The sequence below is a fragment of the Streptomyces sp. NPDC053076 genome, assembly GCF_044546845.1.
Taxonomy (GTDB): Bacteria; Actinomycetota; Actinomycetes; order Streptomycetales; family Streptomycetaceae; genus Streptomyces.
In genome coordinates this window covers 1,127,239-1,182,839 of the sequence record NZ_JBITZL010000001.1, presented here as the reverse complement: position 1 = coordinate 1,182,839, position 55,601 = coordinate 1,127,239, and the positions used below count along the sequence as shown (strand labels likewise).

At 72.1% G+C, this 55,601-nt stretch carries 48 protein-coding genes and 6 pseudogenes (2 of these 54 only partly in view); 26 read left to right on the top strand and 28 right to left on the bottom strand.

Going from position 1 to position 55,601, the window contains the following annotated elements:
• Both ACIGYR_RS04810 and ACIGYR_RS04805 read right to left on the bottom strand, forming a co-directional pair.
• Positions 1-444: the 5' portion of a monovalent cation/H+ antiporter complex subunit F gene (locus ACIGYR_RS04810; protein ID WP_399603047.1), read on the bottom strand. It extends 9 nt beyond the left edge of the window; the window shows 444 of its 453 coding nt (coding positions 1-444); it begins with the start codon at positions 442-444; its stop codon lies off the left edge, out of view.
• Complete coding sequence (locus ACIGYR_RS04805; protein WP_391837728.1) at positions 441-635, bottom strand: hypothetical protein; 195 nt, start codon at positions 633-635, stop codon at positions 441-443. Before ACIGYR_RS04805 ends, ACIGYR_RS04810 begins: the two co-directional genes overlap by 4 nt.
• Positions 636-910: 275 nt before the next feature.
• Between ACIGYR_RS04805 and ACIGYR_RS04800 the strand changes: the two genes are divergently transcribed.
• Together ACIGYR_RS04800 and ACIGYR_RS04795 are read left to right on the top strand one after the other, a co-directional pair.
• Positions 911-1,528, top strand: coding sequence for a VanZ family protein (locus ACIGYR_RS04800; RefSeq protein ID WP_391837730.1), 618 nt, complete (start codon positions 911-913; stop codon positions 1,526-1,528).
• 95 nt (positions 1,529-1,623) lie between these two features.
• Positions 1,624-2,856: a ricin-type beta-trefoil lectin domain protein gene (locus ACIGYR_RS04795; RefSeq protein WP_399603043.1), complete on the top strand. Its 1,233-nt coding sequence runs from the start codon at positions 1,624-1,626 to the stop codon at positions 2,854-2,856.
• 9 nt (positions 2,857-2,865) lie between these two features.
• Here ACIGYR_RS04795 and ACIGYR_RS04790 read toward each other — a convergent pair whose 3' ends face one another.
• From ACIGYR_RS04790 to ACIGYR_RS04780, 3 genes and pseudogenes are all read right to left on the bottom strand, one after another.
• Positions 2,866-3,111 carry a hypothetical protein gene (locus ACIGYR_RS04790; protein ID WP_391837734.1) on the bottom strand — a complete coding sequence of 82 codons (246 nt, stop codon included), beginning with the start codon at positions 3,109-3,111 and terminating at the stop codon, positions 2,866-2,868.
• 132 nt (positions 3,112-3,243) lie between these two features.
• Positions 3,244-3,505, bottom strand: a pseudogene (locus tag ACIGYR_RS04785) (DNA topoisomerase IB); the annotation flags it as partial.
• A gap of 13 nt (positions 3,506-3,518) precedes the next feature.
• Positions 3,519-4,322, bottom strand: a complete 804-nt coding sequence (locus ACIGYR_RS04780; protein WP_391837736.1) for an SDR family oxidoreductase — start codon at positions 4,320-4,322, stop codon at positions 3,519-3,521.
• 169 nt (positions 4,323-4,491) lie between these two features.
• Between ACIGYR_RS04780 and ACIGYR_RS04775 the strand changes: the two genes are divergently transcribed.
• The 5 genes from ACIGYR_RS04775 to ACIGYR_RS04755 all read left to right on the top strand — a co-directional run bounded on the left by ACIGYR_RS04775 (position 4,492) and on the right by ACIGYR_RS04755 (position 9,073).
• On the top strand, positions 4,492-5,535 hold the full coding sequence (locus ACIGYR_RS04775; protein ID WP_399603039.1) for a PHP domain-containing protein: 1,044 nt from the start codon (positions 4,492-4,494) through the stop codon (positions 5,533-5,535).
• A gap of 53 nt (positions 5,536-5,588) precedes the next feature.
• Complete coding sequence (locus tag ACIGYR_RS04770) at positions 5,589-6,245, top strand: HAD family hydrolase (RefSeq protein WP_399603036.1); 657 nt, start codon at positions 5,589-5,591, stop codon at positions 6,243-6,245.
• A 332-nt stretch (positions 6,246-6,577) separates the two neighbouring features.
• Complete coding sequence (locus ACIGYR_RS04765) at positions 6,578-7,609, top strand: SDR family oxidoreductase (protein ID WP_391837741.1); 1,032 nt, start codon at positions 6,578-6,580, stop codon at positions 7,607-7,609.
• 41 nt (positions 7,610-7,650) lie between these two features.
• Entirely contained in the window at positions 7,651-7,899 is a 249-nt protein-coding gene (locus tag ACIGYR_RS04760) for a hypothetical protein (protein ID WP_399603033.1), read from the top strand.
• Between the two features lie 76 nt (positions 7,900-7,975).
• Positions 7,976-9,073 (top strand): PP2C family protein-serine/threonine phosphatase, encoded by a 1,098-nt coding sequence (locus ACIGYR_RS04755; RefSeq protein WP_399603031.1) that lies wholly within the window; start codon positions 7,976-7,978, stop codon positions 9,071-9,073.
• Between the two features lie 142 nt (positions 9,074-9,215).
• Here ACIGYR_RS04755 and ACIGYR_RS04750 read toward each other — a convergent pair whose 3' ends face one another.
• The 3 genes and pseudogenes from ACIGYR_RS04750 to ACIGYR_RS04740 form a co-directional block, all read right to left on the bottom strand.
• On the bottom strand, positions 9,216-10,505 hold the full coding sequence (locus ACIGYR_RS04750) for an ROK family protein (protein ID WP_391837745.1): 1,290 nt from the start codon (positions 10,503-10,505) through the stop codon (positions 9,216-9,218).
• Positions 10,506-10,884: 379 nt separating this feature from the next.
• Entirely contained in the window at positions 10,885-14,064 is a 3,180-nt protein-coding gene (locus tag ACIGYR_RS04745; protein WP_399603027.1) for a cytochrome P450, read from the bottom strand.
• Between the two features lie 359 nt (positions 14,065-14,423).
• Positions 14,424-14,810: pseudogene (locus tag ACIGYR_RS04740) on the bottom strand (IS5 family transposase); the annotation flags it as partial.
• Positions 14,811-14,922: 112 nt separating this feature from the next.
• Here ACIGYR_RS04740 and ACIGYR_RS04735 point away from each other — a divergent pair.
• Positions 14,923-15,588 carry a nitroreductase gene (locus tag ACIGYR_RS04735; RefSeq protein WP_399603025.1) on the top strand — a complete coding sequence of 222 codons (666 nt, stop codon included), beginning with the start codon at positions 14,923-14,925 and terminating at the stop codon, positions 15,586-15,588.
• Between the two features lie 335 nt (positions 15,589-15,923).
• Here the strand turns inward: ACIGYR_RS04735 and ACIGYR_RS04730 are convergent, their stop codons facing one another.
• On the bottom strand, positions 15,924-17,210 hold the full coding sequence (locus tag ACIGYR_RS04730) for an MFS transporter (protein WP_399603023.1): 1,287 nt from the start codon (positions 17,208-17,210) through the stop codon (positions 15,924-15,926).
• Between the two features lie 168 nt (positions 17,211-17,378).
• Here ACIGYR_RS04730 and ACIGYR_RS04725 point away from each other — a divergent pair, with 168 nt between their 5' ends.
• Complete coding sequence (locus tag ACIGYR_RS04725; RefSeq protein WP_399603242.1) at positions 17,379-17,990, top strand: transposase family protein; 612 nt, start codon at positions 17,379-17,381, stop codon at positions 17,988-17,990.
• Here ACIGYR_RS04725 and ACIGYR_RS04720 read toward each other — a convergent pair.
• From ACIGYR_RS04720 to ACIGYR_RS04710, 3 genes and pseudogenes are all read right to left on the bottom strand, one after another.
• A pseudogene (locus ACIGYR_RS04720) lies at positions 17,924-18,487 on the bottom strand (recombinase family protein); the annotation flags it as partial. The gene ACIGYR_RS04725 and the pseudogene ACIGYR_RS04720 overlap by 67 nt on opposite strands.
• Before the next feature lie 105 nt (positions 18,488-18,592).
• Complete coding sequence (locus ACIGYR_RS04715) at positions 18,593-19,312, bottom strand: response regulator (protein ID WP_399603020.1); 720 nt, start codon at positions 19,310-19,312, stop codon at positions 18,593-18,595.
• A complete protein-coding gene (locus tag ACIGYR_RS04710; RefSeq protein ID WP_399603018.1) occupies positions 19,309-20,136 on the bottom strand; it encodes a sensor histidine kinase in 828 nt (275 codons plus the stop codon). The genes ACIGYR_RS04715 and ACIGYR_RS04710 overlap by 4 nt, the downstream gene beginning before the upstream one ends.
• 154 nt (positions 20,137-20,290) lie before the next feature.
• Between ACIGYR_RS04710 and ACIGYR_RS04705 the strand changes: the two genes are divergently transcribed.
• Together ACIGYR_RS04705 and ACIGYR_RS04700 are read left to right on the top strand one after the other, a co-directional pair.
• Positions 20,291-21,001: an ABC transporter ATP-binding protein gene (locus ACIGYR_RS04705; RefSeq protein ID WP_399603016.1), complete on the top strand. Its 711-nt coding sequence runs from the start codon at positions 20,291-20,293 to the stop codon at positions 20,999-21,001.
• On the top strand, positions 20,998-23,304 hold the full coding sequence (locus tag ACIGYR_RS04700) for an ABC transporter permease (protein ID WP_399603013.1): 2,307 nt from the start codon (positions 20,998-21,000) through the stop codon (positions 23,302-23,304). Before ACIGYR_RS04705 ends, ACIGYR_RS04700 begins: the two co-directional genes overlap by 4 nt.
• Before the next feature lie 43 nt (positions 23,305-23,347).
• Here the strand turns inward: ACIGYR_RS04700 and ACIGYR_RS04695 are convergent, their stop codons facing one another.
• The gene (locus tag ACIGYR_RS04695) at positions 23,348-23,632 is read right to left on the bottom strand and encodes a Tn3 family transposase (protein ID WP_399603239.1); all 285 of its coding nucleotides are present in this window, start codon (positions 23,630-23,632) and stop codon (positions 23,348-23,350) included.
• A 66-nt stretch (positions 23,633-23,698) separates the two neighbouring features.
• On the opposite strand from ACIGYR_RS04695, the gene arr reads away from it, so the two are divergent.
• Positions 23,699-24,109 (top strand): NAD(+)--rifampin ADP-ribosyltransferase, encoded by a 411-nt coding sequence (gene arr / locus ACIGYR_RS04690; RefSeq protein ID WP_399603237.1) that lies wholly within the window; start codon positions 23,699-23,701, stop codon positions 24,107-24,109.
• Between the two features lie 108 nt (positions 24,110-24,217).
• Here the strand turns inward: arr and ACIGYR_RS04685 are convergent.
• Together ACIGYR_RS04685 and ACIGYR_RS04680 are read right to left on the bottom strand one after the other, a co-directional pair.
• Positions 24,218-25,168, bottom strand: a pseudogene (locus ACIGYR_RS04685) (IS1380 family transposase); the annotation flags it as partial.
• Between the two features lie 26 nt (positions 25,169-25,194).
• Complete coding sequence (locus tag ACIGYR_RS04680; RefSeq protein WP_399603011.1) at positions 25,195-25,797, bottom strand: NIPSNAP family protein; 603 nt, start codon at positions 25,795-25,797, stop codon at positions 25,195-25,197.
• A gap of 103 nt (positions 25,798-25,900) precedes the next feature.
• On the opposite strand from ACIGYR_RS04680, the gene ACIGYR_RS04675 reads away from it, so the two are divergent.
• Both ACIGYR_RS04675 and ACIGYR_RS04670 read left to right on the top strand, forming a co-directional pair.
• Complete coding sequence (locus ACIGYR_RS04675) at positions 25,901-26,830, top strand: helix-turn-helix transcriptional regulator (RefSeq protein ID WP_399603008.1); 930 nt, start codon at positions 25,901-25,903, stop codon at positions 26,828-26,830.
• Between the two features lie 328 nt (positions 26,831-27,158).
• A complete protein-coding gene (locus ACIGYR_RS04670) occupies positions 27,159-27,806 on the top strand; it encodes a PAS domain-containing protein (protein ID WP_399603005.1) in 648 nt (215 codons plus the stop codon).
• Here the strand turns inward: ACIGYR_RS04670 and ACIGYR_RS04665 are convergent.
• A pseudogene (locus ACIGYR_RS04665) lies at positions 27,734-28,171 on the bottom strand (DUF3626 domain-containing protein); the annotation flags it as partial. The gene ACIGYR_RS04670 and the pseudogene ACIGYR_RS04665 overlap by 73 nt on opposite strands.
• 188 nt (positions 28,172-28,359) lie before the next feature.
• On the opposite strand from ACIGYR_RS04665, the gene ACIGYR_RS04660 reads away from it, so the two are divergent.
• From ACIGYR_RS04660 to ACIGYR_RS04645, 4 genes and pseudogenes are all read left to right on the top strand, one after another.
• Complete coding sequence (locus tag ACIGYR_RS04660) at positions 28,360-28,854, top strand: FBP domain-containing protein (RefSeq protein ID WP_391837766.1); 495 nt, start codon at positions 28,360-28,362, stop codon at positions 28,852-28,854.
• Positions 28,855-29,005: 151 nt separating this feature from the next.
• Positions 29,006-30,259, top strand: a complete 1,254-nt coding sequence (locus ACIGYR_RS04655) for an aromatic acid exporter family protein (RefSeq protein WP_399603001.1) — start codon at positions 29,006-29,008, stop codon at positions 30,257-30,259.
• 44 nt (positions 30,260-30,303) lie between these two features.
• Positions 30,304-31,412, top strand: a pseudogene (locus ACIGYR_RS04650) (hypothetical protein).
• Positions 31,413-31,720: 308 nt separating this feature from the next.
• Complete coding sequence (locus ACIGYR_RS04645; protein WP_399602998.1) at positions 31,721-32,959, top strand: lactonase family protein; 1,239 nt, start codon at positions 31,721-31,723, stop codon at positions 32,957-32,959.
• On the opposite strand, the gene ACIGYR_RS04640 is transcribed toward ACIGYR_RS04645, so the two are convergent.
• Together ACIGYR_RS04640 and ACIGYR_RS04635 are read right to left on the bottom strand one after the other, a co-directional pair.
• Positions 32,927-33,652, bottom strand: coding sequence for a DUF2470 domain-containing protein (locus tag ACIGYR_RS04640; RefSeq protein WP_399602995.1), 726 nt, complete (start codon positions 33,650-33,652; stop codon positions 32,927-32,929). The two genes, ACIGYR_RS04645 and ACIGYR_RS04640, sit on opposite strands and share 33 nt — an antisense overlap.
• 81 nt (positions 33,653-33,733) lie before the next feature.
• Positions 33,734-34,342 (bottom strand): TetR/AcrR family transcriptional regulator, encoded by a 609-nt coding sequence (locus ACIGYR_RS04635; protein WP_391837776.1) that lies wholly within the window; start codon positions 34,340-34,342, stop codon positions 33,734-33,736.
• Positions 34,343-34,461: 119 nt separating this feature from the next.
• Here ACIGYR_RS04635 and ACIGYR_RS04630 point away from each other — a divergent pair, with 119 nt between their 5' ends.
• A complete protein-coding gene (locus ACIGYR_RS04630; protein WP_399602991.1) occupies positions 34,462-36,081 on the top strand; it encodes a cytochrome P450 in 1,620 nt (539 codons plus the stop codon).
• On the opposite strand, the gene ACIGYR_RS04625 is transcribed toward ACIGYR_RS04630, so the two are convergent.
• From ACIGYR_RS04625 to ACIGYR_RS04590, 8 genes are all read right to left on the bottom strand, one after another.
• Positions 36,043-36,891 (bottom strand): pentapeptide repeat-containing protein, encoded by an 849-nt coding sequence (locus ACIGYR_RS04625; protein ID WP_399602989.1) that lies wholly within the window; start codon positions 36,889-36,891, stop codon positions 36,043-36,045. The genes ACIGYR_RS04630 and ACIGYR_RS04625 overlap by 39 nt on opposite strands.
• A 203-nt stretch (positions 36,892-37,094) precedes the next feature.
• Positions 37,095-37,838, bottom strand: a complete 744-nt coding sequence (locus ACIGYR_RS04620; RefSeq protein WP_391837782.1) for a PIG-L deacetylase family protein — start codon at positions 37,836-37,838, stop codon at positions 37,095-37,097.
• A 60-nt stretch (positions 37,839-37,898) separates the two neighbouring features.
• Positions 37,899-39,200, bottom strand: coding sequence for an alpha/beta fold hydrolase (locus tag ACIGYR_RS04615; RefSeq protein ID WP_399602986.1), 1,302 nt, complete (start codon positions 39,198-39,200; stop codon positions 37,899-37,901).
• Positions 39,201-39,298: 98 nt separating this feature from the next.
• The gene (locus ACIGYR_RS04610; protein ID WP_399602983.1) at positions 39,299-40,324 is read right to left on the bottom strand and encodes a LacI family DNA-binding transcriptional regulator; all 1,026 of its coding nucleotides are present in this window, start codon (positions 40,322-40,324) and stop codon (positions 39,299-39,301) included.
• Positions 40,325-40,578: 254 nt separating this feature from the next.
• Positions 40,579-41,658, bottom strand: coding sequence for a rhamnose ABC transporter substrate-binding protein (rhaS, locus tag ACIGYR_RS04605; RefSeq protein WP_399602981.1), 1,080 nt, complete (start codon positions 41,656-41,658; stop codon positions 40,579-40,581).
• 113 nt (positions 41,659-41,771) lie between these two features.
• Positions 41,772-42,737, bottom strand: a complete 966-nt coding sequence (locus ACIGYR_RS04600; protein ID WP_399602978.1) for an ABC transporter permease — start codon at positions 42,735-42,737, stop codon at positions 41,772-41,774.
• Complete coding sequence (locus tag ACIGYR_RS04595; RefSeq protein WP_399602975.1) at positions 42,730-43,800, bottom strand: ABC transporter permease; 1,071 nt, start codon at positions 43,798-43,800, stop codon at positions 42,730-42,732. Before ACIGYR_RS04595 ends, ACIGYR_RS04600 begins: the two co-directional genes overlap by 8 nt.
• Positions 43,797-45,314, bottom strand: a complete 1,518-nt coding sequence (locus ACIGYR_RS04590) for a sugar ABC transporter ATP-binding protein (RefSeq protein WP_399602972.1) — start codon at positions 45,312-45,314, stop codon at positions 43,797-43,799. The genes ACIGYR_RS04595 and ACIGYR_RS04590 overlap by 4 nt, the downstream gene beginning before the upstream one ends.
• Before the next feature lie 267 nt (positions 45,315-45,581).
• Between ACIGYR_RS04590 and rhaI the strand changes: the two genes are divergently transcribed.
• The 7 genes from rhaI (at position 45,582) to ACIGYR_RS04555 (ending at position 54,615) form a co-directional block, all read left to right on the top strand.
• Positions 45,582-46,742 (top strand): L-rhamnose isomerase, encoded by a 1,161-nt coding sequence (gene rhaI / locus ACIGYR_RS04585; RefSeq protein WP_399602970.1) that lies wholly within the window; start codon positions 45,582-45,584, stop codon positions 46,740-46,742.
• A 107-nt stretch (positions 46,743-46,849) separates the two neighbouring features.
• The gene (locus ACIGYR_RS04580; RefSeq protein ID WP_399602967.1) at positions 46,850-48,889 is read left to right on the top strand and encodes a bifunctional aldolase/short-chain dehydrogenase; all 2,040 of its coding nucleotides are present in this window, start codon (positions 46,850-46,852) and stop codon (positions 48,887-48,889) included.
• Positions 48,886-50,334, top strand: a complete 1,449-nt coding sequence (locus tag ACIGYR_RS04575; protein WP_399602965.1) for a rhamnulokinase family protein — start codon at positions 48,886-48,888, stop codon at positions 50,332-50,334. Before ACIGYR_RS04580 ends, ACIGYR_RS04575 begins: the two co-directional genes overlap by 4 nt.
• A gap of 72 nt (positions 50,335-50,406) precedes the next feature.
• On the top strand, positions 50,407-51,162 hold the full coding sequence (locus tag ACIGYR_RS04570) for a (Fe-S)-binding protein (RefSeq protein ID WP_399602962.1): 756 nt from the start codon (positions 50,407-50,409) through the stop codon (positions 51,160-51,162).
• The gene (locus ACIGYR_RS04565) at positions 51,159-52,637 is read left to right on the top strand and encodes a LutB/LldF family L-lactate oxidation iron-sulfur protein (protein WP_399602960.1); all 1,479 of its coding nucleotides are present in this window, start codon (positions 51,159-51,161) and stop codon (positions 52,635-52,637) included. Before ACIGYR_RS04570 ends, ACIGYR_RS04565 begins: the two co-directional genes overlap by 4 nt.
• Positions 52,634-53,275, top strand: a complete 642-nt coding sequence (locus tag ACIGYR_RS04560; RefSeq protein ID WP_391837804.1) for a lactate utilization protein C — start codon at positions 52,634-52,636, stop codon at positions 53,273-53,275. Before ACIGYR_RS04565 ends, ACIGYR_RS04560 begins: the two co-directional genes overlap by 4 nt.
• Positions 53,276-53,460: 185 nt before the next feature.
• Positions 53,461-54,615, top strand: a complete 1,155-nt coding sequence (locus ACIGYR_RS04555; RefSeq protein WP_399602957.1) for a betaine/proline/choline family ABC transporter ATP-binding protein — start codon at positions 53,461-53,463, stop codon at positions 54,613-54,615.
• A 6-nt stretch (positions 54,616-54,621) separates the two neighbouring features.
• On the opposite strand, the gene ACIGYR_RS04550 is transcribed toward ACIGYR_RS04555, so the two are convergent.
• Entirely contained in the window at positions 54,622-55,563 is a 942-nt protein-coding gene (locus ACIGYR_RS04550; protein ID WP_399602954.1) for an ABC transporter substrate-binding protein, read from the bottom strand.
• Positions 55,560-55,601: the 3' end of an ABC transporter permease gene (locus tag ACIGYR_RS04545; RefSeq protein WP_391837810.1), read on the bottom strand. Its footprint extends 630 nt past the window's final position; 42 of the gene's 672 nt are visible here — the last part of the coding sequence; its start codon lies off the right edge, out of view; it ends in the stop codon at positions 55,560-55,562. The genes ACIGYR_RS04550 and ACIGYR_RS04545 overlap by 4 nt, the downstream gene beginning before the upstream one ends.

The window sequence follows — 55,601 nt, the reverse complement described above, 5'->3', positions numbered from 1 at the left end:
TCGCACTCCCCGGATCCCGCCCGCCAGCGCCCGGGAGGCGATCACGTTGCCGCCGATCAGCAGGGCGCCGATCACCAGCAGCTTCACCATCGCCCGGCCGGGCCCGACGGCCGCGCACAGCGCGGCGACGACCACCGCGCCCAGCCCGGCCGCCGACCAGGTCAGCCCCCAGGTGCGCGCGCCCTCCTCGGCGAGGTCGGCGGAGAGCAGCCGGGCGAAGACGAGCGTGCCGACCGGGCCGAGCAGGGCGAGCAGCAGGGCGAGGTCGACGTAGGCCGGGCGGCCGTAGCCCTGGGCCAGGAGCAGCAGGGCCGGGCAGACGGCGGAGGTGGTCATGTTCTGGGCGACGACCCGGCGGGCCGTCGGCCCGGTGCTCACGCCCCACAGGGCGGCGGCCCCTCCCCCGCCCAGTTCGACGGTCGCCGCGAGGATCCAGCCGTTCACCGCCAGGTCACCGCCCGCCGGCCGAGCCGGGCCAGGACCGCGCCCACGGCGGCACAACTCGCGCCGACGATCCGCTCCAGGGTGTCGACCGTCGTGATCAGCACCAGCCACAGCAGCGCCAGCGCCGCCCACCAGGCCAGGAGTTCTCCGGCGGCGAGGAGCACCGCGCGGGGAGCCGCACGGCGGTTCATGCGGCACCTCCAAGGTCCGTTGCGCTCGGGTCCGCGGCGATGTGTCCGGAGTGCCGCTGGGGGCATCCAAGCACCGCCGGACCCGGCGGGAGCGGCGGCACGCGGGTCCGCACCCACTGTGCCCCCCAGGCGGGAACGGAAACCCAGGTGCGCGCCCGGGGTCTTCGCGGCGGCGATGTCCCGGCTCCGCCGCGCCCGGCCTTCGGCAAGCGGCGGCATCCCGGCCCGGATGCCGGGTAACCGCCCTACGACCCGGCGAAGTTCAGGAGGATCCGATGGCCCGTACCGCCTTGCGCCTGCCCGCGGTTCTGCGCGCCTCCGGCAAACGGCAGCAGACAGCACCGGCCCGTACCGCCCCGCGCCTGTCCACGGTTCTGCGGCCCTCGCGCAAGCGGGCGGAGCAGACCGGTCCGACGGTCGCGCGGCACGCGCTCCCCCTGCCCCTCCGGCTCCTGGCGATGCTGGTCGCCTTCGCTTTCATGGTGGCGTTCGCCGTGGTCCTGGCCCGCCTCACCCTGCAACCCTCCCCGGCCTCGGTGGCACTGACGCACAGCAACCTGCATCCCGGCCGGTCCCTGAACGCCTATCTGGAGCACGGGCAGTTCCGGGACACCGTCAAGCAGATCGGCGGGAACGTGCTGCTCGGCGTGCCGTTCGGGGTGCTGGTACCGGTACTCGCCCCGCGTGCCCGGGGGATGCTGCGCGTACTGGTCCTCACGGCGCTGGTGATGCTGATGGTGGAGCTGGCACAGGGTGCGCTGGTCACCGGGCGGGCCTTCGACATCGATGACGTCATCCTCAACACGTCCGGGGCGCTGCTGGGCTGGCTGCTGCTGGGGCGGCGGCTCGGGCGCGGGGTGCACCGGCGGGTGCAGGAGCCGGAGGCCGAGTGAACGTCAGCATCAGGTCCAGGCCAAACTCTTGACGCCCTCTTATCTCACTCCTTAAATCAAGAGGCGTCACACACCCCCCACCGGAACGGAGAGCCATGGCCTCCCCCCGTCTGCTCCGCAGATGCCTCCTCGCCGTCCTGTCCGCCGCGCTGGTCGGCTCCGCCGCCGTCGGCCCGGCGCGGGCCCAGACCGCCGCCCCGGCGGCAGCCGCCGTCACCACCTTCTCCGACACCTTCGACGGGGCCGCCGGCTCGGCGGTCAACGGCTCGAAGTGGACGCTGGAGACCGGCGACAACGTCAACAACCACGAGCGGCAGTACTACACCTCGGGCACGAAGAACGCGGCCCTGGACGGCCAGGGCCATCTGGTGATCACGGCCCGCAAGGAGAACCCGGCCGGCTACCAGTGCTGGTACGGCAGCTGCCAGTACACCTCCGCCCGGCTGAACACCGCCGGGAAGTTCAACGCCCAGTACGGCCATGTCGAGGCGCGGATGAAGATCCCGCGCGGGCAGGGCATGTGGCCGGCCTTCTGGATGCTCGGCACCCCGGTCAACTGGCCGGACTCGGGTGAGATCGACGTGATGGAGAACGTCGGCTTCGAACCCTCGACCGTGCACGGCACCATCCACGGCCCCGGGTACTCCGGCTCGGGCGGCATAGGCGCCGGCTACTCGCTGCCGAACGGGCAGGCGTTCGCGGACGCCTTCCACACCTTCGCCGTCGACTGGGCGCCCGACTCGATCACCTGGTCGGTGGACGGGCACGTCTACCAGCGGCGCACCCCTGCCGACCTGGGCGGCAAGACGTGGGTGTTCAACAAACCGTTCTTCCTGATCCTGAACCTCGCGGTGGGCGGTTACTGGCCCGGCGACCCGGACGGCTCCACGCAGTTCCCGCAGCAGCTGGTGGTGGACTCGGTGTCGGTGACGACGAGCGACAGCGCCGCCGGGGTGCCGATCCGGGGGCTCGCGGGCAAGTGCGTGGACGTGGCCGGCGCGAACCCGGCGAACGGGACCCCGGTCCAGCTCTACGACTGCAACGGCACCGGGGCGCAGACGTGGACCGTCGGATCGGACGGCACTCTCCGGGCGCTCGGCAAGTGCCTCGACGTCACGGACAACGGCACGGCGGACGGCTCGACCGTCCAGCTGTGGGACTGCGGCGGCGGTCCCAACCAGAAGTGGGTCGTCTCCGGGGCGCAGGACATCGTCAACCCGCAGGCGAACAAGTGCCTGGACGTCGCCGGGAACAACTCGGCCAACGGCACGCGGCTGCAGATCTGGACCTGCACCGGCGGCGCCAACCAGAAGTGGACGCTCGGCTGAGTCCTCGGCTCAGCGCGGCTTCCAGGTGTACTTGTCGCCACCCACGAAGCGGACCACGTCCGGATCGTCCAGATCATGGATCGGAATGCCGTGGGAGGCGGCGGTCTCCAGCACATCCGTGACGGTCCTGGCCTCACCGACCACCTGACCGTCGATCTCCATGATCCGGAAGGGTGGGTCGCCGTGCCGGCCCGGGCAGACGCCGAGCACCAGGATCCGCGGCTGGGAGATGTGGGGGGCTCCTTGTTCCGTCATGCGATTCAGCGTAGAACGCGAGGTGGGCCGACGGCTCATCCGCGCGAGCCGTCCAGGAGATCGAGTACGGCAGCCTCCACCGCCCCCTGCGTGGCCGGACGGCCGAAGTCCCCGTGTTCACCCAGCCGGGTGAGCGCGGGGGCCACGGTCACGGAACCGCTCGTGGTGCGGGTACTGGCGGCGCCCGGCCGCGTCGGTGCCGGCGGCCTGGGGATGGCCGTCGGGCCAGGGGCAGATCCACACGTCACGCCGGGCGGGCGGGATGGTCACGGCCCGGATGCGGGCGAGTTCCCCGGGGGTCGGTGAGGGGCGCGCCGGTGCTGTCGACGTAGCGGAAGCCCCGGCCGCAGCGGACGCGCCGGTGGCCGGGGCCGTCGCAGGAGCCGGTCCGCAGTCGCCTCGGGGCCTCAGGGACGGCGCCAGTCGTCGCTGGTCAGATGGGAGCCGGCCTGTGGGCCCATCCGCAGCATGCCGCCGTCGACGCTCCAGGAGGCGCCGGTGACATAGGAGGCGTCCGGGCTCGCGAGGAACGCGATCACCGCGGCGACCTCACGGGCGTCGCCGGGCCGGCCGAGCGGTACACCCGGTCGGCGCTCGGTGCGCACGTCGGTGTCCTCCTGGCCGGTCATCGGGGTGGCGATCTCGCCCGGCGCGACCGCGTTCACCGTGATGCCGTGCTCGGCCAGCTCCAGGGCCATCACCTGGGTGAGCAGCCCGAGCCCGCCCTTGGCCGCACAGTACGGGGCCGCGCCGACCCGGGGCTGGTGCTCGTGCACGGAGGTGACGTTGACGATACGGCCGCCGTCACCCTGCCGGATCATCTGCCGCGCGGCCCGCTGCCCGAGCAGGAAGGGGCCGACGAGGTCGACGTCCAGGACCCGGCGCACGTCGGTCAGGGTCAGGTCGAGGAAGGGCGTCATGGTGCCCGTACCGGCGTTGTTGACCAGGACGTCGATCCGGCCCAGCTCCGCGCAGAGCGTGTCCACGGTGTCGGCGGCCTCGGGCAGCCGGGTCAGGTCCAGCTGGGCCACGGCGGCCCGGCGGCCGTGGCCGCGCACCTCCTCGGCCGTCCTCTCGGCGCCCTTCTCGTCGGAGTGCCAGGTGATGCCGATGTCCAGGCCCGCCTCGGCCAGGCGTACGGCGGTGGCTCGGCCGATGCCGCTGTCCGCGCCCGTGATCAACGCCGTTCGCCGCGCGACCGGTGTGGACATGGTTCGCCTCCTCAAGGGGATCGCGTGAAATGCGTCATCGCAGTACCCGGGAGTGGGGCTGGCAAACGGGTCCGCCTGCCGGTTCGGGGACGTCCCGGGTGGCGGATGCGCGCAGGGTCGCTCGCGGTTCCCCGTGCCCCTTCAGGGCGTCTGAGGCAATCTTGGTTCCATGGAGCCTGTGGCTGCTCTGGAGCGGATCGCCTTCTTGCTGGAGCGAGCCCTCGCGCCCACGTACCGGGTGAGGGCGTTCCGTACCGCCGCCCGGGTGCTCGCCGCGCTGCCCGGGGACGAGGTCGCCGAGCGGGCGGCGGCGGGGACGCTGGAGTCGCTGAAGGGGGTCGGGCCGAAGACCGCGCAGGTGGCGCGGGAGGCGCTGGCCGGTGAGGTGCCCGGGTACCTGCGCAAGCTGGAGGCGGCGGCCGACGCCCCGGTCGGCGAGGAGGTGGCCGGGGCCGGCCTGCGGGCGCTGATCCGCGGGGACTGTCACACGCACTCGGACTGGTCCGACGGCGGCAGCCCGATCGAGGAGATGGGGCGGACGGCGGCCGAGCTGGGGCACGAGTGGACCGTGCTCACCGACCACTCGCCACGGCTGACCGTGGCCCGCGGACTGTCGGCCGAGCGGCTGCGCGAGCAACTGGAGGCGGTGGCGCGGCTGAACACGCGCTGGGCGCCGTTCCGGCTGCTCACCGGCATCGAGTGCGACATCCTGGAGGACGGCTCACTGGACCAGGAACCGGAGCTGCTGGAACGGCTGGACGTGGTCGTGGTGTCCGTGCACTCCAAGCTGCGCATGGACGCCCGGTCCATGACCCGCCGGATGGTGGCCGCCGTGCGCGATCCGCACGCGGACGTCCTCGGGCACTGCACGGGGCGCCTGGTGACGGGCCGGGGGCGGCCGGAGTCGCAGTTCGACGCGGACGAGGTGTTCGCCGCGTGTGCCGAGGCGGGGACGGCCGTGGAGATCAACAGCCGGCCGGAGCGGCTGGACCCGCCGCGGCGGCTCCTGCGCCGGGCGGTCGAGGCGGGGGTGCTGTTCGCGGTCGACACCGACGCCCACGCGCCCGGCCAGCTGGACTGGCAGATCCTCGGCTGCGCCCGGGCCGAGGAGTGCGGGGTACCACCCGAGCGGGTGGTGACCACCTGGTCGGCCGAACAGTTGCTGGGCTGGACGCGCGAGGGCCGGGTGCCGGCGCGTGCGGTGGGTTCCTGACCCGCCCGGCGTGGTACCCGGACCGGAACGAGCACGCCAGGAAAGGACCCCGCATGGAACGAGCCGCCGTCTTCGATGTCGACGGGACCCTCGTCGACACCAACCACCTGCACGTCGTCACCTGGTGGGAGGCTTTCCGCCAAGCCGGCCACGACGTGCCCATGCACGCCGTGCACCGGGCCGTCGGCCTCGGCTCCGCCGACCTGATCGCCCACCTGCTCGGCGACGACCGCGACCGGGACCGGGACGACGAGCTGAGCGCCGCGCACAAGGCCCTGTACGGCCAGTACTTCGACCGGCTCCCCGCCCTGCCGGGCGCCGGGGATCTGCTGCGGCGGCTGCACGGGGACGGCTGGACGGTGGTCCTGGCCACCTCGGCGAGCGGGGCCGAGCTGGGTGCGCTGCGCCGGGCCATCGACGCGGACGACGTCATCGCGGACACGGCGAGCGCCGAGGACGTACGGCAGGGCAAGCCGGCCCCCGAACCCGTGGAGCACGCGTTGGAGCTGGCCGGGGTCCCGGCCTCGCGGGCGGTGTTCGTCGGGGACACCGTGTGGGACATGCGGGCGGGCAGCAAGGCGGGGGTGCGCTGTGTGGGCGTGCTGAGCGGCGGGATCCCCCGGGCGGACCTGGAGGAGGCGGGCGCGGAGACGGTGTACGCCGACCCGGCCGACCTGATGGCCCGGCTGGCCGACAGCCCGCTGGCCTGAGCGGTCCCGCAGGTGACGCAGGTCACGGGTGGGCCTGGAACACCACAGCGTGGTTGCCCGTTGAACCAACCGTGGGTGCGGATGGGACAGTGTCCCCGGGCCTCACCTTTTGCCCACAGGGACGATCGTTCGGCTGAAGCCCTGTGGAGCCTTTCGCCGAGAGGCGACCGCCATCCGCGCCCACCACCTGACCGCCCCGGCCGTGAATCCCCCGTCATGGCCGGGGCTCTCTTTGTGCCGTCCGTGACGGACGGCAGCGCGTGTGCCGTCCCGGCGGCCGGGTACCCGGCCGCTCGTCGCAGCGTCCGCCGCGCCGACGAGAGGAGCCGAAGGTGAGCAGCTCAGCGGGCAGCAGAATCGTCGTGACCGGCGCCACCGGCAATGTCGGGACGAGTGTGGTGCGCCTGCTCTCGGAGGATCCCGAGGTCAAGTCGGTGCGGGGACTGGCCCGGCGGACGCCCGAGTGGTCGCCCGCGAAGACCGAGTGGTCCGCCGTCGACATCGGCTCGGACCAGGCGAACCTCGCCGAGCGGTTCGAAGGCGCCGACGCCGTCATCCACCTGGCCTGGGCGTTCCAGCCGACGCACGATCCGGCCACCACCTGGCGGACCAATGTGCTCGGCGGCATCCGGGTGTTCGAGGCGGTCGCCGCGGCCCGGGTGCCGGTCCTGGCGCACGCCTCCTCCGTCGGGGCGTACTCCCCGGGGCCGAAGGACCACCCGGTGGACGAGTCCTGGCCGACGCACGGCTGGCCGGACGCCGCGTACTGCCGCGAGAAGGCGTACCTGGAGCGCACCCTGGACGTGTTCGAGCGCGACCATCCCGAGGTGCGGGTGGTCCGGATGCGCCCGGCGTTCCTGTTCAAGTGGCAGTCGGCGAGCGAGCAACGGCGGATCTTCGGCGGGCGCTTCCTGCCCGGTCCGCTGGCCCGGCCGGATCTGCTGCCGTTCCTGCCGGACATCCCGGGCCTCAGGGTGCAGGCCCTGCACACGGACGACGCCGCCGATGCCTACCGGCTCGCGGTGCACTCGGACACCGCCCGGGGCGCCTTCAACCTGGCCGCCGACCCCCCGCTGGACGCCGGGGTGCTCGCCGAACTGCTCGACTCCCGTCCGGTCCGGCTGCCGCGTGCGGCGGCCCGCTCGGCGATCGCCGCCGCGTGGGGGCTGCGCCTGCTGCCGGCCTCTCCGCACCTGTTCGACGCCGTGCTGAGGCTGCCGCTGATGGACTGCACGCGGGCGCGCACCGAGCTGGGCTGGCAGCCCCGGCGCACATCGACCGAGGTGATCCAGGAGTTCCTGGAGGGCCTGCGGCAGGGCGGCGGGATGGAGACCGAGCCGATGCGGGGGCGGAAGGTCGGCTGAGCGGACCGACCCCGAAATTCCAAGGAGGAACGGAGAACACCATGACCATGCGCCAGCAGGGAACCGGTAGCGGATCCGGACCCGACGAGACGCCGGTACCCAGGGACCTGCCCGATCAGCAGGCCCGCCCAGGGGACGACCCGTGGGACGTCCCCGGGCACCCGGTCGACGACGAGCCGGACGAGGAGACCGCGCCGGACCCGGACGAGGCCGGTGCCGGACCCCGTGGCGCGCCCCGCACGGGCACGGTGCACCCCGAGCATCCGGCACCGGACGAGCCGTCGGCGTAGTTCCCGCGCTTTTGGGAGACCGCGGCTCCGATCCACCAGAGCGCCATGTCCATTTTGCGTGGATACCCTGTGAAGTGTGATCGAGTCTGGACGGCTGCGGCTCCGTCGGCCCCACGACCGGGGGCCGCTCGTGCTGCTGTCGCCGGTGATCCTGACGGTCGTCATCGCGAGCCTGGCATATGCCACTCCCCCGGACATGGCCTTCAGTCGCCTCCTGCCCGCGGCGCCGGCCCTCGCCGCCGCCATGTGGCCGGTGCTCCCCACCGTCCTGCTGGGGACGGTCTGCCTCTTTCTGATGATCGGCCTCAGCGTCGTGTTCCCCGACCTGGGGACATGGTGGACGGCTTCGGGGATCATCGCGGTCACCGTGGCGGCAGCGTACGGCAGCCATGTCCGGCTCCAGCGGGAGCGGACCCTCTTTCACGTGCGGCTGGTCGCCGACGCGGCGCAGCAGGTGGTGCTGAGTCCGATGCCGTGCCGGTTCGCGGGCGTCGAGATCGAGTCGCTGTATCTCGCGGCCGCGGCGGAGGCCCGTATCGGCGGGGACTTCTACGAGGTGGTCGACACGCGGTTCGGGATCAGGCTGCTGATCGGCGATGTGCGCGGCAAGGGCCTGCCCGCGGTGGGGGCGGCCGCGGCGATCGTCAACTCCTTCCGGGAGGCGGCGTACAGCGAGGCCGACATGGTCGCCGTGGCGCGCCGGCTGGATGCCAGCAGCACCCGTTACAACGCCGCCTTTCCCCCCGAGGGGCCGATGGAGCGGTTCGCCACGGCCCTTCTCGTCGAGATCCCGCACGGAAGCAGACGCATCGAGATCCTCAACTGCGGACACCCCCCACCGCTGCTCCTGAACCGCGGGGAACTCCGTGTTCTCGAGCCCACCGCTCCCTCGCCGCTGCTCAACCTCGCGGAGCTGATAGGTGATCACTACAGTATCGACACCTTCGGCTTCGCCCCCGGCGACCTGCTGCTTCTCTACACCGACGGGGTCGCCGAGGCGCGCGCCCGCGACGGTGAGTTCTTCCCGCTGGCGGCCTGGATGCGCCGGCAGTCTCCGGCGCCGCCCCGTGAGCTGCTCACCGCCCTTCACCGCGACCTCCTCCTCTACAGCAGAGGGCGCCTCGACGACGACATCGCCGCCCTGGCCGTACGCCTGAGCGGGTCTTCGGAGTAGGCGCAAGCGACCGATCAGAGCGCCGGTTCACACTCCCGGGCGAGGCGGACAGCTCTGCCGAGGCGGCCGCCACGCAGGCCGGTCCGTGCCGGCATGCGCCGAGGCCGTGTGCCGAGCCGCGAGGGCCGTGCAAGGCACCGGCTCAGTGCGGGGCGCGTTCCTGGAGGGCGGTTCGCCAGGCGGGCAGCCGGTCCTCGGCGGCCGGTTCGGGGCGTCGGCCGCCACCGGCGAAGAAGTCGGCCAGTGGCAGGATCGCGGCGCCGACGGTGACCGCGTCCGGGCCGAGCCGGCCGAGGTCGATGGTCACCTTGTCGGCCGGGTGGCGCAGCGCGTACGTCGCCGCGTGCCGGCGGACAGCCGGCAGGAAGCGCGTGCCGAGCTGGAGCCCGGCCCAGCCGCCGATGAGGATCCGCTCGGGCTGGAAGAGGTTGATCAGGTCGGACAGGCCGGCACCCAGGTACTCGGCGGTCTCCTCCAGGACGGCCAGCGCGATCGGGTCGGGCGCGGTGCCCTCGGGCGGGTAGGCCGCGGCGAGCATCGCCGTGAGTGCGGTCTCCTCGTCGGTGCCCTCGGGCGGCCGGCCGCCCTCCTCGCGCCAGCGGGCCAGCAGCGACTCGGCCCCGGCGTACGCCTCCAGGCAGCCGGGGGCACCGCAGCGGCAGCGGCGCCCGCGCACCCGGACCGTCAGATGCCCCCACTCCACGGCCCGCCCGTGCTCCACCTCGGGGGTGACCAGGCAGGCACCGACACCGGAGCCGAAGAGCACGACCACGGCGTTGCGGGCGCCGCGCCCGGCGCCGAACCACATCTCCGCCTGGCCGAGGGTCTTGGCGCCGTTGTCGATGAGGTACGGCACCCCTTCGGGGAGCTGGGAGGCCGAGCGGAGCAGCTGCTCCAGCGGGACCGCGTCCCAGCCGATGGTCTGCCCGTGGACGACGGCACCCCGGTCCGGGGTGTGCTCGACGATGCCGGGGACGCCGATGCCCACACCGAGCAGCCGGTCGGGGGCGGCCCCTTCGGCGGTGAGGACCTCGGCGACGCCGTCGCGGATGTGACCGGCGATCACCTCGACGTCGTAGCCCTGTGGTGTCAGGGGCCGTTCGACGCGGGCGAGTTCGGTCAGGGCCAGGTCGAACAGCTCGACGCGGACGCGGGTCTCGCCCACGTCGACGCCGATCATCTGGCCGCTGTGCGGGGCGACGCGCAGCAGGGTACGGGGCCGGCCGCCGTCGGAGTCGACGCTGCCGGCCTCCTCGACCAGGCCGTCGGCGACCAGGTCCGCCACCACGTTGCTGACCGAGCCGGAGCTGAGTCCGGTGGCCGGCCCCAGCTCGAAACGGCTCAGCGGGCCGTCGAAGTACAGCCGCTGGAGCACCGCCGTGCGGTTGCCTCGCCTCAGGTCGCGTACTGTGCGTCCGTTGCGCCCCGCCATGTGGCTCCCTTCACGAACCGTGCCCGACCTGCAACATACCCCTTCGAGCAGCCGGGGCGCGACATTTCCACACACCTTAGTTCACGATGTGAGCTAAGACGCGGGCACGTGAGGGCATCCGCGCGGCGACACCTTCCTCGCGTGATGCCGTCCGCGCGGCGACAGCTTCCTCGCGTGATGCCGTCCGCGCGGCGACACCTTCCGGCGCCGCGCTCCGCCGTGTCCACCGGCGCCGGTCGGCGGCGACCGGTGCCGGTGGACCGGATGCCGCCACCGACAGGGCGCACCGTGGCCCGCCGGACGGGCGGTGCGCCCGCCGCGTCCGGGACCCGCCGCACCCGCTCCTCCGGATCGCCCACCGTGCCCCCTTCCGCGCGGCTCAGCCCGCCGCGTACACGTCCTCCACGTAGCGCCCGTCCGCCACGAGCGCGTCGAGCCACCGCTGGGCCGCGCTCTCGTCGGTGCCGGGGGTGCGTTCCCGGTACAGGGTACGGAACGCCGCACGGACGCCGGGTGCCATGCGGGCGCCGTCGCCGCAGACGTACACCCGGGCCCCGGCCGTGAGCAGCCGCCACACCTCGTCGGCCTCGGCGGCGATGCGGTGCTGGACGAAGGCGGCGCCGTTCTCGGGGGCCGCGCTGAAGGCGGGGCGCAGGGACACCGCGCCGGCCCGCTCGGCGGCCCGCAGCTCGTCGGCGTGCAGATAGTCGGCGTCGGGGGCGTCGCAGCCGAAGTAGAGGAGCGCCGACGGGAGTTCGCAGCCCCGGCGGCGGGCGGCCAGGCGGTCGGCGACGGCGCCCCGGAACGGCGCGAGTCCGGTGCCCGCGGCGACCATCACGACCGGTGCCGAGTCGTCGATCCGGAACGCCTCGCGGCAGGGCTGCACGCGCGCGTACACGGTGTCGCCGGGGCGCAGCGCGGCGAGATGGCCGGAACCGGTGCCGAGGTAGCGGCCCTTGCCGGAGCGGGCAGGGGCGTCGAGGACGGACACCATGAGGTCCGCGTGGCGGGCGTCGGCAGCCGGCGCGGAGGAGATGGAGTAGTGGCGGGGGCGCAGCGGGGTCAGCAGGTCGAGCAGGAGCGGCCAGCCGAGGGCGCCGCGCAGCGCGGGGTGGTCCTCGGCCAGCTCCACCAGGGTGCGCGGATCGTCGCCGGTGAGGGCGGCGAGGGCGGCACGCTCGGGCGGGCAGGGATCGGCCTCGGCGAGGAGGGCCAGCTGCCGGTCCGTCGGCCGCTCCTGCAACTCCACGTGGTGCGTGAGCAGTTCACGCGCTGTCAGCGGCCGGTCGACGGCGATCCGGTCGCGGCCGGGACGGGTGGCCCGGATGTCCAGCACGGTGTCGGCGTCGAGTCCGAACGCGGCGACGGCGCGGTCCACCAGGTCCGGGGCGTTGGCGGGCAGCACGGTCAGGTGGTCGGCGGTGCGGTAGGTGACGCCCTCCGGCAGGGCCACGCGCAGGAACCGCTTCGTGCGCGGGTGGCCCGGCGCGGTGAGGTCGTACGCCTCGGTGACCGTCATCGGGACCAGGCCGTGCCGTTCGGCGAGGGCGTCCAGCGGGCCCCCGGCCAGGGTGCGCACCGCGTAGGCGTGGTCGGGTTCGGCCGGTGTGCCGTTCCCGGCGTCCGGATCACCGTACTGCGTCAGGATCGCGGTGCGCAGCCGGGCGGTGAACTCCCGCACCGTGCCGGTGAGATCGCCCGAGGCGTCGGCGGCGGCGCGGTCGGTGAGCCGGGTGGCGCCGAGTTCGGCGAGGCGGGCGTCGACGCGGGTGGGAACCTGCTGGTAGGTGGCGGCCCAGTTGCGGTCGCCGATGCCCAGTACGGCGTAGCTGACGCCGGTCAGGTCGGGGGTGCCGTCGAGCCAGGCGGTGAAGGCGACGGCGTCGTCGGTGGGGCGGCCGTTGTAGGAGGCGGCGGTGACGACGACGGGCCGGTCGGTGGGCAGTCCGTCCGCATAGGCGTCCAGGGCGGCGACCTCGGTGGCGCAGCCGACGGCCGCCGCCTCGTCGGCGAGCCGGGCGGCGAAGTCCCGGCAGGTGCCGTAGTTGCTGCCGTGCAGGAAGAGGGCGCGGGTGCCGGGGCGGACCCGGGCCGGGAGGGTGTCCGGGGCCGGGGTGCGCGCGGCCTGCGCGGGGACGGCGCCGGGCAGCGGGGCGTGGCGTCGCTCGTCCGGGGTGCGCGGGGTGAGCGTGAGGGTGAAGCCCTCGGGCTTGAGGGTGAGGGTCTCCTTCACGGTGAGCCGGTAGCCGGCGTGGTCGTGCAGCCGGTAGCGGTGGACCAGCAGGGCGAGCAGCATGGTCGCCTCGTGCAGCGCGAACTGCCGTCCGATGCAGGCGCGTTCCCCGGTGCCGAACGGCTTGAACGCGTGCACCGGGCGAGCCGCCTCGGCCTCGGGGGTGAACCGCTCGGGGTCGAACAGCTCCGGGTTGTCGCCCCAGACGGCCTGGCGGTGCAGCATCGGCGCGAGCACGGTGACGGCCTGGCCGGCGTGCAGCGGGATCCGGCCGCCGAGGAGGGTGTCCTGGCGGGCGTGCCGGCTGAACGCGGCGGCCGTCGGCCACAGCCGCAGCGCCTCGTTGAGGACCTGACGGGTGTAGGTGAGCCGGCCGATGTCGTCGTACGTCGGCTCCGGGTCGGGCGTGTCGCCCCACAGCGCGTCGGCCTCGCGCTGCACGAGCCGGAGCACGGCGGGGTGCTTGGCGAGGTAGTACATGGCGAAGGACATCGCGCCCGAGGTGGTCTCGTGGCCGGCGATCAGGAAGGTGATGACCTGGTTGCGGATGTTGGCCGTGTCCAGGGTGGTGCCGTCGGCGGGGTGCGGGGCGCTGAGCATCAGTCCGAGCAGGTCCTCGGCACCGCTCTGGTCGGTGCCGGTACGGGCGGCGATGACGTCGTCCACGACGCTCGCCAGGTAGTCGGCGTCCCGCCGGAAGGCGGCGTCGGCCGCCGAGTGGTCCTGGCCGGGGGTGCGGGCCAGGCGGGTCATGCTCCACTCCAGGCAGCGGACCATCGCCTCCACGAAGGGGTGCGGCTCGCCGCGTTCGAAGGACCCGAAGTCGTAGTCGAACCCGGCCAGTCCGATGGTGTCGAGCGTCATGCGGGTCATGTCCTCGGGCACGTCGACGGGCCGGCCGGCCCGGGCCGCGTGGTCCCAGGAGTCGATGAGCCGCCGCGCCACCTTCAGCATGACGGGGTGGTAGGTACGCATCGAGCCGAGCGCGAAGGCGGGCATCAGGATGTCGTGCGCCTTGGCCCAGTTGGGCTCGTCGTTGTACGCCGTGAACAGGCCGTCGGCGGCGAACTCGCGTACGTTCTCCAGGGCGGGCCCCACGTGCTTGGCGAACCGCTCCTCGTCGGCCAGGTCGGCGACCAGGTCCGCGTCGGCGACGAACATCGCGTCCCGGCCGTGCAGCCTGCGCACCAGTACCGGGCCGTGGGTCCGCATCAGCTCCATGACCTGCTGGACGGGGGTGCGGCCGGGGCCCGTGGCGGTGATGTCGACGACGGGGACGCCGGGGACGGTACCGGCCGGCTCGGGGTGCAGTGCGGTGGGGGGCATGACGCGACAACTGCCTTTCGAGGAAGCGGACGTACGGCTTCCAGGGTGGTCGACGGGCAGGCCGCGCCGACGCCACGGCACTACACGATCGTGTAGTGGAAAATGAGCCGCGGGCCTTGCGCGGGACGCACGGCGGGCGCTGTCCCACCACCGGAGCCCGAGTCGGCGATGCGTCCCCCCGCCGCGGCTCCCGCTCGCCGAACCGCCCTGCGCGCTCATCGTGATCCCGCGCCACAAATCACCGACCGGCCCGTCGGCCGGCCGGTCGGGCGGTCAGCCGGTCGGTTCGGGCGGGCGGTCGGGCGGTCGGTCGGGTGGTCGGGCGGGCGGGCGGTCGGTCGGTCAGCCGACCGACGGGCCGGTCGGTGCGGCGCGGGAGCTGCCATGAAGGATGGCGGCGGAGCATGCCGGGCGCCGGCGGCGTGGTGGTGCGCGCGCACGGACGTCGAGTCGACCGAGACGTCCCAGTCGATCTCGCCGGCCGTGTCCGCCTCGGCCTGGATCCGCCGCAGGAGCATCTCCCACGTTCCGTCCGCCGACCACCGGCGATGGCGCTCGTGCACCGTCTTCCACGGTCCAAACCGCTCCGGCACATCGCGCCACTGCACGCCGGTGCGTATCCGGTACAGCACCCCGTTCACGACCTGACGATGGTCCCGCCACCTGCCGCAACGCCCGTTGCTCACCGGCAGAAGCGGCTCCAGCCGCTCCCACTGGGCATCTGTCAGATCACTCCTACTCCCCATAAACGTATCAACGACTGACTGATCGTCGGAACGTCGTCCAGCCCCCAGCGATGCTCGGTCCTGACCGCTGAATACGGTGGAGGGGCCCGGTTGAATGAGAGGACGCGAAGACGTGGATGTGTATGAGGCCGTCGACAGCCGCCGGGCCGTACGGGCGTTCAGCGATGAGCCGGTGCCCAAGCAGGTCCTCGAACGAGTGCTGACCGCAGCAACGCGGGCTCCGTCCAGCGGGAACCTCCAGCCGTGGCACATGTATGTCGTGAGCGGCGAACCCTTGGCCGAACTGAAGAGGCGCGCGACGGCCAGGGCACTGGCGGGAGACCCGGGTGATGAGCGGGAGTATCCGATGTACCCGGACGAACTGACCTCGCCGTATCTGGACCGCTTCTCCGCTGCGGCGGCTCAGCGATACGAAGCGCTGGGGATCGAGCGCGACGACCCCGACCGGCCCCAGAAGATCGCTGCCTTGAACTCGGAGGCGTTCGGAGCGCCGGTCGTCTTGTTCTGCTACCTCGACCGGACGATGGGGCCCGGACAGTGGGGTGATGCGGGGATGTACTTGCAGACGGTCATGCTGTTGCTGCGGGCGGAAGGGTTGCACAGCTGCCCCCAGGTGATGTGGACCATGTACCGCAAGACCGTCAGCCGAACAGTCGGAGCCGATGACGAGCTTGTGCTCTACTGCGGCATCTCAGTGGGATTTGAGCAGGAAGGCGTGCCAAGGCTGCGTACCGGGCGGGCGGACATGACGGAAACGGTGAGCTTCATCGGAGTGTGACCGCTGACGGCCGAGATCGACAGGACAGGGTCTAGTCCACTCGTCGGAACAGTCCAGGAACTGGCCGAGACGCTGACCGCTCTGGGAGGCCGGGTGCTGGAGTGGGACAAAGGTGGATGGGCTCTGATGGCTGATCCGAACACGCCGGACCAGCGGTTCTACGGGAACCTCTGGTCAACGGGCATAGAGGAGCCCCGCCCACGCGCCAGCAGGAGACACACGGACGGGGCTGCTGAGTGGCCAGGGCCTCGGCGTAGTGGTGTGATGTCTGGTTCGTGCCGATCCGCCAACTCGGGCCCGTGGGAAGCTGACCGCCCGACGAGGTCGCGGTGGCGTTACGGCTTTCCGCCGACGGGTGCGGGCTCGGGCTTTCCGAGAGGGATGTCGCGCATGCCACGCAATGGTGAGAAGAACAGCCACAGTCCCGCGCAGCAGCCGCCGGCGACGGCGATCCACAAGGTGGTCTGGACGCCGAGGGCGGTGGCGAGCGCGCCGCCGACCACGCCGCCCAGCGGCAGTGTGCCCCAGGTGATCCAGCGTGCGGCGGCACTGACCCGGCCGAGCATGTCCGGCGGGCAGGCGGCCTGGCGGTAAGTGGTCAGCGAGACACCCGCGACGGTGGAGGCGAAGGTCCACGAGATCCAGCCGAAGCCGAACAGCAGCACCCACCAACCGTGCCCGGCCAGCGGGATCAGCAGGCCGGGCAGGGACAGCACGGTCATCGAGATCCAGCTGATCCTCGCCGAGCCGACCTTCCGGGCGAGGTACCGTGCCGCCACGCCGCCGGCCACCCCGCCGACGGCCCCCAGCGCCAGCAGCAGTCCAACCAGGGCAGGACGCAGATGCAGCGTGCGGATCAGGAACACCGGGCCGAGGGTCTCCACCATGATGACGAAGAAGTTGGCTGTGCCGTTGAAGGCCACCGAGTTCCGCAGGATGGGGTCGCGGGTGACATAGGCGAGCCCCTCGCGGATCTGCGCCCACAGCCCGGGCCGCCGGTCGGCTTCGGCCGAGGGCCGGCGTCGCTCGCGGGTACGGATAGCCGTCAGCGAGCCCGCCGACAACGCGAAGGAGAGGGCGTCGGCGGCCATCGCCCCCGCGGCGCCGATCAGCGCCACCAGCCCCGCGCCCAGACTGGGCCCGGCAATTTGCGCGACCGACCGAGAGACGGCGACCTTGCCATTGCCGTCCATGAGCTGGTTACGGTCGAGCAGCACCGGCAGATAACTCTGGTAGGCCACCGAGAAGAATACGGAGAAGACGCTGGAGACCAGCGCGACGGCGTAGAGCTGGGCGAGCGTCAGCGCCCCGACTGCCTGCGCCAGCGGCACCGAGCCGATCACCAGGAACAGCGCGAGGTTGCACCAGATCATCAGCCGGAGCTTGGGGACCCGGTCCGCTATGGCCCCGGCCGGCAGTGCCACCAGCAGATACGCACTCGTCTCCGCAGCCGACAACAGGCCTACCTGGAATGCGGAGGCCTCCAACAGCACGACGGCGACCAACGGCAGGGCGAGGACGGTAACTTGCGACCCCATCTCGCTGACCGTCTGCCCACCCCATAACAGCAGGAAGTCGCGATGACGCCAGATCGAGGGATGTTTTCCGTTGTCATCAGGCATCCGCCCGATAGTGGCATCAGCCACAACCCATGTCCATGCCAGGGCCTCGGCGTAGGCGTGTGATGTCTGGCTCGTTGCCGATCCGCCAGCTCGGGCCTCTGGAACGCAACAGGCACGGGCTTCCAAGATCATGGAGTTCTCCACGCCCCATGGCCCCAGCGGAAGGCCATGCCTGCCGACGCATCATCCCCGATCCCGCCTGCTCTTGACCAGCTCCGCCATCAGCCCCAGGTTGCATCGGAGGAAGTCCCGGACCTGCTGGAACGGCTGTGCCAGGTGCCGGACCCGCGTGACCCGCGCGGGGTGCGCCACCCGCTGGCCGTCGTACTCGCGCTCACCGCCTGTGCCGTGCTGGCAGGGGCTACCTCGCTGCTGGCGGTCGGTGAGTGGATCGCTGATGCTCCCGCGCATGTCCTCCACCGGCTCGGCGTCGGCTCCGACCCACTCCAGCCCGGGCGAACCCCGCCGTCGGAGACCACGGTCGGCGGCTGCCGGCCCGCATCGATGGCGACGCGCTGGACCAGGCGATCGGCAGCTGGCTCACCGACCGCCGCCCCAAGTCGACCGGACTGCGGGGGCTGTCCGTGGACGGCAAGAGCTTGCGAGGCGCCCGCGTGGAGCATGTCGTCGGTGATGACCGGGGGCCGGCCGCCGTGCTTGCCCTTGCGGGCCGCGGTGTCGAGCCCTTCGAGTGTGGACTCCCGGATGTTCTCCCGCTCGGTCTCCGCCATCGCGGCGAAGAACGCGAACAGCAGCTTGCCCGGGCCGGTGGGGTCGTAGATGCCGGGCAGGGGTCCGGCGAGCATCTCCGGGATGAGGCCGTGGGCGGTGAGGTGGTCGGCGAGCGCGGTGAGCTCGGCGGCGTCGCGGCCGAGGCGCTTCATCTCGTACACGGTGAAGATGACCCGGCAGTGCGGGGCGTGCGCCTTGACCTCCCGCGCGGTCCGCAGCGCCTCCTCGAACTTGAGCCGTACACGGATGCGGGTGCTGATCTTCTCGGCGAAGATCTTGTCCCTCGGGATGCCGTGCCCCGCGAGCGCGTCGAGCTGCGAGTCGAGTTCCTGCCCGAGGTCGGGCAGCGGGCGTAGCCGATGCGGATGTCCGCGCTCGGCAGGTCCGGGTCGATCGGCGCCGGGGGCGGGGTGCCGGGCCGCGACGGCCGGCCCGGGCCGCGGTCGGCCGGGGTCGGCTCCCGCAGCGCCTTCTTCAGCCGGGGCACCAGGGTGAAGCGTCGGGTGTGGTAGGCGGAGGCGACCGCGCCGCCGCGCGAGCGGCACGGCGAGCCGGGCTGCGCGTCACACTTCGGACATGCGTGCTGTTCGACGTCGTCCGCGTCCGAGTGTCAAACACCGGGTGGAATCGACCGAGGGGTGATAGCGGCCCTAGCGGTCGAGGTTGGCGGATTGCTCGGATTCGCCGGGTGCGACTAGTCCTGTCTCGTAGGCGAGGACGACGGCCTGGGCTCGGTCGCGCAGGGTCAGCTTGGCGAAGATACGGGCCACATGTGTCTTCACCGTCGCTTCGCTCAGTGTCAGTTCCTGGGCGAGTTCGGTGTTGGACAGGCCCTTGCCCATGAGTGTCAGTACCTCGCGTTCGCGTGGTGTCAGCACGGCAAGGTCACGGTGGACAGCGGGTGGTGCCGAGCCCGGAGCGGTCCGGCCACTGGCGGAGGCGTAGCGTTCGACCAAGCGGCGGGTGATCGAGGGTGCGAGCAGTGCGTCACCGGTGTCGACGAGGCGTACGGCGGCTGCCAGATGAGCGGGCGTGACATCCTTGAGGAGGAAGCCGCTGGCGCCGGCGGCGAGGGCGGCATAGACGTAGGCGTCGAGGTCGAAGGTGGTCAGCATGATCACACGGCAGTCCGGCATCTGCGCGAGGATCTGGCGGGCGGCTTCCAGGCCGTCCATGTTCGGCATGCGGATGTCCAGGAGGACGACGTCGGGGCGTAGACGGCGGACGGCTTTGACGGCCTCGGCTCCGTCCGCGGCTTCGCCGACCACCTTGATGCCGCGTGCGGTCAGGATCAGGTGGAAGCCGGTGCGGACCAGCTCCTGGTCGTCGGCGATCACGACGCGGGGTGCAGGGCCGGTGGGTGTGGTCATGGCCGGTCCAGCGGGATGCGGGCGCGGACACGGTAGCCGCCGCCCAGGCGGCGCCGGGCGTCCAGGTCGCCGCCGTAGACGGCGACCCGCTCTCGCAGGCCGAGCAGTCCCCGTCCCGCTCCGTGGGCCTGGCCTGTGGCCAGATGGCTGCGAGGCCCGACAGCGTCGCCGGTAAGGGCGCTTGGTCCGCTGTTCAGGACTTCGACGCGCAGGTAGTGCTCCGCGTACCGCACTGTCACCTCGGCTTTCGCTCCGTCGCTGTGTTTGAGGGCGTTGGTCAGTGCCTCCTGGATGATCCGGTAGGCGGTGACGTCGATCCCGGTCGGCAGCGGGCGGGGCTCTCCGGAGATTCGCACCTCCACGGGCAGGCCGGCGAAGGCGATCCGGTCGATCAGCGGGCTGAGTCGGCTCAGGCTCGGCTGGGGTGCCAGGTCCTGGCCGTAGGGTTCGTCGTCGCCGCTTTGTGCGGGGGCGAGCAGGCCGAGCAGGTGCCGTAGCTCGGTCATTGCGGTCCGCCCTGCGCTCTCCACGGCGCTCAGTGCGGCCTCTGCCTCGTCAGGCATGGTGGCCAGCACCTCGCGGGCGGCCCCGGCCTGGACCACCATGAGGCTCACGTTGTGGCTCACGATGTCGTGGAGTTCGGCCGCGATCCTGGCCCGCTCGGCGTCAACCGCGGTCCGCGCCGCGCTCTCGCGCTCCCGCTCAAGCAGCCAGCCGCGCTCTTCGATGGCTGCTCGGTGCCGCCGACGCGCCCGGATGAGCGCCGCACCCAGGACGACGAGCGCGGCGCACGCCGTCGCCAATACCGCGACCAGCCAGATCAACCCTGAACTCCCCACCCGCACAAGCCTCGCAGCTCGGCATGCCCATCCGCGTCATGCTCCGGATCCAGTTCCCTACATCCCCAGGATGACCTGCGAGGCCGGTTACATCCGGCGGGGGACGTCGTACCGGTCGTGCCGCTTCTAGGTTCGTGCCATGACAACTGATCTGGACAGCTCCCCACAAGTCGTCGTTCGGCTGGACGATGTCCACAAGGAGTATGGCGACGCGAAGGCCCTGGACGGCATCGACCTGGAGATCCGCGCCGGGGAAGCAGTCGCGGTGATGGGGCCCTCCGGATGCGGCAAGTCCACACTGCTCAACATGGTTGCCGGCCTGGACCGCCCGACATCGGGAACGGTGCAGATCCACGGCCAGGACCTGAGGACGTTGAACGAGACGGGGCTGGCGCTGTTCCGGCGGCGACACATCGGCATGATCTTCCAGTTCTTCAACCTGATCGACGACCTGCCCGCACTGGACAACGTCGCCCTGGCTGCCCAGCTGACCGGCACGTCCGCCCGGCAGGCCCGCCGCCGCGCGCTGGAACTCCTCGACGAACTGGGCGTCGCCGACCGCAAGGACACCTACCCGGCCGCGTTGAGCGGAGGCGAGCGTCAACGAGTTGCCGTGGCCCGGGCGCTGATGAACCGCCCGGCCCTGCTCCTCGCCGACGAGCCGACCGGCGCGCTGGACAGCCGCTCGGGCGAACAGGTCATGGACCTGCTGATCGACCTCAACCAGATCGGGCAGACCCTGCTCATCGTCACACACGACCCGCACCTGGCCACCCGCTGCGCCAGCCGCCTGATCGAGGTCGCCGATGGCCGAGTGGCCCGCGAGAGCATGCTGGAGCCCACCGCATGAGCGCCGTGTGGAAGGCCTCGCAGGCAGCCGTAAAACGCCGCAGGCTCCAGACCTTCGTCATCGGGCTCGTGGTCCTGTGCTCCACCACGACCATCCTGCTCGGGCTGGCGCTGCTCACCGCAGCCTCAGCCCCCTTCGACAAAGCCTTCGACCAGCAACGCGGCGCCCACACGGTGGCGGCGTTCGACCCAGCGAAGGCGTCACGTGCGCAGCTGGCGCAGACGGCCCGCCGCCCTGGCGTCGAGGCCGCCGTCGGGCCCTTCGGGCAAGCCGTCCTGGAGATGCCCGACGACTGGCTGTGGATGTCGGCGGGTTCTCTCTCCGTCGTGGGCCGGGCCGATCCGGACGGCCCGGTGGACCGCATCCGTCTTCTGGAGGGCCGCTGGGCCACCGCTCCCGGTGAGATCGTCGTCAACTGGCCCGTCGACGGCACGCCCGGCCCCGGCCGGCTCGGCACCAAGCTCAAGGCCCGCGGAGCCCCGACCCTCACCGTCGTCGGCTTCGCCACCAGCATGAGCAAGTCGGCCGGGGCCTGGGTCTCACCCGAGCAGATGTCCCAACTGCACCCGGCCACCGTCCAGATGCTGTACCGCTTCACGAACGCCGCGACCGAGCAGGAGCTGCGTACCGGCCTCACCACAGCCACCGCCGAATTGCCCGCTGGTTCGCTGACCACCGCGCAGTCCTACCTCACCCTCAAGCGGGCCTTCTCCGCACAGGCCGATGCGTATCTGCCGTTCATGACTCTCTTCGGCGTCCTCGGCCTTCTGGTCTCCGTACTGATCGTCGGGAATGTCGTCAGCGGGGCGGTCGTTTCCGGGCACCGGCACATCGGCGTGCTCAAGTCGCTGGGCTTCACCCCGAACCAGGTGGTCGCGGTCTATCTGACGATGGTCTCTGTCCCCGCGTTCATCGGCTGCGCCATCGGCACCCTGATCGGCAACGCGCTGGCCGGCCCCATCCTGCAGGTGGCCTTCTCCGGCATCGAGACGGGCAGCGCCTCGATCGGTGTCAGCTGGTGGCCGTCCGTCGTCTGCCTGATGGGCATGCCCGCCCTCGTGGTTGTCGCCGCACTGATCCCCGCCGTACGCGCACACCGCCTGTCCGCGGCCCAGGCGATCACGGCAGGCAGCGCACCGCGGACCGGACGGGGACTGCGCATCCAGCGCCGACTCGGCGGAACCCGGCTGCCGCGTGCCCTGAGCCTGGGTCTTGGCCAGCCGTTCGCCCGACCGGGCCGGTCCCTGCTGACCATGGCGGCCATCGTCCTCGGGGTCACCACCGTGACCCTGACGACCGGTCTGACCAGCACCATGGTCGCCTACGGGAACGCCGGCAAGAGCGACGGGGCCGCCCGGGTCGACGTACAGGCCGGCTCGCCCGCGCGCGGCCGGACAGCTCCGAAACTGAGCGACCGGCAGACCGAACAACGACTGCGCTCCCTGCCTGGGGCGGATCAGGTGACCGTCCGCGCGCTCACCAAAGTGAGCCTCGCCGGGTATACGCAGACCGTATTCGCCAACTTCTACCGCGGGGACACCCAGGACCTCGCCTCCGAGATCGTCAAGGGGCACTGGCCAGCCGGTGCCGGGGAGGTCGCAGCCGGTCCGGCATTCCTCAATCAGCACGGGTTGTCGGTAGGCGACCGGGTCACCATCCAGCTGAACGGCAAGCAGGCGCCCGTCACCATCGTGGGTGAGCTCATGGAAGGCAACGCCCAGGCAATAGACTCCAATTGGCAGACGCTGACGCAACTGAACCCGACAACACCGGCTGCCGAGTACACCATCCGGCTCGCTCGCGGCGCCGACGCCCAGAGCTACATCACAGCGGTCAAGACGGCCGATCCGTCCCTCCGCCCCGCACTGTTGCGCTCGGACAACACCGCCACCACGACCGTTGTCGGCTTCGCGTCGGTGTTCACCGTGCTGCTGACCGTCGTCGCTGCGCTCGGGGTCTTCAACACCGTCCTGCTCAACATTCGGGAGCGACGCCGCGACCTGGGCATGCTCAAGTCGATCGGGATGACGCCGCGCCAGGTCATGGTGATGACCGTGTCGTCGGTTGCGGCTCTGGGAGTGGTCGGCGGCCTGTTGGGGATCCCTCTGGGGATCGTCGCGCACCGGCTGGTTGTGGACCACGTCGGAGTGGTCTCGTTCCCGGAATCCATGAAGCAGGTCTGGCACGTGCCACAGCTGGCCGTTCTGGTCCTGGCGGGCGTGACGATCGCCGTCCTCGGTGCGCTGATCCCGGCGAGGTCAGCAGCGCGGCTCACTATCGCCAAGGTGCTGCACAACGAGTAGCCCCTCTCCCTTCAGTGAGTACCTCCGCCGGACCGCCACGTCCTCATGATGCTGATGAGGGCGTACGGTCCGACGCCATCTGCTCGGTCTTCGCACCTGGCGCGGTGCGCGGGCCAGGCAGCGTGGCCTCCGGGGTGAGGTCGAGCCGGTTGTTCATGTCGAGCTCGAAACGGCCGTAGGGGTTCACGTGGGTCCACAGCAGCGGGGACAGGGCCCGCCGGTCGGCATCGGTGAGCCGCTCCTGCCACTTCTCCTCGCTCAGGATGCCCTGGAGGAGCAGCGTGTTGACGTGCACCAACGCCGACTGGAGCAGGTGCAGGGCGAGCATGGAGACCCGTCCGAGCCGTCCCGGACAGCTCGCCGTCACAACAGCTTGGTTTGATAATCTGTGGCGATGGACGAGGCATTGGACGAGGGGCCTTTCTTTCACGGCACAAAGGCCGGGCTGCGCGTCGGAGATCACCTCACCGCCGGTTTCCGCTCCAATTACCGGCCTGAAATCGTGATGAACCACATCTACTTCACCGCGTTGCGCGACGGCGCGGGACTCGCCGCGGAACTCGCCGCCGGCGACGGGGTCCCGCGAGTGTACGTCGTCGAACCGACCGGGGCGTTCGAGAACGATCCAAACGTCACCGACAAGAAGTTCCCTGGCAATCCCACCCGCTCCTATCGCAGCAGGGAACCGCTCCGGATCGTTGGCGAGGTCACCGACTGGACGCGGCAGACACCCGAAGCTCTCCAGATGTGGCGAGACCGGCTGGCCGCAATCCGTCTGGATGACCGCGCCGAAATCATCAACTAACCTTGATCTTTCGCGACGGTCCGCCGACGGAGTCGGTGGACCGTTTGCGTTCTGTGCCTGATGCAGAGCAAGCGTGGGCATCCAGGCCAGCAAGTCGAGGGCGATCGGGACGATCTCCAGCCAGATCTGGTTCTGCGCGGTGTCGTGCAGGGGCAGGTTGCGCAGGCCGGTGGCGCGGGCGTTTCGGATGCGGTCCTCGGCGCGGGCTCGTTGGCGGTGCCGCAGCTCGAGTGCCGCGATCGGCATGTCGGTGGTGTCGGTGGCGAAATAGGTCAGCCGCAGTCCGTCAGCGTCGGTTATGCGCAACTGGGCGCCGGGGTGCGGCCGTTCCTTGCGGACGATCAGTCGCATTCCCTTCGGCCAGCCCTTGAGACAGTCGCCGGTGATCTCGGCGACCCAGGCCCCGTCCCGGATCTCGCCGCCGGGCTCGACCGCTGCCGTCCAGGCCGGGGCGGGGACTTTGAGTACGGCCTGGTGAATCTGCTCGGTGGTGGTCATGCCTACGGAGTACGACGGCCACCGACCCCGCTTCGCGAGCCAGGCGACGAACTCGTGCGTTCCGCCTCCGGAGTCGGTACGAATCAGCGTCTGGCGTCCGCGCCGGTACTTCTTCGGCAGTTGGGCCAGCGCGAGTTGAGTGGTGGTGATGTGGTCGGCGGCGGTGTTGCTGCCCGCGTTGCCGGGCCTGAGCAGGCCGGCCACCGGCTCACCGCTCCCGCCGCTTCCGTGGTCGACGAAGGCCGTCAGAGGATGGTGCCCGAAGGTCTTCTTCCAGGTCGCGGTGGCGTCCTGCTTCTCGGAGTGGGCCGGCACGAGCACCCCGTCCAGATCCACGGTCACCTGCCTGCGACGTCCGGGGCCGCGTTCTTGGCCATGCTCCAGACACGCTCGCGGGCTTCGGCGCGCGCGTGTGGCTACGCCGAATCGCGGACAGGGCCTTCGGTCCAGCCGTGGCGAGGGTGTCGATGGGGCGGGAGAACGTCGGGTCGGAGGCCACCGGCCCGAACACGGTCGGCTCGGCCCGCAGCATCCCGGCGTCAGGACGTCGACAATCCTCATTCTTGCTGGTCAGAGGTACTTTTCGCTTATCTGACCACCCGTCGGACAGCGCGTTTCACGAGGGTGCGCGGTGAGGAGTTTCGAGGCTGCACGGGCTCCAATCGCAGCCGTCGGGTCGGCCAGGGTGCCGGCTCAGCCTGGCCGAACCAGATCCGGACGTCTTCCCCGGTCCGGACGGGCAAGCCGGGAAAGTCGTTCTCGGCGTGCTCGGTACGGTGGAGCGCGTGGCCCGGGCCCAGATGCCGGGCGGCGTACGCGTCGAAGTCGGCCGCGTCGGTCGGATGGCAGATGGTCGCGAGCACCTCGCTCGTGCCCGGCTCCGGTGTGAAGCACGGGCCGCGCAGCAGCAGGACGTCGTCGCTGTCGATCATGGTGGCGTTGGCGGTATCGCGGTGCTCCCGCCAGACCGGGCCGGTGTAGAACGCCTCCAGTGCGCGCCGGCGGTGCGCCATGTCGGGGAACGCGCGCAGCCAGACGAAGCGGTCCGGGTCGTCCAGGTCGCGGAACCGGCCGCCGACGGTGATGCCGACCGCCTGCTGACCGGTCACGAACTCGCGCTCGAACAGCTCGATCAGCGTCTCTCGGGCGCCGGGATGCAGGGTGTACTGCCGGAGTTCGACGATGCTCATGCGGTGGCCCGCCCGGTGTGTGAGGTCCAGGTCCAGTTGTCGTCCATGTGCCGCAGGTTAGGGCCGGTCTGCTGACATCAACTGTCAGTGGATACTGGGCGGCATGCGTGCGAGCCGGCTGGTCACCCTGCTTCTGCTGCTCCAGAACCGGGGCCGGATGACGGCCCGGCAGTTGGCCGAGGAACTGGAGGTCTCCGTCCGGACGGTCTACCGGGACGTCGAGGCGCTCGGTGCTGCCGGCGTCCCGCTGTACGGCGCGGCCGGGCACGCGGGCGGCTACCGGCTGGTCGACGGTTACCGGACCCGGCTCACCGGACTGACCGTGGACGAGGCGCGGGCCGCGTTCCTCGTCGCACTCCCCGATGCCGCTGCCGAACTTGGCCTCGGCGAGGCGCTCGCCACCGCCCGGCTCAAGCTGCGGGCCGCCCTTCCGGCGGAGCTGCGCGAGCACGCCGAGCAGATCCAGGAACGCTTCCTGCTCGACGCCCCCGGCTGGTACGGCGACGTCGACCGGGTGCCTCACCTGGCCGCGGTCGCCGCCGCGATGTGGACGCGGCGAGCGGTGGTGCTGCGGTACCGGCGCTGGCGGGCGCCGGAGGAGATCGAGCGACGGGTGGAGCCGTACGGGCTCGTCCTCAAGGCCGGCCGCTGGTACCTGGTAGCCGGTGGGCCGTCCGGGATCCGCACCTACCGAGTCGACCAGATCGTCGAAATCCGGCCGCTGGAAGAAGAGTTCGTCATCCCGGACGGGTTCGACCTGGCCAGATACTGGAACGTCTATCTGGCCGACTTCCGAGCGCGACTGCACACTGCGGACGCCCTGGTGCGGCTGACTCCGGAGGGCGCCCGTCTCCTCGGCGTGACACCCACGGGTGACGGGTGGACAGAGGTCCGCGTACCCATCGAGTCGATCGGCCACGCCCACCGGGACTTCCTGAGACTGGGCACGGAGGTCGAGGTCCTGGCACCGGCCGAACTACGCAACCGCATCGCCCAGACGGCACGAACCCTAGCCATCCGCTACGAAGGATGACCCCTGGGCAGGAGGTTCTCCCGGCCTGGGCACCGGCCGCCCGCACACGCGTGCAGGACCCGATATGCCTCTTCACCTGAGGAGGGCAGCGTTCCTGACCGCGCCAAGACTCCGAACAAGTTCCGTCGCGCCAGGTCAGCGGCATTCCTCACTTCGTTGATCACACGTCGGACAGCCACGCTCGTGAAAGCGCGAGGCTAAGGGTTGTTCCCTCCCCGTCGAGACGTCTGAGCCGGGGGAAGCGGGTGCGGCTTCGGCCGCCGGTCCGTCGAGTTGCCGCTGACCTGCCCCTTCCTCTTTGATGGCGGCCGACGGGCCGGGAGGTGCGATGGAAGCGGAGCGGGCCGACGCGGTGGTGTGGCGCAACCGTGCCCTGATGGTGTTCGACCGGGTGTCGGTGCCGGTGGCGGTCTGCGATGTGTACGGCCAGGTGGCGCTGGCGAACCCGGCGATGGCCGCCGAGTGCGGCACGACCCCGGGCCGGCTGCGCGGCCGGCAGGTGCTGGAGCTGTTCCGGCCGCAGGAGGCCGGCCAGGTGGAGCGGATCGCCGAGGCGCTGCGGCTGCGGCACCGCTCCCGCTACCAGGTGTCGGTGTGCTGGGGGGCGCCCGGCGGGGCCGAGCGGTACGGGGAGCTGACGGCGGATCCGGTGAGCGACAGCGTGGAGGAGACCCCGGCGCTGCTGGTGATGCTGCGGGTGCTGGGCGAGCGCCCCCCGGCGGCGCCGGAGCCGGTGCGGGCCGGCGCGGTGGAGCGGCGGGTGCTCGCCCTGCTGGCCGGGGGTGCCACCACCGCCCGCGCCGCCCGCGAACTGGGTCTCAGCAAGGACGGCGTCACCTATCACCTGCGCCGCCTCGCGGCGCGGTGGGGCGCGGCCAACCGCACCGAGCTGGTCGCCCGCGCCTACGCCTTGGGCGTACTGGTTCCCGGAGTCTGGCCACCGGAGGCGAAAGCCGCCGAGACTGAGCAGGAGTAGCGCGCCGTGCCCGCGCCCTCCGGTGCGCCGAAGCGGGCCAGGATGTGCCAGACCTTCTTCAGGTCCTGGAGGCCGTACCGGTTCAGGTCCTGGAGGCCGTACCGGCCGCTGCGGGCCGCGTCCCCGATGATCCGCGGAGTGACGAGGACGCGCTCGGCGATGAGGGCGCCGAGGCCGGCGTACTCCCGGCCGCGGTAGTCGGCGTACCGGCGCAGCGCGGTGACGGTGAGCCGGTGGCCGGGGTGCCAGACGAGCGGGATGGGCAGGCGCCGGGCCGCCGTCTCCACCGGCGTACCCCGGTAGCTCGCGTCCAGCACGAGCGCCTCCACGTCCCGTTCGAGCCGTACACCTCCGCGCACATGGGCCGATGTAATCGTGTGGCCCGGGTCGAGCGGCGGGCCGGACGATCCCGCCGTCACATGGTCCAGCGCCCGCCGGGCGCGCGGCGGCAGCCCGCACCGGAAATCCATTGGCCCACCCTCCCCTGACTAAATACGATAGCTGTGTACCTAGACCCCCTAGGCAGCAGCCATTGATCCGAAAGGACTCATCCATGAGATCGCTCACCGAGCAGGACATCCGCAACTCGTTCATCAACTGCTCCAAGGGCGAGGCCAAGCGGCTGGCCGTCCCGCGCGACCTCGATGAACGCCCGTGGGAGCACCTTGATTTCCTCGGCTGGCGCGATCCCGGGGCCCCCGACCGCAGCTATCTGGTCACCGAACGGGACGGCCGTGCCGTCGGCATCGCCTTCCGCTTCCCGGTCTCGCGGCGCGGCTTCCTGCACCGCAGCATGTGCTCCGTCTGTCTGACCACACATCCCGGCGGCGGGGTGTCCCTGATGACCGCGCGGAAGGCGGGAGCGGCGGGCCGCGAGGGCAACTCGGTGGGGCTGTACATGTGCACGGACCTGGCGTGTTCGCTGTACCTACGCGGCAGGAGGGTCGCGGAGTCCGGCGCCCGGTTCGAGGAGAGCCTGACCCTGGAGGAGCAGATCACCCGCGCGAGGAGCAACCTGTCCGCCTTCGTCGACAAGCTGTACGCGTGAACGGCGCCCACGACCGGGCCGCCGCCCCCGGCTGAGGCCCGGGGGCGGCACGGAACTCCACCGCACCCGGCCACACGCGAACACGTATGACTGAAAACAGTCGGCAAACGGCCACGTTCGATGCACCCGAGGAACGGGAACAGGCCAAGGGATGCTCGACGTACGAAAGTGGACCACGGGAACAGTGCGCCTGGTGCGGCGCCGCCGGGAGCCGGTTGTCGTCCAGACGCTGCGCTCGGCGACGGCCGCGACGATCGCCTACGTCATCGCGCTCCGGCTGAGCCCGGAGCCGGCCCCGCTCACCGCGCCGCTGACCGCGCTGCTGGTCGTCCAGGTGACCTTCTACGCCACGCTGACCAACGGCATCCGCCGGGTGAACTCGGTGGTCGCCGGTGTGCTGGTGGCCATCGCCTTCAGCGTGCTGGTGGGGCTGACCTGGTGGAGTCTCGCGTTGTTGATCGTCGCCGCGCTGGCCGTGGGACACCTGGTGCGCGTCGACGAGTACGTGGCCGAGGTGGCGATCAGCGCCATGCTGGTGCTCGGCGTCACCACGGTCGGCTTCACCGCGTGGGCGCGGATCGTGGAGACGTTGATCGGCGCGGTCGTCGGTACCGCCTGCAACCTGCTGCTGCCGCCCCCGGTGTGGGTGGACGCGGCGGGCCGGTCCATCGAGGACCTCGCGCGACGGGTGCGCCAGCTGATGCTGCGGATGGGTGAGGAGGCCGCGGGCCGGATCCCCTGGCAGCGGGCGGCCGAGCGGCTGCACGAGGCGCGCCGGCTCGACCACGACATCGTGCAGGTGGACGCGGCGCTGCGGCAGGCCGAGGACAGTCTGCGGCTCAATCCGCGGGTGAAGGAGGGGCTGCTGCACCGGGTGGTGCTGCGCACCGGTCTGGACACACTGGAGATCTGCACGGTGGTGCTGCGGGTGCTGGCCCGCTCCTTCACGGACCTGGCGAAGGCCCGCGGGCCGGAGGAACTGTTCCCGCCCCGGGTGGGGGCGACCGTGGAGCAGCTGCTGTCGGAGATCGCCGACGCGGTGGTCAGCTTCGCCGTGCTGGTGACCACCGACCTGAGCCAGAACGCCGAGTCGGCGGAGGCCAGGCTGTCGGCCGAGCTGCACACGGCGGCCGGCACCCGGGACCGGCTGGCCGAGCTGCTCCGGGAGGAGATCGACAAGGACTGGGCGAACTGGCAGCTGTTCGGGGCCGTGGTCACCGAGACGACCAGGATCATCGACGAGCTGAACACCGAGCACCGCACCCGACGCCTGCTGGAGGAACTGGACCGGGTCTCCCGCGAGCAGCGGGCCAGGCTGCCCCGGATGACCTGGCTGCGCGACCGGCTCGGTGTGCAGGAGGAGCTGTGGCGGAACCGCGCAGGGTTCGGTGAGCGTTATCGGTGAGGGAGCGCCGGAGCGGGCCGGCGCGGGAAGCGAGGGGCGGGCGGATGACCGGTTCCGGGGTCCGGATCGACGGCAACAGCCTGCGGCTGCCGGGCGGGGTGGTGGTGCGGTTCGTGCGCACCCTGCGACTGCCGGAGACCGGCACGCATCCGCTGCCGCCGGGGCTGGGTGAGTTCCCGGTCCGGCGGGTGGCCGATTACGCCGACCGGGTGCCGGACGAGTGGCGGGCGCGCGGCGGCGTGATGCTGCCGGTGTATCTGCGCGAGGCGATGTGGCTGAGTTTCGCCGGCACGTCGGAGCCGGCCGCGCTCCAGGTCGGCGTGGGCAAGGTGTGCGCGGTGTCCGGTGAGCCGTGGCGGAACCGGCTGTCCCGCCGCCCGCAGAACTACGTGGTGCTGCCTCGCCAGCCCTGGCTGGACGGCATCAACTCCGGCAGGGCACGGTCCGCCAGTTCGTGGCCGTACCGCTGGGGCTGGGCGCGACCGTGGAGGGGCAGGTCACCGGCGAGGAGGTGTGGGGCGGGGTGCAGCTCCAGTCGTTCCCGCTGAAGGAGGAGGTGCTTGCCGAGTGGCGGCGCCGGGAGCGGGAGCGGCAGCGGCAGACCGGCGCGGCCGGAGTGTTCGGCGGGTACGGCGGGTACGGCGCGCCCCTGCCGATGGCAGCGGCGGCGCCCGGTGGGCTCCCGCCGGCCGGGGCACCCGGGTCGCCGCCGCCCGCGCCCGCCGCGTCCTTCGGCGGGCCCCCGCAACCGGCCGCGCCCCGGCGGCGCGCCGCGGCCATGGGGCTCGGCGCGGGCGGCTCGATGCGGCAGGAGGTCTACGAGGACGACCGGTCTCTGGAGGACTGGTCCGGGGAGCCGGCCGGGCGGGTGTTCGTGCACCTGGTCACGCCCCCGGAGTGGCGCCGGATCACCGGCGAGGCGCCTCCGCCGTCGCCGGTGGACCGGGCGGCGTACACCCGGGCGGGCCTGCCCTGGTACGACTACTACGACGATGACGCCGACGACCTCGCCCCCACGGACACCCTGGAGGCCGTCAAGCCGGTCGGTGAGTGGCTCGGGGACGACACGGAGCCGTGGCAGGCGCCGTCAGCCGAGCAGGTGACACCGCTGAAGGACGCGCCGGGCAAGCCGGTCGAGGACGGTGAGTGGTAGGACCGCACGATCCGCTTGCGGATGCGGATGCGATGCGGATGCGGATGCGGGTGCCGGTGCGGGTCCGGGGTGCCGTGCGTGCGGGTGCAGTGCGGGGGCGGATGCAGGTGCGGGGTGCCGGTGCGAGCGGGCGCGGTGCGGCTGCGACTGTGGCTGCGGCTGCGGCTGCGGCTGCGGCTGCGGCTGCGGCTGCGGCGACTCTTGCTGTTGCAGCCTGCGCAACGCCCGTTGCCCGGCTTGCCCTTGGCGTGGGGCGCGGGCCAAGGTGTCTGTCACGAGCGGGGGCTACCGACGACCTGGGGTACGGCATGGACACGCAGGCACAGGCGGCTGGAGAGGGGTCTCCCCCGCCGAGGCGGAACCGGGAGCACGGTGCCGGCTGGACCAGGCGCCGGTTCGTCGGGGCCGCGGCCGGCGCGGCGGCCGTGGTGACGGTGCCGTCCCCGGCGGCCCCGCCGGCCGCCGGTAAGGCCACGGAGAGCGAGCCGAGGGCCGCCGCGCCGCCCCGGAAGCCGGCGGGACCGCGCCCGCTGTACATCGGCACCTACACCTCCGTCGAGGACGGCGGCACCGGTATCGGCCTGGCGTCGTACGACCCCCGGACGGGCCGGATCACCGGTTCGGGCACGCTCACCGGCATCCCCGATCCGTCGTACCTCGCCGTGCACCCGGACGGCCGCACGCTGTACGCGGTGGACGAGCGGCAGGACGGCGGGGTGACGGCCGTACGCCTCGCGGACCGGCGTGTCCTGGGCACCCGGAGCGCGGGCGGCGCGGGCCCCTGCCATCTGTCGGTGCATCCCACCGGGCGCTGGCTGCTGAGCGCGGACTACGGCTCGGGCAGTGTCGCCGTGCACCCGATCGACGCCTCGGGCGCCCTGGGCGAGCGCGCCGATCTGGTCACGCACACCTCCCCGTCGCCAGGTCCCGGTCAACAGGGGCCGCACGCCCACCAGTTCCTCACGAGTCCCGACGGCGGGCACGTCCTCGCCGTGGACCTCGGCACCGACACCGTCTACACCTACCGCCTCGACCCCGCGCAGGGCACGCTCAGGGAGGTGGGGCAGGCACACACCCGGCCCGGCGCGGGGCCTCGTCATCTGACCTTCCATCCGGGCGGCCGGTACGCCTATCTGGCCAACGAGGTGGACGACACCGTGGCCGTCTGTGTCTACGACCCGCGGTCCGGTCGGCTGGACATCGGCGAGCCGCAGGCGACCGGCTCGGACGGCGGCGAGAACTATCCGGCACAGGTCCTGGTGACGGCGAACGGCCGTTACGCGTTCCTCGCCAACCGGGGTCACAACAGCCTCGCGCGCTACGCCGTCGAGGGCGAGGGGGCCCGGCTGCGGCTGCTCGGCACCGTGCCGGTGGGCGGGGACTTCCCGCGGCAGATCGCGTTCTCGCCCGACGGTCGGCTGCTGTTCGCGGCGAACCAGCGCTCCGGCACGGTCACCGTCTTCCGGGTGGACACCGACGGCGGCGGGCTCCGGCCGGCCGGCGAGGCGTTCGCGTCACCCGTCGCCGTCTGCGCGCTGCCGCTGTAGTGCGCGGGGGCAGGCGGCCGCACCGGCCTGCGCCAGGAGGGCGTGCATACGTTCGGTGAGCTGGCCGACGTCGTCGGCGGGGCTGTGGAAGGGCAGCCGTACGTCCCCGTGCGCGCGGGTGCGCTCGATGCGCAGGGTCAGTCCGTGCCGGTCGACGGCGAGGGGCACCACCCGGGTGGCGGCGTGCAGGCTCTCGGGCCGCACCAGGCGGGTGAGCCGCTCGACGGCGTCCGGGTGGGCGTCGGCGAGGTGGGTGAGGAGCCGGGCCTCGGCGCCGGCGAGGGGGTCGGGCCGGGCGGCGGTGAACTCGTCCAGGTCGACGACCACGGGACCGGTGGCCTGCCGGAGCACCACCCGGGTGGGCCGCAGGAGCAGGCCGCCCTCGGACGGGGCGAACCAGCCGGACAGCCAGAGCCTGGCACGGATGCGGCTGCGCACCGGTACGGGCGCCACGTCGGCGAACTCCAGCAGGGCGGAGGGCTCCTGACGCGGGGCGCACAGGGCCGCGGCGAGCAGGCCGCTGTCGTCGGGCACGGCCAGCCGCACCGCAGCATCCTCGGTCACGGTGTGCGCGCCGGCATACTCCTCGCGCACACCGTCCGCGGTCACCGCGCACGACCACGTGGCGGCCAGTACCGAGCGTGCTCTTTCTGCCGCGCCCGGGGCGGCCGTCCAGTCCTGCCTGTCACCCATGCCGAGACCTCCTAAGGTAAGCCTTGCCTAACCTATCCGAGATCGAGGCGCACGCCAACCACGCCGCACCGGCGGACAGGGTTACGCGAGGACGCCCAGCAGGGCGCGGGCGCACAGATCGCGCACCTGCTCGCGGCTCGGCCCGCCCTCGCCGCGCAGCCATTCGAGGCAGACGGCGGTGGTGAAGGCGAGCCAGCCGCGCACCGCCAGGCGCACCTCGGGAGCGGCCCCGAAGACCGGACCGAACTCGGGATCGGCGGCGAGCGCGGCCAGGATCTGCTTCTCCTGCGCGGCCAGGGCCTGCCGGTAGACCCGGCGCACGGCCTGGTCGCCGGCGGCGTCGGCACGGTGGAAGGCGCGGAATCCGTGGGCGTGGGCCTCGACGTAGCCGAGGTAGGTGTCGAGGCCGGCGGAGAGCTGCTCGCGCACCGGCACACCGGGCTCGGCCGCCGTCATGCGCAGCATGCGCGCGCTCTCCCGCTCCACCACCGCGGCGAAGAAGTCCCGCTTGGTCGGGAAGTAGTGGTACAGCAGCCCTCGCGAGACCCCCGCGATCTCGGCGACCTGCTCGATCCAGACCTCGTCGTAGGGATTCTCCGAGAACAGCCGCGCGCCGACCGACAGCAGCTGCTCACGCCGCTCCTCGGTGCTGAGTCGGCGCCGGGCGCGCTCCCCCTGGTTCGCGGGCATGGCGCCACTTTACTTGACGTCGGTTCAACAGGGGGACCACACTGAAACCCGTTATTGAACCCACGTACAACACACGCGTCACAGTTCCAACCATCCGCTGGATCAAGGGAGATCGCGTCATGGCGGAGACGACGCAGACCACGGGGACCGGGCTGCCCAGGGGTTTCCGGAGCGCCGAGCAGGGCTGGCCCGAGCTGCACCGCATCCCGCATCCGCCGCGCCGGCTGCCACTGCTCGGCGATGTGCTCGGTGCCGACCGGCGCCGGCCGCTCCAGGACTCGATGCGGTTCGGACGCGAGCTGGGCCCGATCTTCCGGCGCCGGGCCTTCGGCAAGGAGTTCGTGTTCGTGTGGGGGGCGCCGCTGGTCGCCGACCTCGCCGACGAGTCACGGTTCGCCAAGCACGTCGGCCTGGGGATCGCCAACCTCCGGCCGGTGGCCGGGGACGGCCTGTTCACCGCGTACAACCACGAGCCCAACTGGCAGCTGGCGCACGACGTCCTGGCCCCCGGGTTCAGCCGGGAGGCCATGGAGGGCTATCACGGGATGATGCTGGCCGTCGCCGGACGGCTGACCGACCACTGGGACCGGCAGCTGGCCGCCGGAGACACGGTGGACGTGCCCGGCGACATGACCCGGCTGACCCTGGAGACGATCGCGCGCACCGGCTTCGGGCACGACTTCGGCTCCTTCGAGCGCAACCAGCCGCATCCCTTCGTGACGGCGATGGTGGGCACGCTCGGCTACGCGCAGCGCCTGAACAGCGTGCCCGGGCCGCTGGCCCCCCTACTGCTGCGCACCGCCGCCCGGCGCAACGCGGCCGACATGGCCTGCCTCAACCGGACCGTCGACGAGCTGGTCGCCGCCCGGCGCGGGTCGGGTGGCGGTGACGGGGACCTGCTGGACCGCATGCTGGCGACCGCGCACCCGGTGACCGGCGAGAAGCTGTCCGCGGAGAACGTCCGCAAGCAGGTGATCACGTTCCTGGTGGCCGGCCACGAGACCACCTCGGGCGCGCTCTCCTTCGCCCTGTACTACCTCGCCCGGCATCCCGAGGTCGCCGCCCGGGCCCGCGCCGAGGTGGACCGCGTCTGGGGCGACACCCCGCTGCCCGGGTACGACCGGATAGCCAAGCTGCGCTACGTCCGCCGGGTGCTGGACGAGTCGCTGCGGCTGTGGCCCACCGCGCCCGCGTTCGCCCGCGAGGCCCGGCAGGACACCGTCCTCGCCGGGGAGCATCCGATGCGCCGGGGCGCCTGGGCCCTGGTGCTGACGCCGCTGCTGCACCAGGAGCCGGAGGTGTGGGGCGAGGACGCCGAGCGGTTCGACCCGGACCGCTTCACGGCGGAGGCCGTACGGGGCCGCCCGCCCCACACCTTCAAGCCGTTCGGCACCGGCGCTCGGGCCTGCATCGGCCGCCAGTTCGCCCTGCACGAGGCGACCCTGGTCCTCGGCCTGCTCCTGCGCCGCTACGAGCTGCACGCCGACCCCGGCTACCGGCTGACCGTCGTCGAGCGCCTGACGGTGATGCCCGAGGGGCTGCGGCTGCGGCTGGAGCGACGGCAGCGCCCCGAGGGAACGCGGGGCGCTGCCGACCTGCTGGTCCGCCGCGCGGGCGCGATCAGCCACGGCGAGCCGCAGACGGAGGACGGCGCGTCGCGCCACCCGCACCTCACGGCACCGCCACCGGAGCCGTCGGCGTCAGCGGCCCGCTGTCCAGTGCGCCGGCCGGGTGACTGACCCGGGCAGTTTCGTGCCGGCGCTGCCCCGGGCCGCGTTGAGCTGAGGCTGGGTGAGGAAGAAGGCGCCGGTGAGGTCCGCGTCGGTCAGGTCGGTGTCGCGCAGGTCGGCACCGATGAGATCCGCGCCGCGCAGATCGGCACCGGTGAGATCGGCGGCGATCAGACAGGCACCGCGCAAGCTCCCCCCGCGCAGGTCGGCACCCTTGAGGCGGGCGCCGACGAGGTCCGCGCCCCGCCGGTCCTTGCCCTTCCCCTTGCCCTTGCCCGTGCCGCCGGCGCCGGCCCGGACCAGCTCACTGGTGCGCAGCAGCAGCACATTGACCTCCTGCCGGTGCGTGGCCACGTCCAGTGCGGCCAGCTCCTCGGGGCTCTGCCGGGTGAGCCGCTCGGTCTTCTCCAGCGCCTGCCGCAGCTCGGGGTGGACGGACCGGGCGGCGGCCAGGCCCAGCGCCTCCGTCAGATACCACAGCAGCTCGTGCAGCTGCCGGACGACCGGGAACACCTCGAACATCCGGCGCGCCTGCTCCTTCGGCCCGGTACGCCAGTCCTGCCCGCCGAAGGTCACCTGGGAGACCTTCTGGCCGGCGCCGAAGCAGTCGTAGACCGTGCACCCGGTGAAACCCTTCTGCCGCAGGTCGGCGTGGATGCCGCAGCGGTGGTCGCCCTGGAGGTTCGGGCACGGCTTGCCCGCCGGCTTGTTCAGCGCGAAGTCGGCGGAGCGGGCGAAGGGCAGGGCGACACAGCACAGGCCGAAGCACTGTGCGCAGTCGCCACGCAGGTCGGAGGGGTCGGTTATCTGGTCCGGCATGAGGTCCAGCCTACTGACCTGCGAGTCCGTCTCCCCCACCACTGCCCCCCGGCCCGGTTCGACCGCCTTGACCGGGCCGGAGACCGGCCGGCCCGGCCGCTTGCCCGTTCGTCCGGCCACAGTCGAGTGCCCGACGCCAGGGGGCAAGGGGCAAGGGGCAGGGGGCAGGGTCAACTCGTCGGAGGGGGCGGGCCCCCGGCCGGCTACCGGCCGAACACTTCGAAGGACACAGCCGGTCTGCCGCCGAAGCGCTTGCCGGTGGCGGTGGTGGTCTCGGTCAGGAAGTCCCGGACGTAGGCTTCCGGGTTCTGGTCGGTCAACGCCTCGATGTAGGTGCGGTGTTCGAGCAGCGAGCGCACCGCCCGTTCCAGGCCGGGCGTGGCGTCGACGGCGTGGGTGGGGTTGCTGGAGCCGGCGACGGCCACCCAGCGGACGCCGTTCCACGGCTCGAGGCCCTGCTCGGCGAGTTCGGGGAAGATCCAGCGGTTGCCGGCGTCGGCCGCGGCGTCCAGGGTGGCACGGCCGACGGCGACGTGGTCGGGGGTGTTCCAGGCGACACCGCCCCAGGTGTCCCGGTGGTTGAGGGTGATGACGAGTTCGGGGCGGTGGCGGCGGATCGCGGCGGCGATGTCGCGGCGCAGCGGGAGGCCGTACTCGATCACGCCGTCCCGGTGGTCGAGGAACTCCACGCTGGTGACGCCGACGACGGCCGCGCTGGCCCGCTGCTCGCGCTCGCGCAGCGGGCCGCAGGTGGCGGGGTCCAGGGTGTCGATCCCCGCTTCGCCGCGGGTGGCCAGCACATAGGCGACCTCGCGGCCGGCGTCGGTCCAGGCGGCGACGGCCGCCGAACAGCCGTACTCCAGGTCGTCGGGGTGGGCCACCACGGCCAGGGCACGTCGCCAGTCGTCGGGCAGGGGTTGCAGTTCGGTGATCTTCGCCTCGGTCATGGCCGGCACACTATGCCGCCCTGTCACACCCGCCCCAATTCTTTTTGCGGGCCCGGTCCGTCAGACCTCGTCGCGGGCGAGTGCCAGCAGCCGGTCCAGGACGCGCGGCGCGCCCGCGCGCAGGCCGTCGTGTTCGAACTCGTCGGTGACCCAGGTGCGCAGGCCGCGGATGGCGCGGGCGGTCTCCAGCGAGTGGGCGGTGTCGACGTACATGTCGTCGTGGTAGACGGCGGCGGCGACGGGGACCTCGTTGGCGGCCAGGCGGGCGGGGTCGTACAGCGGGCGCCAGTCGGTGCGGGCGGCGAGCAGTTCGGCCGTCTCGCGCAGGGGCCGCAGGGCCGGGTCGGTGTCGAAGGTCCAGGGGTGGACGGTCTCGCCGGTGAAGAGCAGCGGGCCGTCACCCGTGAGCGCCTTGGCCGCGTCGAACCGCGGGAACTCGGCGCGGACGCGCTCGGCGGCCCAGGCGGTGGGGCGGACGTCCTGGCCGTAGATGGACTCGTGGACGAGGGCGTAGAGGGGGTGCGCGGCGTACGACAGCAGGGCCTGGGCCTGTTCCTGGAAGGCGTCGGACAGCTCCGGGCCACCGAGGGCACGGACGAAGGCGTCCTCCAGCAGGTGGTGCAGGCGGTGGCTGCCGTCGCTCGTGCCGAGCATCAGGCCCAGGGACTGGAACGCCTCCACCGTGAAGCGGTAGCCGTTCGGCAGGACCACGTCGTGGGTGAGGAGGTGGTCGGCGATCCGGCGGGCGCGTTCCACGTCCTGCGGGTAGCGGGCGTAGTGCGCGGTGACCTTGCGCTCGATGCGCGGGTAGGCGGCGCGGTAGACGTCGTCGGCGTGGGCGTGCAGGGAGGGCAGGCCGCCGGTGATGATCGCGGTGTGCACGCCCTCGGGGGCGAGGGAGAGGTACGACACCGCGCAGAAGCCGCCGAAGCTCTGGCCGAGCACGGTCCACGGGGCACCGCCGGTGACCTGGCGGCGGATGATCTCGCAGTCGCGGACGATGGAGTCGGCACGGAAGCGGGTGAGGTAGTCGGCCTGGGCGGCGGGGCCGCCGCGCAGCGGGAGCGTCTGCCGGGTGGCGGGCGTGGAGCGGCCGGTGCCGCGCTGGTCGAGCAGCAGGACGCGGTACTCCTCCAGGGCCCGGTCGAGCCACGCCTGCCGCCCGACGAAACGATTCGCCCCGAATCCGGGACCGCCCTGCAAGTACACCAGCCAGGGCAGGTCCTGGCCCGCCTTGTCGCTCGCCACCGCCTCGCGGGCGTACAGCTCGATGGTCTCGCCGCCCGGGTCGGCGTGGTCGAGAGGCACGGTGAAGTGGCGGTCGGTGAGGACCACGCCGGGCTGGCGGTAGTTGAGGCTCAACGAATCTCCCGGGACGGACGACAGGGACGCGTCCCAGTTCAGCACACGAGCGCGCCCGGGCCGAGCCCCGGGATCATGGATTGTTACTGAACTTCGGGTCAGCGCGCGACCAGGCTGGAGCGGCGCACCACCAGCTCCGGCCGCAACACCACCCGGCGGTGCTCGTGGGTCTTCTTCCCCTCGCCCTGCTCGGTCTCCTCCAGCAGCAGTTCGGCGGCGAGGGCGCCCAGGGTGACGGCGGGCTGGCGTACGGAGGTGAGCGGTACGGCCGCCGCCGCGGCGAACTCGATGTCGTCGTAGCCGACGATCGCCAGCTCGTCCGGGACGCTCACGCCCGCCGCGTACATGGCCTGCAGGACGCCGAGGGCGAGCAGGTCGTTGGCGCAGAACACCGCGGTGGGACGGTCGGCGAGGCCGAGCAGGCGGGCGCCCGCGTCCCGGCCGGCGGCCACGTCGAGACGCTCGGTCGGCAGCTCGCGCAGCGCCTCCGGGCCGAGCCCGGCCTCCGCCAGGGCGGTCAGCGCGCCGGTGCGCCGGTCGCGGACCTGGTTGAGCCCGGGCGGACCACTGACGTAGGCGATCGAACGGTGCCCGGCGTCCACCAGATGACGGACGGCGAGCGCGCCGCCCGCGACGTCGTCCACCGAGACCGAGCACTCGGTGGTGCCCTCCGCGACCCGGTCGACCAGTACGAACGGGATGCCGTGCCGGCGGAAGGTCTCGATGTTGCGGCCGGTGGCGTCGGCCGGGGTGAGCAGCACGCCCCGCACCCGCTGCTCGGCGAAGAGCGACAGGTACTCCGCCTCCTCGGCCGCGTTCTGCGCGCTGTTGCACACCATCACGCCGAGCCCCGCCCCCCGGGCCGCACGCTCGGCGCCGCGCGCCACGTCCACGAAGAAGGGGTTGCCCATGTCGAGCACGAGCAGCCCCATGATCCGGCTGCGGCCCGCCCGCAGCTGGCGCGCCGACTCGCTGCGGACGTAGCCGAGCCGGTCGATCGCGGACAGCACCCGGGCCCGGGTCTCGCCGGCGACGGTGTCCGGGCGGTTGATCACGTTGGACACCGTGCCCACCGACACTCCGGCGGCACGGGCGACATCCTTGATACCCACCGACTGGGCCATCGGGCTTCTGACCTCCAGGGAACGAACGCGGCGGGACGAGCTTCACATTACCGTCACGCCGACAGGGCGAAGTCGGCCACGAGCGGCGCCGAGGGCGTCGCGCGGGCAGGACGAGCAGGTGTGCCGGCCGGTCGCCGTCAGGGCGTCGAGCGTCTCCGGCCGGACGGCCGCGTGCCGCTGACGGTCCTGATCGGGCCGGTCCGCCCCGACGTTCGGCGGGAAGCACACGCGGCGCACGAACCGCCCCTCTCCTCTCAGAAGTGGAACCGGTCGATGTTCTTCGTGTCGAAGACGGTCGGCCGGCCCAGGCTGATCACGCCGTCCCCGCCGATGGTGTACGTCGTCCCGCCGGCCTTGAAGCTCTCGCCCTCCTTGCCGCTGATCTGCCCCGAGGCCAGCGCGACCGCGGTACGGGCCGCGAGGTCCCCGAGCTTCGCCGGATCCCACAGCTCGAAGGCGTCGACGGTGCCGTTCCTGACGTACTTGCGCATGTCGTCGGGCGTCCCGAGGCCGGTCAGTTTGACCTTGCCCCGGTATGGGGACCCGGACAGGTACTGGGCGGCGGCCTTGATGCCGACCGTGGTCGGGGAGATGATCCCCTTCAAATCCGGGTGTTCCTGGAGCAGTCCCTGGGTCTGCTGGAAGGACTGCTGGGCGTCGTCGTTGCCATAGGCGATCTTTACGAGCTTGATGTCCTTGTACTTCGGATCCTTCAGCTCGTCCTTCATGTAACCGATCCAGGTGTTCTGGTTGGTCGCGGTCTGCGCGGCCGACAGGATCGCGATCTCGCCCTTGTTGCCGATCTGTTCGGCGAGCAACTGCACCTCGGTACGGCCCAGGTCCTCGGCGCCGGCCTGCGAGACGAACGCGTTGCGGCAGCCGGGCGCGGTGTCGGAGTCGTAGGTGACGACCTTGATGCCGTTGCTCATGGCCTGCTTCAGGGCGGTGCACAGCGCGCCGGGGTCCTGCGCGGACACGGCCATGGCGTCCACCTGCTGCTGGGTGAGCGTGTTGACGTAGCTCACCTGGCCGCTGGTGTCCGTGGCGCTGGAGGGGCCCACCTCCTGGTACTTCGAGCCGAGTTCGCCGAGGGCCTTCTCACCACCCCGGTCGGCGGTGGTGAAATAGGGGTTGTTGACCTGCTTGGGCAGGAAGCCGACGGTCAGCCCCTTCTTGGTGGCGGCGTTCGGGTCGGCGTGGCCGGCGGAGGCGGCGGAGGCGTTGTCGGCCTTGACGTCGTCCTTGGTGGTGCCGCCGCAGGCGGTGAGGGTGAGGGCGAGCGAGGTGCCGGCGGCGAGGGTCGCGCAGGCGCGGCGAAGGGATGGCTTGAGCATCGTGAGGGCCCCTTGTATAGAGGAGTGAGTGGTGTGCCCCTGAGGGGCGCGGGACTGGATCCGTGGGCGGCTCCGCCGTCCGGGCGCGACCGGCCACGACCCGCCGGCGGTGGTCAGACGGACCGGCGTGCGAGGGTGATCTGCCGGGCCACACGTGGCCCGAGCACGGAGACGACGAGCAGCACGCCCGTCACGACGATCTGCGACTGCGCGGAGACATTCAGCAGACTCATCACGTTCTGCGACGCCCCCAGCAGGAAGACACCGGCGACGGCACCACCGATCGTGCCCTTGCCCCCGTCGAAGTCGATGCCGCCCAGCAACACCGCGGCGATCACGGACAGTTCGAGACCCGTGGCATTGTCGTAGCGGGCGCTGGCGTAGTGCAGCGCCCAGAAGACACCGGTCAGCGCGGACATCGCCCCCGTGGCCACGAAGAGCACCAGCTTCGTCCGCTTCACCCGGATACCCGCGAACCGCGCCGCCTCCTCACCCGCTCCGACCGCGAACAGCGACCGTCCGAACGGTGTGGCGTGCAGGACGACGACGGCGATCGCCAGGAGCACCAGGAAGGGGAGGAGGGCCTCGGGTACGAAGCTGTCCCCGAGCCGTCCGGCCGCGAAGTCCAGGTACCTCGACGGGAAGTCCGTCACCGCGTCGGAGCCGAGCACGATCTGCGCGACACCCCGGTACGCGGCGAGCGTGCCGATCGTCACCGCGAGCGAGGGAAGCCCGAGCCGGGTCACCAGCAGGCCGTTGACCAGCCCGCACGCCACTCCCAGCAGCAGGCACAGCGGGATGATCGTCTCGATGGCGAGCCCTGCGTTCCACAGCCTGCCCATCACCGCTCCGGACAGCCCGGCGGTCGACGCCACCGACAGGTCGATCTCTCCGGCGACGACCAGCAGGGTCATCGGCAGGGCGATCAGCGCGATCGGGAGCGTGTTGCCGATGAGGAACGACAGGTTGAGCGCGTTGCCGAAGCCGTCGACGGAGCCGAACGACACCAGCAACAGGACGATCAGCAGTGCGCCGACGACCGTGTCCCAGCGGATCGCGCGGGTGAGCGGCTCAGGCACCGGCCTTCTCCTTCGCCATGGCGGTCCTCCTCGGGGCCGACTTCTTCTTCAGGGCGGCGGCCATCCGCAGGGCGACGACCCGGTCGACCGCGATGGCGAGCAGCAGCAGCACGCCGTTGATGGCGAGCACCCACACGGAGCTGACGCCGAGCGCGGGCAGCACACTGTTGACGGAGGTGAGCAGCAGGGCGCCGAGGGCGGCGCCGTGGACGCTGCCGGAGCCACCGGTGAAGGCGACGCCGCCGACCACGACGGCGCTGACGACGGTGAGTTCGTAGCCGTTGCCGGTGCCGGAGTCGACGTTGCCGAACCGGGCCAGGTACATCGCTCCGGCCAGACCGGTGAGGGCGCCGCAGAAGGTGTACGCGGCCAGGATCCGCCTGCGGACGGGAATGCCGGCCAGGCGGGCCGCCTCGGGGTTCGAGCCGAGGGCGTACAGCTCGCGTCCGCTGCCGAAGTGTTTGAGGTAGTACGCGGTCGCCACCAGTACCGCCAGGGCGATCATGGCCGGCCAGGGCAGCGCGGAGATGCCGCCGGAGCCGAAGTCCACGAAACCGCCGGGGAGGTCGGCCGCGGTGATCTGGCGCGAGCCGACCCAGATGGAGTCGACACCCCGGATGATGTACAGGGTGCCGAGGGTGACCACGAGGGCGGGGACCTGGCCCAGGCTGACGAGCAGGCCGTTGAGGAGCCCGAAGCCGACGCCGACCAGGACCGCGAGGAGAGTCCCGACGACCGCGTTCCCGCCGCCGTGCAGCCAGGTGCCGGCGGCGAAGGCGCTGATCCCGAGCGTGGAGCCGACGGACAGGTCGACGTTGCGGGTGAGGACGACCAGCGACTGACCGGTGGCGACCAGCACCAGGATGGTCGCGTTGAGGAGCAGGTCCTTGACGCCCTGCTCGGACAGGAACTCGCTGTTGTCCGCCTGGGTGACGGCGATCATCACCAGGAAGACGGCCAGGATGGCGAGTTCGCGCATCCTGAGGACGCGGTCGACCAGCCGGGTGCCGCTCGACCGGGGTACCTCGGCGACGGGATTGTCGTCGGTGGTGGTCATCGTCATGCGGCGGCCCTCCCGGTGGCGGCGGCCATCACGGTCTCCTCGGTGGCGTCGGCGCGCGGGAGTTCGGCGGTGATCCGGCCCTCGTGCATCACGAGGACCCGGTCGGCCATGCCGAGGATCTCCGGCAGATCGGACGAGATCATCAGGACGGCCACCCCGTCGGCGGCCAACTGCCCCAGCAGCCGGTGCACTTCGGCCTTGGTGCCGATGTCGATGCCCCGGGTCGGCTCGTCCACGATGAGCACCTTCGGGCCGGTGGCGAGCCACTTGGCGAGAACGACCTTCTGCTGGTTGCCACCGGACAGGGTGGAGACCGCGTCCGCGATCCGGGCGTACTTCACCTGGAGCCTCACCGCCCAGTCCAGGGACCTGCTGCGTTCGGCGCCCCGGTCCATCAGCCCCGCCCGGGCGGTCGTACGCAGCCCGGTCAGGCCGATGTTGCGCTCGATGGACAGGTCCATCACCAGGCCCTGGGCCCGCCGGTCCTCCGGTACGAGCGCCAGACCCGCCGCCATCGCGGCGGACGGCGCGCCATTGGGGAGGCGGCGCCCGGCGACCTCGACCTCGCCCGCGTCCCAGCGGTCGACGCCGAACACGGCCCGGGCGACCTCGGTCCGGCCGGCGCCCACCAGCCCGGCGAGGCCGACGATCTCACCGCCGCGCACCTCGAAGGAGACATCGGTGAAGACGCCCTCACGGGTCAGCCGCCGGACACCGAGCGCGACCTCGCCGGTGTGGACCCGCCGCTTCGGGTACAGCTCGGCCAGTTCGCGGCCGACCATGCGGCCGACCAGGTCACCCTCGGTCATCCCGTCGACGTCCTCGCAGGCGATCCAGGTGCCGTCCCGCAGCGTGGTGACCTTCTGGGAGATCTGGAAGATCTCCTCCAGCCGGTGGGAGATGAACAGCACGGCGGCGCCCTGCTCGCGCAGGGTCCGCACGACACCGAAGAGCCGGGCGACCTCGCTGCCGGTGAGCGCCGCGGTCGGTTCGTCCATGATCAGGACCCGGGCGTCGAAGGACAGCGCCTTGGCGATCTCCACGATCTGCTGGTCGGCGATGGACAGACCGCGGGCGGGCCGGTCGGGGTCGAGGCCGACGCCGAGCCGCTTCATCAGCGCGGCCGTCGCCGCGCGGGTGGCCTTGTGGTCGATCCGGCCGAGGGCGCGCCTGGGCTGCCGGCCCATGAAGATGTTCTCGGCGATCGACAGGTCGGGGAAGAGCGTGGGTTCCTGGTAGATGACGGCGATGCCGGCGTCGCGGGCGTCGCCGGGGCCGTGGAAGACGACGGGGTCGCCGTCGAGCAGCAGCCGCCCGGCATCCGGGCGGTGCACTCCGGCAAGGGTCTTGATCAGCGTCGACTTGCCCGCGCCGTTCTCACCGGCGAGGGCGTGCACCTCGCCGGGCAGCAGCTCCAGGGAGACGTCCCTGAGGGCGCGTACGGCACCGAAGGACTTGGAGACGCCCTTCAGCGCCAGCACCGGGGCCGGGCCCGTGTCAGGCGGGTGGGTCATGGGGGCTCCTCGACGACACCGGCTCAGGGCCGCGTGGCCGCACGGTGTCGTGAAAGGTTTCAACTGGATTGCCGGGACCGTAGACACCGCAGCCATGTCACGTCAATGGGTCCGTATCCAAAAACTTCGGGCGGCCTTAGGTCACAGGGCATCGTCAAGGTCCGGGGCCGGCCGGAGTGCTTGACACCCCCTCGGAGCGGCCCCTAGCTTGCGTTCTGAATCGTTTCACCCGTTCATCGTTCCGCCCGACACCACAGGAGCCTTGAAGTGACCGACCCCACCGCGGTGAAGGCCGCGCTCAAGACCCAGGCCATCGAGACACCGTCGTGGGCGTACGGGAACTCGGGCACCCGGTTCAAGGTGTTCACGCAGGCCGGCGTGCCCCGCTCGCCGTGGGAGAAGGTGCAGGACGCGGCCCAGGTGCACGCCTTCACCGGGGTGGCGCCGACGGTGGCCCTGCACATCCCCTGGGACACGGTGGAGGACTACCCGGCGCTCGCGAAGTACGCCGAGGAGCGGGGGGTGCGGCTGGGCGCGATCAACTCCAACACCTTCCAGGACGACGACTACCGACTGGGCAGCGTCTGCCATCCGGACGCGGCGGTGCGGCGCAAGGCCGTCGGTCATCTGCTGCGCTGTGCCGACGTCATGGACGCCACCGGATCCCGCGATCTGAAGCTGTGGTTCGCCGACGGCACGAACTACCCCGGGCAGGACGACATCCGGGCACGGCAGGACCGGCTGGCCGAGGCGCTGGCCGAGGTGTACGCACGACTGGGTGACGGTCAGCGCATGCTGCTGGAGTACAAGTTCTTCGAGCCGGCGTTCTACACGACGGATGTGCCGGACTGGGGCACCGCGTACGCGCACTGTCTCAAGCTCGGCGAGAAGGCGCAGGTGGTGGTGGACACCGGACACCACGCGCCGGGGACCAACATCGAGTTCATCGTCGCCACGCTGCTGCGGGAGGCGAAGCTCGGGGGGTTCGACTTCAACTCGCGGTTCTACGCGGACGACGACCTGATGGTGGGGGCGGCCGATCCCTTCCAGCTGTTCCGGATCATGTACGAGGTGGTACGGGGCGGGGGGCTCGGCTCCGGGGTCGCCTTCATGCTCGACCAGTGTCACAACATCGAACCCAAGATTCCGGCGGTCATCCGGTCGGTGATGAACGTTCAGGAGGCCACGGCGAAGGCTCTGCTGGTCGACAGTTCCGCGTTGGCCGAGGCGCAGGCTTCGGGCGATGTGCTGGGAGCCAACGCCGTGTTGATGGACGCGTACAGCACCGATGTGCGGCCGTTGCTTCGTGAGGTGCGCCACGAGATGGGGGTGGACCCCGATCCCCTTGCGGCGTACCGCCGGTCGGGATGGGCCGACAGGATCGTGGCCGAGCGTGTGGGCGGCCGGCAGGCCGGTTGGGGGGCGTGAGCGGCTGCCGGGTCCTGATCCACCGTGAGGTGCGGGTCCGGCGTGCTCCCTCGCGCAGTCCCGCGCGCCCCTTCGCCACTCACCTCTTCTGCTGAAGGAACCGACTCATGACCACCCATGACGAAGTCGCCGCCCTCCTCCACCGCTCGCACCGCCTCGGCTCCGATCCCCGTGTCACCAACTACGCCGGCGGGAACGCCTCCGCCAAAGGAACCGCCACCGATCCCGTCACCGGCTGCGCTGTGGAACTGATGTGGGTCAAGGGGTCCGGCGGCGACCTCGGGACCCTCACCGAGGCGGGGCTCGCCGTGCTGCGGCTGGACCGTCTGCGGGCGCTCGCCGACGTCTATCCGGGTGTCGGCCACGAGGACGAGATGGTCGCCGCGTTCGACCACTGCCTGCACGGCAGGGGCGGGGCCGCGCCCTCCATCGACACCGCCATGCACGCGCTGGTGGACGCCCCGCACGTGGATCATCTGCACCCGGACTCCGGGATCGCGCTGGCCTGCGCGGCCGACGGGGAGAAGCTGACCGCCGAGTGCTTCGGGGACCGCGTGGTGTGGGTGCCGTGGCGGCGGCCCGGATTCCAGCTGGGGCTGGACATCGCCGCGATCAAGCAGGCCCACCCGCGGGCCGTCGGGTGCGTGCTGGGCGGGCACGGGATCACCGCCTGGGGCGACTCGTCCGAGGAGTGCGAGCGCAACTCGCTGCACATCATCCGCACCGCCGAGGAGTTCCTCGCCCAGCGGGGCAAGGCGGAGCCGTTCGGTCCGGTGATCGAGGGGTACGAGCCGCTGCCCGGGCCCGAGCGCAGGGAGCGGGCCGCCGCTCTCGCGCCGTACGTCCGCGCGCTCCTCTCACGGGACCGGCCGCAGGTCGGCCACTTCACCGACTCCGACGTCGTTCTCGACTTCCTGGCCCGCGCCGAACACCCCCGCCTGGCAGCGCTCGGCACCTCCTGCCCCGATCACTTCCTGCGCACGAAGGTACGGCCGCTCGTCCTGGACGTGCCACCGGACACGCCTGTCGACGACACCGTGGCCCGGCTGGAGGAACTGCACGCCGCCTACCGCGAGGAGTACGCCGCCTACTACCGGCGGCACGCCCTGCCCGACTCCCCCGCCATGCGCGGCGCCGACCCGGCGATCGTGCTGATCCCCGGCGTGGGCATGTTCTCCTACGGCAAGGACAAACAAACCGCGCGCGTGGCCGGGGAGTTCTACGTCAACGCCGTCAACGTCATGCGCGGCGCGGAGGCCGTCTCGGCCTACACGCCGATCGAGGAGGCCGAGAAGTTCCGCATCGAGTACTGGGCGCTGGAGGAGGCCAAGCTCCGGCGCATGCCGGTGCCCAAGCCGCTCGCCACACGGGTCGCGCTCGTCACGGGAGCCGGCAGCGGGATCGGGAGGGCGATCGCGCACCGGCTGGTGGCGGAGGGGGCGTGTGTGGCCGTCGCCGACCTGAACGCCGACAGCGCGCGGCGGGTCGCCGCGGAACTGGGCGGTCCGGACAGGGCCGTCGCCGTCACCGTCGACGTCACCGACGAGAAGCAGATCGCCGCCGCGTTCGAGGCGGCCGTGCTCGCCTTCGGCGGGGTCGACCTCGTCGTCAACAACGCCGGAATCTCCATCTCCAAGCCGCTGCTGGAGACGACCGCCGCGGACTGGGACCTCCAGCACGACATCATGGCCCGCGGGTCGTTCCTGGTGTCACGGGAGGCGGCCCGCGTGATGATCGCGCAGGGACTGGGCGGCGACATCGTGTACATCGCCTCGAAGAACGCCGTCTTCGCCGGGCCGAACAACATCGCCTACTCCGCCACCAAGGCCGACCAGGCCCATCAGGTGCGGTTGCTGGCCGCCGAGCTGGGTGAGCACGGGATCCGGGTCAACGGCGTCAATCCGGACGGGGTGGTGCGCGGTTCGGGGATCTTCGCCGGCGGCTGGGGGGCGCGGCGGGCCGCGGTGTACGGGGTGCCGGAGGAGAAGCTGGGCGAGTTCTACGCGCAGCGGACCATCCTCAAGCGCGAGGTGCTGCCCGAGCACGTGGCGAACGCGGTGTTCGCGCTCACCGGCGGGGACCTCACGCACACCACCGGGCTGCACATCCCGGTCGACGCGGGTGTGGCGACCGCGTTCCTGCGGTGAGCGCGGGCGTCTTCTCGTGCGCGGCCGTGGACCTGGGCGCGTCCAGCGGGCGTGTCATGGTGGGCCGGGTCGGCCCGGACTCGGTGGAGCTGAGCGAGGCGCACCGGTTTCCGAACCGGCCCGTACGGGTGCCGGAGGGGCTGCGCTGGGACGTGCTGGCGTTGTACGGCGGTGTCCTGGACGGGTTGCGGGCGGCGGGCCAGGTGCACTCCGTGGGCCTGGACAGCTGGGCGGTCGACTACGGCCTGCTGGACGCCGACGGGGCGCTCCTCGGCAACCCGGCGCACTATCGCGACGCCCGCACCGAGGGGGTCGCGCAGCAGGTGTGGGCGACCGTGCCGGCGGCACAGCTGTACGCGGCGACGGGCCTCCAGTACGCCCCGTTCAACACCCTCTACCAGCTCACGGCCGCCCGCTCGACGGCCCAGTTCGCCCGCGCGGCACGGGTGTTGCTCATCCCGGACCTGCTGACGTACTGGCTCACCGGCGAGCAGGGCACCGAGCTGACCAACGCCTCCACCACCCAGCTCGTCGATCCCCGCACGCGGAGCTGGTCGTACGAGGTCGCCGACCGCCTCGGTATCGACCTCGGCCTGTTCGCGCCGCTGCGGCAGCCGGGCGATCCGGCCGGGACGCTGCTCCCCGAGGTGCTGGCGGAGACGGGCCTCACCGGCCCGGTGCCGGTGACGGCCGTCGCCTCGCACGACACCGCCTCGGCGGTGGCCGCCGTCCCGGCGACCGGTGAGCGCTTCGCGTACATCTGCACCGGCACCTGGTCCCTGGCCGGCCTGGAACTGTCCGCTCCGGTACTCACCGAGGAGAGCCGGGCCGCGAACTTCACCAACGAGCTGGGGCTCGACGGCACGGTCCGCTATCTCCGCAACATCATGGGGCTGTGGCTCCTCCAGGAGTGCGTACGGGCCTGGGGCGAGCCGGATCTCGGGCGGCTGCTGCGGGATGCGGCCGGTGTGCCGGCGCTGCGCTCGGTGGTGGACGCCGGGGACAAGGCGTTCCTGGCGCCGGGACGGATGCCGGAGCGGATCGCCCAGGCGTGCCGGGCCTCGGGACAGCCGGTGCCGAAGACGCGGGCCGAGGTGACCCGGTGCGTCCTGGACTCGCTCGCCCTCGCTCACCGGCGGGCCGTGCTGGACGCGCGGCGGCTGGCCGACCGTCCGGTGGACGTGGTGTACCTCGTGGGTGGCGGCACCCGCAACGCGCTGCTGTGCCAGCTGACCGCGGACGCCTGCGGGCTGCCCGTGGTGGCCGGTGCGACCGAGGCGGCGGCCCTCGGCAACGTCCTCGTGCAGGCCCGCGCGCACGGACTCGTCGGCGGCCTGCCCGCCCTGCGCCGGCTGCTCGTCCGTACCCAGCGGCTCACCCGGTACGCGCCCCGCGGCGACGCCGGCCGGTGGCGGGAGGCCGAGGCGCGGCTCGCCGCGCGGTGAGCCGTGGCCTCCCTTAGGCGGGACCGGCCCACTACCCTGCACTCGTCCGATGACCGACGCCGAGGAGCCGCGATGCGTGTCGCCCTGTTCCTGACCTGTGTCAACGACACGCTGTATCCGGACACCGGCCGGGCTGTGGTGAAGCTGCTGTCCAGGCTGGGTGTCGAGGTCGACTTCCCGGCGGCCCAGAGCTGCTGCGGGCAGGCGCACTACAACACCGGTTACCGGCATGAGGCCGAACCGATGGCCCGGCATTTCTCCGATGTCTTCGGGGGGTACGAGGCGATCGTGACCCCGTCCGGATCGTGCGGGGCGATGGTGCGGGAGCTGTATCCGCGGATGGGCGAGCGGGCCCGGGCGGAGGGGCGCGGGGACGCGCTCGCCCGGACGCTGGCACCGGTGGTCCCGAAGACGTACGAGCTGACGGAGTTCCTGGTGGACGTGCTCGGGGTGACGGACGTGGGCGCCTACTACCCGCACCAGGTCACCTACCATCCCACCTGCCATGGATTGCGGGGCCTCGGACTCGGCGACCGGCCGAGCCGGCTGCTGCGGGCCGTCAAGGGGCTGGAACTGATCGAGTTGCCCGATGCCGAGGAGTGCTGCGGCTTCGGCGGGACGTTCGCGTTGAAGAACGCCGACGTGTCGGCGGCGATGGGCGCGGACAAGGTACGCAACGCGGAGTCGACGGGCGCGCAGGTGCTGTGCGCGGCCGACAGCTCCTGCCTGATGCACCTCGGCGGGACGATGAGCCGGCTGCGGACGCGGATACGGCCGGTGCACATCGCGGAGATCCTGGCGAGCACGGAGGAGGAACCGGCCCCATGAGCGGAACGTTCGTCGGCATGCCGGCCTTCCCGACGGCGGCACACGACGCCGTCCACAACGCCACCCTGCGCGGTAACCTGCGGCACGCCACCCACACCATCCGGGCCAAACGGGCCAAGGCGGTGGGCGAGTTGTCCGACTGGGCGGCACTGCGCGAGGCGGGCAGGCGGATCAAGGACCACACCCTGCACCATCTCGACCGGTATCTGGTGCAGCTGGAGGAGGCGGTCACCGCGGCCGGCGGGACGGTCCACTGGGCGGCGGATGCCGACGAGGCCAACCGGATCGTCGCCAAACTGGTGAAGGCCACCGGTGAGTCGGAGGTCGTGAAGGTCAAGTCGATGGCCACGCAGGAGATCGGCCTCAACGAAGCGCTCGCGGACGAGGGCATCCGGGCCTACGAGACCGATCTCGCCGAGCTGATCGTGCAGTTGGGCAAGGACCGCCCCTCGCACATCCTGGTCCCCGCCATCCACCGCAACCGGCGCGAGATCCGCGACATCTTCCGCGCCGAGATGGGCAGGTGGGGCCGCCCGGCCCCGGAGGGCCTGACGGACACACCCGCCGAACTCGCCGAGGCGGCCCGGCTGCACCTGCGGGAGAAGTTCCTGCGCGCCAAGGTCGCCATCTCCGGCGCGAACTTCATGGTCGCCGAGACGGGCACCCTGGTCGTCGTGGAGTCCGAGGGCAACGGACGGATGTGCCTGACCCTCCCGGAGACGCTGATCTCGGTCGTCGGCATCGAGAAGGTGGTGCCGACCTGGCGGGACCTGGAGGTGTTCCTGCAGACCCTCCCCCGCTCCTCCACGGCCGAGCGGATGAACCCGTACACCAGCATGTGGACCGGGACCACGGACGGGGACGGGCCGCGCACCTTCCATCTGGTGCTCCTCGACAACGGCCGCACCGACGCCCTCGCCGACCGGGTCGGCCGGCAGGCGCTGCGCTGCATCCGCTGCTCGGCGTGCCTGAACGTGTGCCCGGTGTACGAGCGGGCGGGCGGGCACGCCTACGGCTCGGTCTACCCGGGCCCGATCGGTGCCATCCTCAGCCCCCAGCTGCGGGGCACGGCGAGCGAGATCGACGCCTCCCTGCCCTATGCGTCGAGCCTGTGCGGGGCGTGCTACGAGGTGTGCCCGGTCGCCATCGACATCCCCGAGGTGCTCGTGCACCTGCGGGAGCGGGTGGTCGAGGGCGGTCCGGCGGTACGGCAGGGCAACAAGGTGGTGCTGCGGCCGGCGAGGGGACACGCGGCCGAGCGGGCGGCGATGCGGGCGGCACGCTGGACGTTCACCCACCCGGGCGTGCTGCGCGCGGGCCAGCGGCTGGCCTCCCGGACGCGCCGGCTGCATCCGCGCGCCCTGCCGGGCCCCGGCAGGGCGTGGAGCGACACCCGGGACCTGCCGGCCGTGCCGCCGGAGCCCTTCCGGGACTGGTGGCGGCGCACGCACGGCGGGAAGGACGGCGACTCATGAGCGGCAGGGAGCGGATCCTGGGCCGGGTGCGGCGCGCCCTCGCGGACGTGACACCGGACGAGCGGCCGTACGAGGAGGCCGTGAGCCGGGACTATCTGCGCGAGCACGGGGAGCGGACCGGCGAGCGGACGGTGGAGCTGCTGGCGGAGAATCTGGCGGACTACCGGGCGGTCGTGCACCGCTGCACGGAGGCCGGACTTCCCGCCCTGATCGGCCGGCTGCTGGCCGACCGGGGGGCGGAGTCGGTGCTGGTACCGCCCGGGCTGGACGACGGCTGGCTGGCCGCGACGGACGTCACCCGCCTCCCCGACCGGCCGGAGAGCACGCCGCTCGACCTGGACCGGGCCGGGAGTGTGCTCACCGCCTGCGCGGTCGCGGTGGCCGAGACGGGCACGATCGTGCTGGACGGGGGCCCGGGCCAGGGCCGCCGCCGCATCAGCCTCGTCCCCGACCACCACATCTGTGTGGTGCGGGTGCCCGACCAGGTCGTCTCCTCCGTCCCGCAGGCCCTCGAACGCCTGTCTCCCACCCGTCCGTTGACCTGGATCTCGGGCCCGTCGGCCACCAGCGACATCGAACTGGACCGGGTGGAGGGGGTGCACGGTCCCCGCACGCTGGAGGTGATCCTGCTCGGCTGACCGCCCGCCGCCCCACCCCCGTGGTGCGGCTCTCATCGTGGTGTGACGGCCGTCGTGCTTTCCCGCGTCCCGGGCTTCTCGCGGGCCGGCCACGGCGGGTGCCGAGGTCCGGGCGCCGAGGCCGGTGTCCGCCGGTCGGGGCACAGCGGGATGAGGCCCGGGCCGCGCTGCCGTAGCGTGAGGGAATGATCCGGTTCGAGCAGGTCACCAAGCGGTATCCGGACGGGACGACGGCCGTGGACGACCTCTCCTTCGAGGTGCCCGAGGGGGAACTGGTCACCCTGGTCGGACCGTCCGGGTGCGGCAAGACGACGACCATGATGATGGTGAACCGGCTCATCGAGCCGACCTCCGGCCGGATCTTCGTCGGCGGTGAGGACATCGCGACCGTCGACCCGGTGCGGCTGCGCCGCCGTATCGGCTACGTCATCCAGCAGGTCGGCCTCTTCCCCCACCGCACCGTCCTGGACAACACCGCCACCGTGCCCGCGCTGCTGGGCTGGAAGCGGGCGAAGGCACGGACCCGGGCGGCCGAGCTGCTGGATCTGGTGGGCCTGGACCCGAAGACGTACGGGCGGCGCTATCCGGAGCAGCTCTCGGGCGGCCAGCGGCAGCGGGTCGGCGTGGCCCGCGCGCTGGCCGCCGATCCGCCGGTGCTGCTGATGGACGAGCCGTTCGGCGCGGTGGACCCGGTGGTGCGCGAGCAGTTGCAGGACGAGTTCCTGCGCATGCAGGCCGCGGTGCGCAAGACGGTGCTGCTGGTCACGCACGACATCGAGGAGGCCGTCCGGCTCGGCGACCGCATCGCCGTCTACGGGGACGGCCGCATCGAACAGTTCGACACGCCCGGCGCGGTGCTCGGGGCCCCCGCGACCCCGTATGTCGCCTCCTTCGTCGGCGCCGACCGCGGGCTGAAGCGGCTGTCGGTCACCGAGATCGAACCGGACGATCTGGAGCAGCCGCCCGTGGCCCGGGTGGACGAGCCCGCCGGGCGGGCCGTGCAGCGGCTGCGGGCCGAGGGCGCGCGGTGGGCGGTGGTCCTGGACACGGACGGTGACCTGCGCGGCTGGGTCGGCATCGATGAACTGGCGGCGGGCGGGGCGGTCGGGGACCTCGTGCACCGGATGACCGCCTGGGTGCCGGTGGGCGCCCCGTTGAAGCAGGCGTTCGGGGTGATGCTCCAGCACGACGCCGGATGGGTCGCCGTACTGGACGGCGCGCGCTTTCTCGGCGTGCTCACCCCGGCGAAGCTGCACGAGGCGCTGCGCCGCTCGGTGGACGCGGACGCGCAGGGTGTGGCGCGGGGGCAGGTCAGTTTCGACTCGGTGTCGGACGCCTGATCCGGCTCACCTCAGCAGGCCCTTGTCCGTCAGGTACGCCCGGGCGACGTCCGCGGGCAGCCGGCGCCGGCTGTCGACCTGCTGGTTCAGCCGGGCCAGGTCCGGGGTCGTCAGGACGTCGTTGAGCTTGCCGAGCACCATCGCCACCCGCTCGCTGCCCGCACGCGAGCGGTTGACGACCGGGACGACGTAGTCGGCGTTCTGCAGGTGCCGGTCGTCGGCGAGCAGGACCAGGCCGAACTGGTCGAGGGTGGCGTCCGTGGTGGTGGTCAGCACCATCTGGTCGCGGCCGTCCTGCACGGCCCGTTTGGCCTGGGTGGTGCCGACACCCTTGGGGTCGACCCCGGTGATGTCGATGCCGTAGACCTTCTTCAGGCCCGGCGCGCAGTACGGCCGTTCCACGCACTCGTCGCCGGCGGCGAGCCGCACCTTCAGTTTCGCGGCGCCCAGGTCGCTGAGGGTCTTGAGGCCGTGCCGGCGGGCGTAGTCGGCGCTCACCGCAAAGGCGTTCTGATCGACCGCGCGGCCCGGCGGAAGGACCGTGAGGCCGCGGGGCGCGGCGAGTTCCCGCAGGGCCTTCATGGTGGCGTCGAGGTCGGGGGAGCCGACGGGTCTCGCGTCGGCGCCGTGGGTCTTGGCGCCCAGCCAGTCGGCGAACGTGGCCGCGTACTCCGGTACGACGTCGATCTGGCCGGACTCCAGGGCGGGTTCGTACAGCTCCCGGTTGGCGACCGTGAGGATCGAGGTCTGGTAACCGGCCTGGTTCAGCAGCTGCGCGTACATCTGGGCGAGCAGGTCGCTCTCGGTGAAGCCGGCCGAGCCGATGGTCAGGTGGTGGCTGTCTCCGGGGGATGCGGTGACCGCGCCCCGGTTCTCCAGGGAGGGTCCCGTGGAGCAGGCCGTGAGGGCGAGGAGCAGGGCCGAGGTCGCCCAGATACGGCCTGTCATCGGCCGCCCCGGGCCCATTTCGGCGCCAGGTGTTCGGC

Excerpts from the sequence above, each read along its gene's own strand:
- ACIGYR_RS04805 (WP_391837728.1), bottom strand. The coding sequence starts at position 635 with ATGAACCGCCGTGCGGCTCCCCGCGCGGTGCTCCTCGCCGCCGGAGAA.
- ACIGYR_RS04800 (WP_391837730.1), top strand. The coding sequence starts at position 911 with ATGGCCCGTACCGCCTTGCGCCTGCCCGCGGTTCTGCGCGCCTCCGGC.
- ACIGYR_RS04795 (WP_399603043.1), top strand. The coding sequence starts at position 1,624 with ATGGCCTCCCCCCGTCTGCTCCGCAGATGCCTCCTCGCCGTCCTGTCC.
- ACIGYR_RS04790 (WP_391837734.1), bottom strand. The coding sequence starts at position 3,111 with ATGACGGAACAAGGAGCCCCCCACATCTCCCAGCCGCGGATCCTGGTG.
- ACIGYR_RS04780 (WP_391837736.1), bottom strand. The coding sequence starts at position 4,322 with ATGTCCACACCGGTCGCGCGGCGAACGGCGTTGATCACGGGCGCGGAC.
- ACIGYR_RS04775 (WP_399603039.1), top strand. The coding sequence starts at position 4,492 with ATGGAGCCTGTGGCTGCTCTGGAGCGGATCGCCTTCTTGCTGGAGCGA.
- ACIGYR_RS04770 (WP_399603036.1), top strand. The coding sequence starts at position 5,589 with ATGGAACGAGCCGCCGTCTTCGATGTCGACGGGACCCTCGTCGACACC.
- ACIGYR_RS04760 (WP_399603033.1), top strand. The coding sequence starts at position 7,651 with ATGACCATGCGCCAGCAGGGAACCGGTAGCGGATCCGGACCCGACGAG.
- ACIGYR_RS04750 (WP_391837745.1), bottom strand. The coding sequence starts at position 10,505 with ATGGCGGGGCGCAACGGACGCACAGTACGCGACCTGAGGCGAGGCAAC.
- ACIGYR_RS04745 (WP_399603027.1), bottom strand. The coding sequence starts at position 14,064 with ATGCCCCCCACCGCACTGCACCCCGAGCCGGCCGGTACCGTCCCCGGC.
- ACIGYR_RS04730 (WP_399603023.1), bottom strand. The coding sequence starts at position 17,210 with ATGCCTGATGACAACGGAAAACATCCCTCGATCTGGCGTCATCGCGAC.
- ACIGYR_RS04725 (WP_399603242.1), top strand. The coding sequence starts at position 17,379 with ATGCCTGCCGACGCATCATCCCCGATCCCGCCTGCTCTTGACCAGCTC.
- ACIGYR_RS04715 (WP_399603020.1), bottom strand. The coding sequence starts at position 19,312 with ATGACCACACCCACCGGCCCTGCACCCCGCGTCGTGATCGCCGACGAC.
- ACIGYR_RS04705 (WP_399603016.1), top strand. The coding sequence starts at position 20,291 with ATGACAACTGATCTGGACAGCTCCCCACAAGTCGTCGTTCGGCTGGAC.
- ACIGYR_RS04700 (WP_399603013.1), top strand. The coding sequence starts at position 20,998 with ATGAGCGCCGTGTGGAAGGCCTCGCAGGCAGCCGTAAAACGCCGCAGG.
- ACIGYR_RS04695 (WP_399603239.1), bottom strand. The coding sequence starts at position 23,632 with ATGCTCGCCCTGCACCTGCTCCAGTCGGCGTTGGTGCACGTCAACACG.
- arr (WP_399603237.1), top strand. The coding sequence starts at position 23,699 with ATGGACGAGGCATTGGACGAGGGGCCTTTCTTTCACGGCACAAAGGCC.
- ACIGYR_RS04680 (WP_399603011.1), bottom strand. The coding sequence starts at position 25,797 with ATGAGCATCGTCGAACTCCGGCAGTACACCCTGCATCCCGGCGCCCGA.
- ACIGYR_RS04675 (WP_399603008.1), top strand. The coding sequence starts at position 25,901 with ATGCGTGCGAGCCGGCTGGTCACCCTGCTTCTGCTGCTCCAGAACCGG.
- ACIGYR_RS04670 (WP_399603005.1), top strand. The coding sequence starts at position 27,159 with ATGGAAGCGGAGCGGGCCGACGCGGTGGTGTGGCGCAACCGTGCCCTG.
- ACIGYR_RS04660 (WP_391837766.1), top strand. The coding sequence starts at position 28,360 with ATGAGATCGCTCACCGAGCAGGACATCCGCAACTCGTTCATCAACTGC.
- ACIGYR_RS04655 (WP_399603001.1), top strand. The coding sequence starts at position 29,006 with ATGCTCGACGTACGAAAGTGGACCACGGGAACAGTGCGCCTGGTGCGG.
- ACIGYR_RS04645 (WP_399602998.1), top strand. The coding sequence starts at position 31,721 with ATGGACACGCAGGCACAGGCGGCTGGAGAGGGGTCTCCCCCGCCGAGG.
- ACIGYR_RS04640 (WP_399602995.1), bottom strand. The coding sequence starts at position 33,652 with ATGGGTGACAGGCAGGACTGGACGGCCGCCCCGGGCGCGGCAGAAAGA.
- ACIGYR_RS04635 (WP_391837776.1), bottom strand. The coding sequence starts at position 34,342 with ATGCCCGCGAACCAGGGGGAGCGCGCCCGGCGCCGACTCAGCACCGAG.
- ACIGYR_RS04630 (WP_399602991.1), top strand. The coding sequence starts at position 34,462 with ATGGCGGAGACGACGCAGACCACGGGGACCGGGCTGCCCAGGGGTTTC.
- ACIGYR_RS04625 (WP_399602989.1), bottom strand. The coding sequence starts at position 36,891 with ATGCCGGACCAGATAACCGACCCCTCCGACCTGCGTGGCGACTGCGCA.
- ACIGYR_RS04620 (WP_391837782.1), bottom strand. The coding sequence starts at position 37,838 with ATGACCGAGGCGAAGATCACCGAACTGCAACCCCTGCCCGACGACTGG.
- ACIGYR_RS04610 (WP_399602983.1), bottom strand. The coding sequence starts at position 40,324 with ATGGCCCAGTCGGTGGGTATCAAGGATGTCGCCCGTGCCGCCGGAGTG.
- rhaS (WP_399602981.1), bottom strand. The coding sequence starts at position 41,658 with ATGCTCAAGCCATCCCTTCGCCGCGCCTGCGCGACCCTCGCCGCCGGC.
- ACIGYR_RS04595 (WP_399602975.1), bottom strand. The coding sequence starts at position 43,800 with ATGACGATGACCACCACCGACGACAATCCCGTCGCCGAGGTACCCCGG.
- ACIGYR_RS04590 (WP_399602972.1), bottom strand. The coding sequence starts at position 45,314 with ATGACCCACCCGCCTGACACGGGCCCGGCCCCGGTGCTGGCGCTGAAG.
- ACIGYR_RS04580 (WP_399602967.1), top strand. The coding sequence starts at position 46,850 with ATGACCACCCATGACGAAGTCGCCGCCCTCCTCCACCGCTCGCACCGC.
- ACIGYR_RS04570 (WP_399602962.1), top strand. The coding sequence starts at position 50,407 with ATGCGTGTCGCCCTGTTCCTGACCTGTGTCAACGACACGCTGTATCCG.
- ACIGYR_RS04565 (WP_399602960.1), top strand. The coding sequence starts at position 51,159 with ATGAGCGGAACGTTCGTCGGCATGCCGGCCTTCCCGACGGCGGCACAC.
- ACIGYR_RS04560 (WP_391837804.1), top strand. The coding sequence starts at position 52,634 with ATGAGCGGCAGGGAGCGGATCCTGGGCCGGGTGCGGCGCGCCCTCGCG.
- ACIGYR_RS04555 (WP_399602957.1), top strand. The coding sequence starts at position 53,461 with ATGATCCGGTTCGAGCAGGTCACCAAGCGGTATCCGGACGGGACGACG.
- ACIGYR_RS04550 (WP_399602954.1), bottom strand. The coding sequence starts at position 55,563 with ATGACAGGCCGTATCTGGGCGACCTCGGCCCTGCTCCTCGCCCTCACG.